This is a genomic window from Blautia sp. AF26-2 (assembly GCF_003460955.1).
In the GTDB taxonomy this organism is placed as follows: domain Bacteria; phylum Bacillota; class Clostridia; order Lachnospirales; family Lachnospiraceae; genus Fusicatenibacter; species Fusicatenibacter saccharivorans.
Genome location: NZ_QTWD01000016.1, coordinates 1 through 57,444 on the forward strand (window position 1 = coordinate 1; position 57,444 = coordinate 57,444).

General features: G+C 43.0%; 56 protein-coding genes and 4 pseudogenes (1 of these 60 only partly in view). 37 read left to right on the top strand and 23 right to left on the bottom strand.

Going from position 1 to position 57,444, the window contains the following annotated elements; genetic code table 11:
• A partial coding sequence (locus tag DWY63_RS16460; RefSeq protein ID WP_199607241.1) for an AlbA family DNA-binding domain-containing protein occupies positions 1 to 623 on the bottom strand: 623 nt, incomplete at its 3' end.
• Positions 624 to 737: 114 nt separating this feature from the next.
• Here DWY63_RS16460 and DWY63_RS16465 point away from each other — a divergent pair.
• A complete protein-coding gene (locus tag DWY63_RS16465) occupies positions 738 to 2,150 on the top strand; it encodes a relaxase/mobilization nuclease domain-containing protein (protein ID WP_117802652.1) in 1,413 nt (470 codons plus the stop codon).
• Positions 2,151 to 2,472: 322 nt separating this feature from the next.
• Here the strand turns inward: DWY63_RS16465 and DWY63_RS16470 are convergent, their stop codons facing one another.
• From DWY63_RS16470 to DWY63_RS16480, 3 genes are all read right to left on the bottom strand, one after another.
• Positions 2,473 to 2,793, bottom strand: coding sequence for a hypothetical protein (locus DWY63_RS16470; protein ID WP_004613343.1), 321 nt, complete (start codon positions 2,791 to 2,793; stop codon positions 2,473 to 2,475).
• Between the two features lie 146 nt (positions 2,794 to 2,939).
• The gene (locus DWY63_RS16475) at positions 2,940 to 3,257 is read right to left on the bottom strand and encodes a hypothetical protein (protein WP_004613345.1); all 318 of its coding nucleotides are present in this window, start codon (positions 3,255 to 3,257) and stop codon (positions 2,940 to 2,942) included.
• The gene (locus tag DWY63_RS16480; protein ID WP_004613346.1) at positions 3,254 to 3,478 is read right to left on the bottom strand and encodes a helix-turn-helix transcriptional regulator; all 225 of its coding nucleotides are present in this window, start codon (positions 3,476 to 3,478) and stop codon (positions 3,254 to 3,256) included. The genes DWY63_RS16475 and DWY63_RS16480 overlap by 4 nt, the downstream gene beginning before the upstream one ends.
• Positions 3,479 to 3,718: 240 nt before the next feature.
• Between DWY63_RS16480 and DWY63_RS16485 the strand changes: the two are divergent.
• Positions 3,719 to 3,955 (top strand): annotated as a pseudogene (locus DWY63_RS16485) (tyrosine-type recombinase/integrase); the annotation flags it as partial.
• A gap of 301 nt (positions 3,956 to 4,256) precedes the next feature.
• Here the strand turns inward: DWY63_RS16485 and DWY63_RS16490 are convergent.
• Complete coding sequence (locus tag DWY63_RS16490) at positions 4,257 to 4,775, bottom strand: nitroreductase family protein (protein ID WP_117802668.1); 519 nt, start codon at positions 4,773 to 4,775, stop codon at positions 4,257 to 4,259.
• Between the two features lie 150 nt (positions 4,776 to 4,925).
• Between DWY63_RS16490 and DWY63_RS16495 the strand changes: the two genes are divergently transcribed.
• Positions 4,926 to 5,279, top strand: coding sequence for a winged helix-turn-helix transcriptional regulator (locus DWY63_RS16495; RefSeq protein ID WP_004613349.1), 354 nt, complete (start codon positions 4,926 to 4,928; stop codon positions 5,277 to 5,279).
• 273 nt (positions 5,280 to 5,552) lie between these two features.
• Here DWY63_RS16495 and DWY63_RS16505 read toward each other — a convergent pair whose 3' ends face one another.
• Positions 5,553 to 5,909 carry a helix-turn-helix domain-containing protein gene (locus tag DWY63_RS16505; RefSeq protein ID WP_002570974.1) on the bottom strand — a complete coding sequence of 119 codons (357 nt, stop codon included), beginning with the start codon at positions 5,907 to 5,909 and terminating at the stop codon, positions 5,553 to 5,555.
• A gap of 259 nt (positions 5,910 to 6,168) precedes the next feature.
• Here DWY63_RS16505 and DWY63_RS16510 point away from each other — a divergent pair, with 259 nt between their 5' ends.
• Positions 6,169 to 7,023, top strand: a complete 855-nt coding sequence (locus tag DWY63_RS16510; protein ID WP_117802653.1) for a GNAT family N-acetyltransferase — start codon at positions 6,169 to 6,171, stop codon at positions 7,021 to 7,023.
• On the top strand, positions 7,016 to 8,227 hold the full coding sequence (locus tag DWY63_RS16515; RefSeq protein ID WP_117639753.1) for an MFS transporter: 1,212 nt from the start codon (positions 7,016 to 7,018) through the stop codon (positions 8,225 to 8,227). The genes DWY63_RS16510 and DWY63_RS16515 overlap by 8 nt, the downstream gene beginning before the upstream one ends.
• 221 nt (positions 8,228 to 8,448) lie before the next feature.
• On the opposite strand, the gene DWY63_RS16520 is transcribed toward DWY63_RS16515, so the two are convergent.
• Complete coding sequence (locus tag DWY63_RS16520) at positions 8,449 to 8,643, bottom strand: hypothetical protein (protein ID WP_117639754.1); 195 nt, start codon at positions 8,641 to 8,643, stop codon at positions 8,449 to 8,451.
• Positions 8,644 to 8,679: 36 nt separating this feature from the next.
• On the opposite strand from DWY63_RS16520, the gene DWY63_RS16525 reads away from it, so the two are divergent.
• The 5 genes and pseudogenes from DWY63_RS16525 (at position 8,680) to DWY63_RS16560 (ending at position 12,873) form a co-directional block, all read left to right on the top strand.
• Positions 8,680 to 9,093 carry a sigma-70 family RNA polymerase sigma factor gene (locus tag DWY63_RS16525; RefSeq protein WP_117802654.1) on the top strand — a complete coding sequence of 138 codons (414 nt, stop codon included), beginning with the start codon at positions 8,680 to 8,682 and terminating at the stop codon, positions 9,091 to 9,093.
• 830 nt (positions 9,094 to 9,923) lie between these two features.
• On the top strand, positions 9,924 to 11,453 hold the full coding sequence (locus tag DWY63_RS16535) for an ABC-F family ATP-binding cassette domain-containing protein (RefSeq protein WP_005342725.1): 1,530 nt from the start codon (positions 9,924 to 9,926) through the stop codon (positions 11,451 to 11,453).
• Between the two features lie 19 nt (positions 11,454 to 11,472).
• Positions 11,473 to 11,766: pseudogene (locus DWY63_RS16540) on the top strand (YjdF family protein); the annotation flags it as partial.
• 1 nt (position 11,767) lies between these two features.
• Positions 11,768 to 11,953, top strand: a complete 186-nt coding sequence (locus tag DWY63_RS16545; protein WP_117510411.1) for a cysteine-rich KTR domain-containing protein — start codon at positions 11,768 to 11,770, stop codon at positions 11,951 to 11,953.
• A gap of 506 nt (positions 11,954 to 12,459) precedes the next feature.
• The gene (locus DWY63_RS16560; protein ID WP_006775169.1) at positions 12,460 to 12,873 is read left to right on the top strand and encodes a sigma factor-like helix-turn-helix DNA-binding protein; all 414 of its coding nucleotides are present in this window, start codon (positions 12,460 to 12,462) and stop codon (positions 12,871 to 12,873) included.
• 182 nt (positions 12,874 to 13,055) lie between these two features.
• Here the strand turns inward: DWY63_RS16560 and DWY63_RS16565 are convergent, their stop codons facing one another.
• Both DWY63_RS16565 and DWY63_RS16570 read right to left on the bottom strand, forming a co-directional pair.
• A complete protein-coding gene (locus DWY63_RS16565) occupies positions 13,056 to 14,444 on the bottom strand; it encodes a HAMP domain-containing sensor histidine kinase (protein ID WP_006775168.1) in 1,389 nt (462 codons plus the stop codon).
• Between the two features lie 4 nt (positions 14,445 to 14,448).
• Positions 14,449 to 15,150, bottom strand: a complete 702-nt coding sequence (locus DWY63_RS16570; protein WP_006775167.1) for a response regulator transcription factor — start codon at positions 15,148 to 15,150, stop codon at positions 14,449 to 14,451.
• A gap of 156 nt (positions 15,151 to 15,306) precedes the next feature.
• On the opposite strand from DWY63_RS16570, the gene DWY63_RS16575 reads away from it, so the two are divergent.
• Genes DWY63_RS16575 through DWY63_RS16600 form a run of 6 tightly spaced genes read left to right on the top strand, consistent with a single transcriptional unit; the run spans position 15,307 to position 18,737 of the window.
• Positions 15,307 to 16,071, top strand: coding sequence for an ABC transporter ATP-binding protein (locus tag DWY63_RS16575; RefSeq protein ID WP_006775166.1), 765 nt, complete (start codon positions 15,307 to 15,309; stop codon positions 16,069 to 16,071).
• Positions 16,068 to 16,793: an ABC transporter permease gene (locus DWY63_RS16580; protein WP_006775165.1), complete on the top strand. Its 726-nt coding sequence runs from the start codon at positions 16,068 to 16,070 to the stop codon at positions 16,791 to 16,793. The genes DWY63_RS16575 and DWY63_RS16580 overlap by 4 nt, the downstream gene beginning before the upstream one ends.
• A 15-nt stretch (positions 16,794 to 16,808) precedes the next feature.
• Positions 16,809 to 17,573: an ABC transporter permease gene (locus DWY63_RS16585; protein ID WP_039892263.1), complete on the top strand. Its 765-nt coding sequence runs from the start codon at positions 16,809 to 16,811 to the stop codon at positions 17,571 to 17,573.
• 4 nt (positions 17,574 to 17,577) lie between these two features.
• Positions 17,578 to 17,871: a hypothetical protein gene (locus DWY63_RS16590; RefSeq protein ID WP_117639756.1), complete on the top strand. Its 294-nt coding sequence runs from the start codon at positions 17,578 to 17,580 to the stop codon at positions 17,869 to 17,871.
• Between the two features lie 13 nt (positions 17,872 to 17,884).
• The gene (locus DWY63_RS16595) at positions 17,885 to 18,376 is read left to right on the top strand and encodes a hypothetical protein (protein ID WP_006775162.1); all 492 of its coding nucleotides are present in this window, start codon (positions 17,885 to 17,887) and stop codon (positions 18,374 to 18,376) included.
• A 13-nt stretch (positions 18,377 to 18,389) separates the two neighbouring features.
• Positions 18,390 to 18,737, top strand: a complete 348-nt coding sequence (locus tag DWY63_RS16600) for a response regulator (RefSeq protein WP_117639758.1) — start codon at positions 18,390 to 18,392, stop codon at positions 18,735 to 18,737.
• Positions 18,738 to 18,952: 215 nt separating this feature from the next.
• On the opposite strand, the gene DWY63_RS16605 is transcribed toward DWY63_RS16600, so the two are convergent.
• The gene (locus DWY63_RS16605; protein WP_117639760.1) at positions 18,953 to 19,147 is read right to left on the bottom strand and encodes a hypothetical protein; all 195 of its coding nucleotides are present in this window, start codon (positions 19,145 to 19,147) and stop codon (positions 18,953 to 18,955) included.
• Between the two features lie 36 nt (positions 19,148 to 19,183).
• On the opposite strand from DWY63_RS16605, the gene DWY63_RS16610 reads away from it, so the two are divergent.
• The gene (locus DWY63_RS16610) at positions 19,184 to 19,597 is read left to right on the top strand and encodes an RNA polymerase sigma factor (protein WP_117639762.1); all 414 of its coding nucleotides are present in this window, start codon (positions 19,184 to 19,186) and stop codon (positions 19,595 to 19,597) included.
• Positions 19,598 to 19,820: 223 nt separating this feature from the next.
• Here the strand turns inward: DWY63_RS16610 and DWY63_RS16615 are convergent, their stop codons facing one another.
• Together DWY63_RS16615 and DWY63_RS16620 are read right to left on the bottom strand one after the other, a co-directional pair.
• Entirely contained in the window at positions 19,821 to 21,119 is a 1,299-nt protein-coding gene (locus DWY63_RS16615) for a sensor histidine kinase (RefSeq protein ID WP_024739062.1), read from the bottom strand.
• Complete coding sequence (locus DWY63_RS16620) at positions 21,112 to 21,801, bottom strand: response regulator transcription factor (RefSeq protein WP_008982471.1); 690 nt, start codon at positions 21,799 to 21,801, stop codon at positions 21,112 to 21,114. Before DWY63_RS16620 ends, DWY63_RS16615 begins: the two co-directional genes overlap by 8 nt.
• Positions 21,802 to 21,965: 164 nt before the next feature.
• Here DWY63_RS16620 and DWY63_RS16625 point away from each other — a divergent pair, with 164 nt between their 5' ends.
• The 4 genes from DWY63_RS16625 to DWY63_RS16640 are packed head-to-tail and all read left to right on the top strand — an operon-like array spanning position 21,966 to position 25,843.
• Positions 21,966 to 22,481: a hypothetical protein gene (locus DWY63_RS16625; RefSeq protein WP_117639764.1), complete on the top strand. Its 516-nt coding sequence runs from the start codon at positions 21,966 to 21,968 to the stop codon at positions 22,479 to 22,481.
• Positions 22,482 to 22,495: 14 nt separating this feature from the next.
• On the top strand, positions 22,496 to 23,716 hold the full coding sequence (locus DWY63_RS16630; protein ID WP_117802657.1) for an ABC transporter permease: 1,221 nt from the start codon (positions 22,496 to 22,498) through the stop codon (positions 23,714 to 23,716).
• Between the two features lie 4 nt (positions 23,717 to 23,720).
• Positions 23,721 to 25,166, top strand: coding sequence for an ABC transporter permease (locus DWY63_RS16635; RefSeq protein WP_024739059.1), 1,446 nt, complete (start codon positions 23,721 to 23,723; stop codon positions 25,164 to 25,166).
• Between the two features lie 11 nt (positions 25,167 to 25,177).
• Positions 25,178 to 25,843: an ABC transporter ATP-binding protein gene (locus DWY63_RS16640; protein ID WP_024739058.1), complete on the top strand. Its 666-nt coding sequence runs from the start codon at positions 25,178 to 25,180 to the stop codon at positions 25,841 to 25,843.
• 287 nt (positions 25,844 to 26,130) lie between these two features.
• Here the strand turns inward: DWY63_RS16640 and DWY63_RS16645 are convergent, their stop codons facing one another.
• From DWY63_RS16645 to DWY63_RS16695, 10 genes and pseudogenes are all read right to left on the bottom strand, one after another.
• Entirely contained in the window at positions 26,131 to 26,604 is a 474-nt protein-coding gene (locus tag DWY63_RS16645; protein ID WP_117639765.1) for a GNAT family N-acetyltransferase, read from the bottom strand.
• Between the two features lie 30 nt (positions 26,605 to 26,634).
• Entirely contained in the window at positions 26,635 to 27,180 is a 546-nt protein-coding gene (locus DWY63_RS16650; protein ID WP_015540992.1) for a hypothetical protein, read from the bottom strand.
• 69 nt (positions 27,181 to 27,249) lie between these two features.
• A complete protein-coding gene (locus DWY63_RS16655; protein WP_117802658.1) occupies positions 27,250 to 28,455 on the bottom strand; it encodes a hypothetical protein in 1,206 nt (401 codons plus the stop codon).
• A 40-nt stretch (positions 28,456 to 28,495) separates the two neighbouring features.
• Positions 28,496 to 29,083 carry a hypothetical protein gene (locus DWY63_RS16660; protein WP_002592083.1) on the bottom strand — a complete coding sequence of 196 codons (588 nt, stop codon included), beginning with the start codon at positions 29,081 to 29,083 and terminating at the stop codon, positions 28,496 to 28,498.
• A gap of 30 nt (positions 29,084 to 29,113) precedes the next feature.
• Complete coding sequence (locus DWY63_RS16665; protein ID WP_117639769.1) at positions 29,114 to 29,572, bottom strand: hypothetical protein; 459 nt, start codon at positions 29,570 to 29,572, stop codon at positions 29,114 to 29,116.
• An 80-nt stretch (positions 29,573 to 29,652) separates the two neighbouring features.
• A complete protein-coding gene (locus tag DWY63_RS16670; protein ID WP_004613374.1) occupies positions 29,653 to 30,765 on the bottom strand; it encodes a hypothetical protein in 1,113 nt (370 codons plus the stop codon).
• A gap of 74 nt (positions 30,766 to 30,839) precedes the next feature.
• Positions 30,840 to 31,427 carry a hypothetical protein gene (locus DWY63_RS16675; protein WP_004613375.1) on the bottom strand — a complete coding sequence of 196 codons (588 nt, stop codon included), beginning with the start codon at positions 31,425 to 31,427 and terminating at the stop codon, positions 30,840 to 30,842.
• Positions 31,424 to 32,260 (bottom strand): ribonuclease III, encoded by an 837-nt coding sequence (locus tag DWY63_RS16680; protein WP_243000688.1) that lies wholly within the window; start codon positions 32,258 to 32,260, stop codon positions 31,424 to 31,426. Before DWY63_RS16680 ends, DWY63_RS16675 begins: the two co-directional genes overlap by 4 nt.
• 593 nt (positions 32,261 to 32,853) lie before the next feature.
• Positions 32,854 to 33,030 carry a helix-turn-helix domain-containing protein gene (locus tag DWY63_RS16690; RefSeq protein ID WP_015540997.1) on the bottom strand — a complete coding sequence of 59 codons (177 nt, stop codon included), beginning with the start codon at positions 33,028 to 33,030 and terminating at the stop codon, positions 32,854 to 32,856.
• A gap of 218 nt (positions 33,031 to 33,248) precedes the next feature.
• A pseudogene (locus DWY63_RS16695) lies at positions 33,249 to 33,605 on the bottom strand (helix-turn-helix domain-containing protein); the annotation flags it as partial.
• A gap of 669 nt (positions 33,606 to 34,274) precedes the next feature.
• On the opposite strand from DWY63_RS16695, the gene DWY63_RS16705 reads away from it, so the two are divergent.
• From DWY63_RS16705 to rhaD, 8 genes and pseudogenes are all read left to right on the top strand, one after another.
• Positions 34,275 to 34,727: a sigma factor-like helix-turn-helix DNA-binding protein gene (locus tag DWY63_RS16705; RefSeq protein WP_055214139.1), complete on the top strand. Its 453-nt coding sequence runs from the start codon at positions 34,275 to 34,277 to the stop codon at positions 34,725 to 34,727.
• Positions 34,699 to 34,950, top strand: a complete 252-nt coding sequence (locus tag DWY63_RS16710; RefSeq protein ID WP_004613390.1) for a helix-turn-helix domain-containing protein — start codon at positions 34,699 to 34,701, stop codon at positions 34,948 to 34,950. The genes DWY63_RS16705 and DWY63_RS16710 overlap by 29 nt, the downstream gene beginning before the upstream one ends.
• Before the next feature lie 383 nt (positions 34,951 to 35,333).
• The gene (locus DWY63_RS18565; protein ID WP_004613393.1) at positions 35,334 to 35,483 is read left to right on the top strand and encodes an SHOCT domain-containing protein; all 150 of its coding nucleotides are present in this window, start codon (positions 35,334 to 35,336) and stop codon (positions 35,481 to 35,483) included.
• A gap of 70 nt (positions 35,484 to 35,553) precedes the next feature.
• Positions 35,554 to 37,569 (top strand): recombinase family protein, encoded by a 2,016-nt coding sequence (locus DWY63_RS16720; RefSeq protein WP_243001910.1) that lies wholly within the window; start codon positions 35,554 to 35,556, stop codon positions 37,567 to 37,569.
• Between the two features lie 154 nt (positions 37,570 to 37,723).
• A complete protein-coding gene (locus tag DWY63_RS16725; RefSeq protein ID WP_055267517.1) occupies positions 37,724 to 38,017 on the top strand; it encodes a ParB N-terminal domain-containing protein in 294 nt (97 codons plus the stop codon).
• Positions 38,018 to 38,446: 429 nt separating this feature from the next.
• Positions 38,447 to 38,710, top strand: coding sequence for a hypothetical protein (locus DWY63_RS18570; protein WP_055267519.1), 264 nt, complete (start codon positions 38,447 to 38,449; stop codon positions 38,708 to 38,710).
• A 414-nt stretch (positions 38,711 to 39,124) separates the two neighbouring features.
• The gene (locus DWY63_RS16735; protein ID WP_118700810.1) at positions 39,125 to 39,361 is read left to right on the top strand and encodes a hypothetical protein; all 237 of its coding nucleotides are present in this window, start codon (positions 39,125 to 39,127) and stop codon (positions 39,359 to 39,361) included.
• A 90-nt stretch (positions 39,362 to 39,451) separates the two neighbouring features.
• Positions 39,452 to 39,994, top strand: a pseudogene (gene rhaD / locus DWY63_RS16740) (rhamnulose-1-phosphate aldolase); the annotation flags it as partial.
• A gap of 8 nt (positions 39,995 to 40,002) precedes the next feature.
• On the opposite strand, the gene DWY63_RS16745 reads toward rhaD, so the two are convergent.
• The gene (locus DWY63_RS16745; protein WP_158565064.1) at positions 40,003 to 41,040 is read right to left on the bottom strand and encodes an AraC family transcriptional regulator; all 1,038 of its coding nucleotides are present in this window, start codon (positions 41,038 to 41,040) and stop codon (positions 40,003 to 40,005) included.
• A gap of 214 nt (positions 41,041 to 41,254) precedes the next feature.
• On the opposite strand from DWY63_RS16745, the gene DWY63_RS16750 reads away from it, so the two are divergent.
• The 8 genes from DWY63_RS16750 to DWY63_RS16785 all read left to right on the top strand — a co-directional run.
• The gene (locus DWY63_RS16750; RefSeq protein WP_055267525.1) at positions 41,255 to 42,346 is read left to right on the top strand and encodes an alpha/beta hydrolase; all 1,092 of its coding nucleotides are present in this window, start codon (positions 41,255 to 41,257) and stop codon (positions 42,344 to 42,346) included.
• Between the two features lie 35 nt (positions 42,347 to 42,381).
• On the top strand, positions 42,382 to 44,634 hold the full coding sequence (locus tag DWY63_RS16755) for a glycoside hydrolase family 3 C-terminal domain-containing protein (protein WP_117802661.1): 2,253 nt from the start codon (positions 42,382 to 42,384) through the stop codon (positions 44,632 to 44,634).
• 62 nt (positions 44,635 to 44,696) lie between these two features.
• Positions 44,697 to 47,492, top strand: a complete 2,796-nt coding sequence (locus DWY63_RS16760; RefSeq protein WP_117802662.1) for an alpha-L-rhamnosidase — start codon at positions 44,697 to 44,699, stop codon at positions 47,490 to 47,492.
• A gap of 14 nt (positions 47,493 to 47,506) precedes the next feature.
• A complete protein-coding gene (locus DWY63_RS16765) occupies positions 47,507 to 50,137 on the top strand; it encodes a family 78 glycoside hydrolase catalytic domain (protein WP_117802663.1) in 2,631 nt (876 codons plus the stop codon).
• Positions 50,138 to 50,242: 105 nt separating this feature from the next.
• Positions 50,243 to 51,055: an SGNH/GDSL hydrolase family protein gene (locus tag DWY63_RS16770; RefSeq protein ID WP_227093632.1), complete on the top strand. Its 813-nt coding sequence runs from the start codon at positions 50,243 to 50,245 to the stop codon at positions 51,053 to 51,055.
• 103 nt (positions 51,056 to 51,158) lie between these two features.
• Positions 51,159 to 52,535, top strand: coding sequence for an MFS transporter (locus DWY63_RS16775; RefSeq protein WP_117509310.1), 1,377 nt, complete (start codon positions 51,159 to 51,161; stop codon positions 52,533 to 52,535).
• Positions 52,536 to 52,558: 23 nt separating this feature from the next.
• Positions 52,559 to 54,814: a beta-glucosidase gene (locus DWY63_RS16780; protein WP_117509309.1), complete on the top strand. Its 2,256-nt coding sequence runs from the start codon at positions 52,559 to 52,561 to the stop codon at positions 54,812 to 54,814.
• A 213-nt stretch (positions 54,815 to 55,027) separates the two neighbouring features.
• A protein-coding gene (locus DWY63_RS16785; protein WP_055267552.1) for an alpha-L-rhamnosidase crosses the window boundary here: on the top strand, positions 55,028 to 57,444 show its 5' portion. 394 nt of this gene lie beyond the right edge of the window; 2,417 of the gene's 2,811 nt are visible here — the first part of the coding sequence; it begins with the start codon at positions 55,028 to 55,030; its stop codon lies off the right edge, out of view.

Consider the following 57,444-nt stretch of genomic DNA (forward strand, 5'->3'; position numbering starts at 1 on the left):
GTACAGAACATACGGGAGTTATAAACCGTGTGCTGATCGGTCATGAGTTTTCCGGCATTGGTCAGGAGTCCATTTTTATCAGTCAAACCAAAGGAAACATAATCGGATGGCTCAAAGCGGAGACCGGTCCGTTCCAGATAGGTTGCTTCCAGAAGTGTAAAGCTGTAATCCTTTTTTACCGCGTCTGTTGTTAGGGTATCAAAGGACTGATTGGTTCCCTTTAAGATCAATTCATTTACAATGTAATCCGGGGCAATTACGCTTTCATTTCCAACACGGATATATGCTTCCATCACTCCGTCTGCCTTGTAATAATATGGGGTGCTGCGGCCGGGAGAAACCTCCAGAGCTAATAGATTTTTACCATCTTCCTGTAATGGTTTTAAGATAAACTGAGGTAATGGTGTGATTCGTTCTTTGATTAAGCGGCTGATTGCCTCAGCATCCTTTTGAACATCGGACAAGCCAATAGGTTTCCGGTCATCAGAGATTCCGAAAAACAGAGTTCCGCCGATTCCATTAGAAAAGGAACTGACACTTTTTAACCAGCTTTTGGGTTTTTTTATTTCAAGTGCAACTTTGAAATCACATTCGGTTGCTTCAGCAATTAGCTGTTCTATCATAAAATCCCTCCTTTGAGGTATTGGTAGTTTCTTTATATTATACCCATAAGGAGAGTTTATTTCAACGATAGGCACAAAGAGTTCAGAGAAAATATTTTGAGAGGAGGGCTTTTTATGGCAACTACAAGAATCATGCCGCTTCATGTCGGCAAAGGCCGCACAGAGAGTCGGGCGATCAGTGACATCATCGACTATGTGGCCAATCCAAAGAAAACAGATAACGGCAGGCTCATTACCGGCTATGCGTGTGACAGCCAGACTGCGGATGCGGAGTTCCTTCTGGCAAAGCGGCAGTACATTACCGCTACCGGACGAGTGCGTGGTACAGATGATGTGATTGCCTATCATGTGCGCCAGTCCTTCCGCCCCGGTGAGATTACCCCGGAAGAAGCAAACCGGCTGGGCGTAGGATTTGCAAAGCGTTTTACTAAAGGCAATCATGCCTTTGTAGTCTGCACTCACATAGACAAGTCGCACATTCATAATCACATTATCTGGTCATCGGTCAGCTTAGAATATGACCGGAAATTCCGAAACTTTTGGGGCAGCACCAAGGCGATTCGTCGGCTAAGTGACACCATCTGCATTGAGAATGGACTGTCCATTGTAGAGAATCCGAACCCTCATGGAAAGAGCTATAACAAATGGCTGGGCGATCAGGCAAAGCCCTCTCACCGAGAGCTGCTTCGTGTGACGATTGACAACGCATTATCACAAAGCCCTGCTAATTTTGAGGAACTGCTGAAGCTGCTGAAAGAGTCCGGCTGTGAAGTATCAAAGCGCGGAAAATCGTATCGTCTGAAGCTCCCCGGTTGGGAAAAAGCCGCCCGTATGGACAGCCTGGGCGAAGGATATGGATTAGATGATTTGCAGGCGGTTCTCTCCGGGAAGAAAGCACATACCCCACGAAAGAAAGTGGTCGCACAGGCAGGGCCGCCGAAGGTCAATCTGCTGGTTGACATTCAGGCAAAATTGCAGGCAGGAAAAGGTGCTGGCTATGCTCGTTGGGCCAAGGTTTTTAATCTGAAACAAATGGCACAGACCATGAATTACTTGTCAGAGCATAACCTGCTGGAGTATGCGATTTTAGAAGAAAAGGCTGCGGCTGCCACGGCACATCACAATGAGCTTTCGGCGCAGATCAAGGTGGCTGAAAAGCGCATGGCAGAGATTGCTGTTCTGCGTACTCACATCGTAAATTATGCCAAGACCCGTGAGGTCTATGTGGCATACCGCAAGGCGGGCTACTCTAAGAAATTCCGGGAGGAACATGAGGAAGAAATTCTGCTCCACCAGGCTGCTAAGAATGCCTTTGATGAGATGGGCGTCAAGAAGCTGCCCAAGGTCAAAGAGTTGCAGACAGAGTACGCGAAATTGCTGGAAGAAAAGAAAAAGACTTATGCCGAGTACCGGCGTTCCCGTGAGGAAATGCGGGAGCTTTTGACGGCAAAGGCCAATGTAGATCGAGTGCTGAAAATGGAGGTAGAACAGGGTGTTGAAAAAGATCAATCAATTATAATGGGTTAGTTTTTAATAATTCCTTTATCATCAAAGCATTAAACTGTATTCTAACGATATGCTCGAAAGAAGGTGTGTTCATAGTCTCCCCCTTTCCGCATATGCTGAAATATATAAACGGAAATACCGTCTATACCTTTGGAAAATACGAAAAGAAGGTCAAGAAAAAAGTCCGCACAAAATAATTTGTTTGTACGAACTTTTAATATTGTAAATATTTAGTTGTTGATAAAATATTGTTAGGTTTTTGTTGCTCGTATGGAATTATGTTTAAGACTTTCCATAGTACAAGCCCTCCTCACAGCACTTTCTCGTATTACACCTTTTCTATTTATTTTAAGAGCAATTGAATAATAGTTACGAATGCCCAAACAAAAAATAGAACACCGTCCAACTTAGCAACCAAATTCAAGACTTTATTTTCTATTTTTTCTACTCCGCATATAGCATTAAAATTTATCAGAGAAAATGCTAAAATCAATAAAGAGTAGTTTGATAAATTGTTACTATCCCCATTATAAAGGGCAAAAGCATATCCAGCCCAAAGAGGAAGTAAAGCAACTAAAGTAAAGCCTTTTAAAAACTTCATGTCTTTTCTTTCACTTGAAAAATAATTTCCTTTTAAATTTTCTGTTAAATGTTTGTCTGCCATAATAGCAACTCCTTTCAAGATTGTTGGAAGTTATCTCCCTCTTTTATTATAATTTTTTTCAATCTAATTGTAAAGTATTTCTTACTATTTGTATTAAAAAATCGTGCCTGTTTTTTTACAAGGAAAACAAGCACGAAAAATATCCATCATTCAATCTTCTTATATATCAAGATTGCAACAACTTGTATCGTTAATACAATATTATATATCCATTGTACACCGTTAGCCATACTATAAAAATCCATAGGTGTTCGCATAGAAAGTTTCGCAAAAACATTGACAAGGATAATAAATACAATCGTAGAGATAATACTTGCTTTGCCGATAATTGCCCGTCCTCTTTCATCTCGTGATGTTTTCAAAAAGAATAGTACAATTACAGCAATAGTAATAGGAACGCAGTAATATGTTCCTATTATAAGTATTGTTTTATTATTGATAATCGACTCAAACAATTCTATCATTTTTGTGCCTCCTCAAAGTCAAATAAATCTTCAATCGCTACATCAAATACTTTCGCAATGCTATATGCCAACAACATGGACGGATTATATCGGTTTCTTTCAAGCTGTATAATTGTTTGCCGAGATACTCCAACAAGGTCAGCGAGTTCCTGTTGGCTCATTCGTTTTGTAGCTCTATAAATATGTATCTTGCTGTCAAAAGAATACTTTTGCTTTGCCATTTAGCCACCGCCTTATTTTAAATTCATCTTATTATAACATATTCCTTACTTTTTGTGCGGAATTATTGTGATACCAGTGTTGGTATTATCTGATTTGCCACAAAGCAGATTGTATCCCTTTCTTCCTCTTGATTACCCACCACTGAAAAGAAAAAGCCCTGTCAAGAGCTTTGCCACCATTGGTGGTGCTTTGCACTCTTTACTGGGCTTTTTGTTTGCTGTATCTTTCATACAAGAGGTGCCTTATTTGTCCGTATGGTAAAGAAATACAACAAGCACCACAAGGACAATCCCTTGCCACATATCACACCGCATACGCTGCGCCATACGTTCTGCACAAGGCTGGCAAGCAAGAACATGAACCCAAAAGATTTACAGTATATCATGGGGCATTCAAACATCAGTATCACAATGAACTGGTACGCTCATGCGTCCATAGATACCGCAAAATCAGAGGTTCAGCGTCTAATCGCATAGAAGTATTTACCACGATTTTAACCACGATTGACAGGAAAAATATAAGAAGATAGACCTAGATATGTGAGGTTTACCACAAAAGCAAAATGCCCGTAGAGCCTATAAAATAAGGCTTTGCGGACATTTAAGAAGATAGTCAAAAAGACATATATATTATTAAAAAATATGGAAAAGGAAAAGTAAATTCTTATTGTTCAGTATTAAGAAAAGACGGGCGTGACGGTTATGGTTGCATAGCCGTTGCGTCCGTTTTTTTCGAGTAATGTAATATGTTTTTTGTTAACGCTCTTGAGAATGCTTCTTATAGTCTCTCAAAAGAAACCAATTCATCGAGAGAAATCCTCAGTTGCTCATGTCTTTCAGTACTTACTGCCTTTTCAGTGGAATATCCGATTACTAAAATGTTGATCGGCTCTAAATTATCGGGCAAATCAAATTCTTTTCGGATAATATCAGGATTAAAGTAGCACACCCATACTGTGCCAAGCCCCAGCTCTGTTGCTTCCAGCATCATGTGGTCTGTCAAAATGGACGCATCAATATCCCCAGTTTGTTTTTTATCAAATGGACGAACCCATGCCTTGTTATGGTCTGCACATACAATAATGGCAAGAGGCGCATTATAAATATTTGCCCCTTTACTAATTTTTTCTAACCCTTCTTTACTTTCTACTGTGATTAAATGCACCGGCTGTAAATTTGCTGCTGTGGGTGCAACATGGGCAGCTTGTAAAATTTTATCAAGTTTTTCTTTTTCCACTTTTTTGTCGCTATAACTGCGTACAGAACACCGTTTTTTTGCAATCTCAATGAAATTCATCATAGTCAACCCTTTCTTTGTGCTGTATAATTTAATGGATGATTCAATCGTCATACTAATTTTAACATGGTGCAAAAGAATAACAAGATTGCACTTTTAAGGTAGATACTTCCCTCAAAGAAAGTACCTCAAAAGGAGTGGATTTATAAAATGAATTATCAAAAACATCAATTTAGCTGTCCGGTGGAAGCTACTCTTTTTTTAATTGGAGGAAAATATAAACCTCTAATTCTTTGGCATTTGATAGAAAAACCTCTACACTATATGGAATTACAACGCTTGATTCCAAAAGCAACTCCTAAAATGCTTTCACAACAACTTCGTGATTTAGAAGAATGTGGCATGATTCATAGAGAAGTTATTCCAGAAAAACCGCCGAAAACGCTTTATTCGCTTACTGCTTTCGGAAAGAGTATCATTCCCGTATTAGATTCTATGTGTAATTGGGGAACAAGTTTTCTTGAAGGATTAGATATTACGCCCTGCTGTAACTCAAAAGACTAAAACATAACGGGTTGTTTTGAGTGTATAACACAAAGTTCAAAATAATTGATCAGTATTTAGATCAAAAGTGTTCGCAGAACGCGCAGCCACAGAATGAAATTCTGTGTTCAAAGGGGCTTGGGGGCGCTGCCCTCAACAAGCAAGCGGAGAGGAAAATCACGGATGGATTTTCCTCTCTGCGGGTCGGTGTGTATTAACACCGGCATTGCTTGCCCCTTTCTTTGCAGAAATGAAAGGAGCCAGTGAGGAAACAGTCAAATTTCACTCACCGGCTCAATTCGTTTCAAATTTCTCGGATAATTCTGTTAGTTCTTTCGCAGTCTCCTGTGTATGGTGCAAGAGGGTTTCACGCATTTCTGACGGACAGCTACAATAAAGCATCTTCATCTGATTGGCTCCCTCATCTTCTGGAGAAACATTTGGATTGATCAGAGTGTCCAGAGAGAGCGGAAGCACTTTTGCCAATGCCTTCAAAATCAAATAGGACGGATTTATTTGTCCCTTTTCAATGCTGGCAATCTGCTTGACAGATACATGGCTCAGATCCGCAAGCTCCTGTTGCGTCAGGTCTTTTTTCTTTCGGGCTTCCCGCATTTTTTGCCCCAAAGCGGTCAAATCATCAATCGGCATAATCACTCACCTCAAATATATTCTATCGTGCCGATTTGCACAAAGGAATAACCTTATTATGCCGGTCGATAGGAATGATTATACTGATTTTTGGTAGAACGAGAACCAAAGACTATTTTTAATATTTGTTTTTCAAGTATAATTACAGTATAATAAATGACCCATCTGAATTTAGAGAGGATTTTCAAAATTCGCAATAATTATTAAAACAATCTTTTTTGATTTTGTTATTATGCTTGATGGAAAGGAGGGAACATAAATGGGCAATCAATCAGTTATCAGCATAGAGGCAGTCATTGACTATATCGAAAGTCATCTTGACGGAAAGCTGGAATTAGAAACGGTTGCGGAGGCTGTTCACTATTCAAAATATCACTTACACCGACTATTTACCGAAACCGTAGGAATGACGATTCATGATTATGTGCAACGCCGCCAGCTTACAGAGGCGGCAAAGCTTCTGGTCTTTTCGGATAAACCTATTATAGAAATTGCTTTTATCTGCGGATACGAGAGCCAGCAATCGTTTTCATTAGCTTTTAAGGCCATGTATAAATCGCCACCTGCGGAGTATCGTGAAGAACGGAGCTTTTATCCTTTGCAGTTGCGGTTCATTTTACATCGAAGAACGACGGCTATGGAATTTACAATACAGGATATTCGGCTAGCAGAAAAGAAAGATATTGTCGATTGGATGAACTTAATGTGGCTTGTTATTGATGGGTATCCTGTAATGGATGAAGATGACTATTTAGCTAAACTGGAAGAAAGTATTGACGAAAAGCGTGCGCTTGTGCTAAGGGAGGGAGATATTCTCATTGGAGCGATGGCATTTACCTATTCTCCAGGCAGTATAGAATTTCTTGGCGTACATCCGCAATATCGAAATCGCGGACTTCAAAAGTTATTCTTGGATGCCTTATTGGAAACATATCTTCCAGGGCAGGAAATCAGCACAACAACCTTTCGAGAACAGGACAAGGCCGATACAGGGCATCGAGATATGCTATTGCAACTTGGTTTTGCCGAAAAAGAATTGCTGACAGAGTTTGGCTATCCCACGCAGCGCTTTGTGCTCCCTCCTAAAAAACAGGAGGATATACAACATGGATGACACGCAACGCACCGGCTGGCAGAAAAGAATACTCCTTTTCTTAACCAGTCAATGTATCACACTCTTTGGCTCTACGCTTGTTCAAATGGCGCTCGTTTGGTATGCAACCATGCAAACATCCAGCGGCGTGTGGGTGGCTGCATTTACAGTCTGTTCCTATCTGCCGCAATTTCTCATTTCATTTATAGGCGGCGTATGGGCAGACCGATACCACAGGAAAAAATTGATTATAGGCGCAGATCTGCTGATTGCATTGGTCACTTTCGTAATGGTATTGGCAATTCCGCATATTTCATCGGAGCCTGCTTTGCTCGGCGGTTTGCTTGTTATGTCGGTCATACGATCCTTGGGGGCAGGAATACAAACTCCAGCAGTCAATGCCGTTATCCCACAGCTTGTCCCGGAAGATCAGCTTATGCGGTACAACGGCATCAATGCAACAATGCAGTCTATTGTTAATTTTGCGGCTCCAGCGGCGGCAGGTGCAGTTTTTGCAATCAGCACATTGAGAATGACGCTTATGATAGACATTGTAACGGCGATCTTGGGAACGGGCCTATTGTCCTGCTTGGCGCTTCCGAAACAAAATACTTCCATTGAGAAGGCCAGCGTCTTTTCTGACATGAAAATTGGCGTCAAATACGCTTTTGCAGACAAACTAATTGGAAAGCTTTTAATCATCTACGGACTATTCACTTTCTTTTGTGTTCCAGCAGGCTATCTTGCAGGACTTCTTGTTCGGCGAGTATTCGGTGATACTTACTGGTATCTTACCGCAGTGGAAGTAGTAGGGTTCGCAGGTATGATGGCAGGCGGAGTTATTATGAGTACATGGGGAGGTTTTAAGCACCGAGGAAAAACTTTGTCAGTTGGACTTTTTGCGTTTGGCTCTTTTGCAATCGGAATGGGCTTTTCAAAGAATTTTATTTTTTACCTTGGCCTAATGGTATGTTATGGAGTCGCATTAACAATGGTGCAAACAGCAATTACCACTATGTTACAAGAAAAAACGGACACCTCTATGCAGGGGCGTGTATTTGGATTACTTGGCACGATGTATGCTGGCTTTTTACCGATTGGTATGGCTATGTTTGGCCCTTTGGCTGATATTCTTCCCTTGCAGTGGATTATGATTGGATCAGGTATAGCCCTTATTGTAATTGCAGGTATAGCTTATTATAGTCGGGAACTCAAAACAATCTAAAAGAAAAAAGTCGCCCAACGGGAATAAAAAAAACCGTTGTTTCGGCGGCTGGGTATTTATGCGCCAAAACAAAATACAGTGGCCTTACGGCGGTTTTGAAATAACATATTTCAGAGCCGCCGTTTCTTTTTCGACGATGCTCATGCGATCAGGAGGGCGGTATATAGGAGGATACCGCCATGCCAATTTTCGTCATTCATAGCACTCATGAGCTGCACCAATTAAAAAAAGTCTTGCTCCGCCTCCGGGGAGATATGACTACTTATCGGCATTATCATTCCTACTAAAGCAGAAGAATCATAGTCATTTTTGTTGCGCCAGTTTCCCATTGCGGGGAGCTGGCGCTTTTTATTGTCGATTTTTCGGGAAAGCTCCCGAAGTATGTCGTTGTCGATCCCCTCCTCCTTTCGATTCACTCGTCAATCGCCCGTGAATCGAAATGGAGGTACATAATGAAGAAAGTCAATCTTAAGGACTTATATCCCGATGTTTACAAAAACGATCACTTTGTAGAAGTAACCGAAGATGTGCTGGAGACGATCCGAGCTGCCGAGCGTGCAGAAGCTGCCTATGACCGGAGGATGTATCGCTATAAAGCGCATTACTCCTTGGACTGTGACAATGGCATTGAAAATGCGATTCTGACGAAGCCCCAGACACCGGAAATGCTTCTGGAGGAAAAGCAGCTGCGGGAGAAGCTTTATGCCGCAGTGATGGCTCTGCCGGAGAAGCAGGCCAAGCGGATCTATGCCCGATACTATCTGGGAATGACGGTAAATGAAATTGCCGAAGTAGAAGGTGTAGATCCACGCCGTATCCGTGACAGCATCCGGCGTGGTCTGAAGCAGCTGGCAAAGTATTTTTAGGGTAGAATAACAGAGGGCGCAAGGTCTCAAAGTGCTTCTGCATAAGACCTTGCGCCCTACCTATTGTAGTAGCCTTAGAGGTGTATTTTGTAAAGCTATCTTTGAGTGAAGAAAACATCGGTGTACAAGGGGTACAAACAAGATAAAATAGAAATGAGGGGCGATAGAGCAGAAATGTCAGATTTTCCACTCTATCTGAACACGGTCGCTGGTGGCCTTGATCGTAGAGATCAAACCATCGGCGGCTTTTCTTTTGTCGTCAAAATCTATGCTGTCCCAGTTGTCGAGATAATAGGATAACTTCTTTATCTGCTGGGGAGATATGATTTCAACGCTCAATTCAGCGATTGCCTTTGAAATGGTCTGGCGTCGGGTGTCCAGTTCTTCAATTTTTTTGTTAGCGTAGGCAATGTAATATGATTTGATATTACATGATATATTATTTCATAAGATTGACAAAGAAGAATGTTTGTGCTATTCTATATAAAAATATATCTCCAAAGGGGAGCAAGATATGAACTTTCATTTAACCGATCAGCGTAAAAAGAAAATCAACTCTGTACAATCCAAACCGATGAAACATTGTGCAGAGTATAGCGTATAAATGACGCATTTCGATTTCATCGGGAAGCCATAAAGGGGATTTTATACCCATTTTGAGAAAATGGCTTTCCATGCAGTTATAATGTGTACGAGGCTATGGACAATGTTTTGTCCATAGCCTTTTGTTTTTGGCGTTGCTATGCCAAAGGCAGAAGGCGGATACACTTGTGTATCTCTGCTTTCTGCCTTTTCTTTTTTCCAAATATATTAAGAAAGGTTTTTTTAAAATGAGCTTATTAGAAATTGAAGGACTAACACATTCTTTTGGTGAAAACCTGCTTTACAAAAATGCAGGCTTCACACTCAATAAAGGAGAACATATTGGCATTGTCGGGCAGAACGGAACCGGCAAAAGCACTTTAATCAAAATCTGTACAGAGCAGATCATACCAGACAGCGGGCGCATTGTCTGGCAACCGAATACTACGATTGGCTATTTAGACCAATATGCGGAAATCGACCATACCTTAACGATGAAAGAATTTCTCAAATCCGCTTTCACAAAGTTATTTGAAATGGAGGCACAGGCGTTGCAGCTCTATGAAAAAGCTGCTGACGGTGATATGAAAAGCCTTGAACTGGCCGCCCGTTATCAGGAACAGCTTGAAGCCCATGATTTTTATTCGATAGATACCGCTATTGATCGTGTCGCCAATGGGTTAGGACTTCTTGCGATTGGCCTTGACCGTCCGATTGCTGAAATGAGTGGCGGCCAGCGAGCAAAAGTGATTTTGGCAAAGCTACTGCTTGAAAAACCAGATGTATTGCTATTAGATGAGCCGACAAATTTTCTTGATAAAGATCATGTTGCATGGCTGGCGGAATACCTATCCTCTTTGGAAAATGCTTTTTTAGTTGTTTCCCATGATTTTGACTTTTTGGATAAAATCGCAAATCGTATCTGCGATATAGATAATGACACAATAACAAAGTATTATGGCACTTATTCTGAATTTCTGCGAAAAAAGACACTGTTGCGGGAAGATTACATTCGTCAATACTCAGCGCAACAAAAGGAGATCAAAAAAACAGAGGAGTTTATTAGGAAAAATATTGCTGGACGAAAAGCAAAAATGGCGAGAGGGCGACAAAAACAGCTTGATCGAATGGACAAAATGGAGGCTTTGGAACAGAAAGAGATTATTCCTCATTTTCATTTTCCTGTTTTACCGCTGACAAATACGGAGCATCTGCTGGTCAAACATCTGGCAGTTGGTTATCACTATCCAGTTCTATCAGATATTGATTTTAGCATAAAAGGCGGGCAAAAAGTTGTTATCACTGGCTTTAATGGAATTGGGAAATCTACTTTGCTCAAGACATTAATTGGACAAATCCCGTCCATGCAAGGTCATTTCAAATTTTCCGATCAAGTTACCCTTGGATATTTTGAGCAGGACTTAATATGGGACGAACCTGAACAGACACCAATTCAAATTGTTTCCAATGTCCATCCTGATATGGTCATAAAAGATGTTCGCAAACATTTAGCCCGGTGTGGAATTTCCAGTAAGCACGCAATGCAAGCGATTGGAACATTAAGTGGAGGTGAGCAGGCGAAAGTAAAAATGTGTTTGCTAACACTGATTCCCTGCAATTTTCTAATTATGGACGAACCCACAAATCATCTGGATGTTCAGGCAAAGGAAGCATTGAAATCAGCTCTTATGGATTTTGCGGGTACTGTATTGCTCGTATCACATGAAGAAGCATTTTATCGTGAGTGGGCACAGAGAGTTATTAGTGTCGAGAAATAGAAAATAGAATTAAGTATAGTATGAGGTCTATGATTTTCTGCTGAAGAATTGGCATAAATTGAAATTCAGTCCCCCGATCCAGATCGAAGTAGTCATAGAGCGAAAAATCAATCCCAAACGAATGCAGCGCGAAATTCAAAGTCAACTGCAAGATAAAGGCATTGGCACAAAGGCACAGCAGGCGTTGAAACTCCAGCATGAGCAATGTAAGCTGGAACGGAAAACCAAGAGCCGTGAGCAGAAAGAGGCTGAGAAAGACCGTCAGTTTGCCATACGGCAGGAAAAGAAGAAAGCCAAGCACAGAGGAAGATAACATGAAGATAGAATGGATTTTATGCCCCTTTTGCGGCAGCAAAACGCGATTGAAAATCCGCGATGATACAGTACTGGAAAACTTTCCGTTATATTGTCCTAAATGCAAACATGAAACCCTGATTACGGTAAGAAAACTAAATTTATCCATCGTTCAAGAGCCAGACGCACAGACGCAGAGCCGATAATACACAAGGTAAATTTACTTGTGGTTATCGGTCCTTTTTTATTTCAATATACGACGAGAGCCTGCCCCGCCCAATGGGGAAAGAAAAAAACCGTAGCTGGGCAGGTTGATTTTGTGCGCTTACTCTACTTACTTTGGCGGCGGTTTTGAGAAATCAGAGCCGCCGTTTCTTTGCGTTTACACAAACCTATAACGACTTGCAGGGACACGGTAGCCGATTGGAGGTTATTTTGCCGTGTCTCGTTTGCTTTTTCAAAGCTCACACGATCTACATCAGTAAAAAAAACATTGCTCCTCCTCCGGGCAAGGATAACATTGCATCGGCATTATCGTTCCGTGTAATTCAGTATAATAATGGCTGTTCTTGGCGCGCCAGTTTTCCCTCCCGGAAATCTGGCGTTTTTTGTTGCCATTTTTTCGGAGATGACCCGGTTTTTTGCCGGGGTCGGTCTCCGCCTCCATTCGATTCACTCGTCAATCGCCCGTGAATCGAAATGGAGGTACATAATGAAGAAAGTCAATCTTAGGGACCTATATCCCGATGTTTACAAAACTGATTACTTTGTAGAAGTAACCGAAGATGTGCTGGAGACGATCCGAGCTGCTGAGCGTGCAGAAGCTGCCTATGACCGGAGGATGTATCGCTATAAGGCGCATTACTCCCTGGACTGCGACAACGGCATTGAAAATGCGATCCTGATGAAGCCCCAGACACCGGAAATACTTCTGGAAGAAAAGCAGCTGCGGGAGCAGCTCTATGCGGCTGTGATGGCTCTGCCGGAGAAACAGGCCAAGCGGATCTATGCCCGGTATTACCTGGGTATGCGCGTGAGTGAGATCGCCGCAGCGGAGGGTGTAGACTCAAGCCGCGTCCGCGACAGTATTCGGCGCGGTCTGAAGCAACTGGCAAAGTATTTTTAGGATAGAATAAGCAAAGGGCGCGAGGTCTTAGTGCTTCTGGCACAGGACCTTGCGCCCCATCTATTGCAGTAGCTTTAGAGGAGTATTTCGCAGAGTTGTCTTTGGATGCAAAAGAAGCAGGAGACCTTTTTAGATTTCCGGCTTCTTTTGTGCTAGTGATAAATATCCAAAATGCTTTTGACTTAACTCAAGTGGGCTTTTGGGATTGTATCTATAGAGTCAAAAGTCAAGATGATTTTACATCCACAGTTAATCTTACTGTCAATGGTCATAGTCCCTTCATGTGCCGCTACAATTTGTCGAACCAAAACAAGCCCCAGCCCATGTCGAAGATCTAAGCGCTCATCTGTGCTTTCTAAATAATGAGGTTTTTCTTTTAGTTCTTGTAGTTTTTCTTCGGAGAGTCCTATACCATCGTCTTGCACAATAAGCTGAATGGCATTTTCCGTCCGTCTTAAAGATAACAGAATCCTACATCCCAGCGGATTGTGCTTCATACTATTTTGAACAAGATTATTCACGGCTCGTGAAATCAATCTGGCATCACATTCTAACATAGTGTTTTCAGCGTCAGTAGCAATTTCAATTCCAATATTATAGCTATCGGAAATTCCCATGTTCAATAGGTCTGCTACATAGGATCGCAGCAATTTGGATAAGCGAACCATCTCTTTGTGAAGTGGCTGCATTTCATATTCCAACTGTGAGACTAAATTCAAATCCTGCACCAGTTCTTTGATTTTTACGCTTTGCTTCCGTACTATTTCAGCCTGTTCTTGGATGGTCTTGCTGGCAGATTCATTTTCCGCAATGCGGCCCGCATACCCCATAATCATGGAGAGCGGTGTGCGGATGTCATGGGAAACACCGCTGATCCAGTTCGCCCGCGCCTCATTTTGTCTGTTTAAAATAGAAGAAGCCTTGTTCACGCTATTGGCAATTTCCGATAGTTCGCCGCTGATATGAAGTGAAACCGGCTTTCCGTCTGCTAAAGTTTCCACAGCAGACACAATCGGTTCGGTATTACGGATGATTTTGCGTTTGGAGAAATAATAGGCACAAAAGAGGCACAGTACATCCAATCCCAACATTCCAAGCACAAAGACGGGGAGCCGTCGAAGTGCTGAAATGGAATAGTAATTGCTGGTGAGTTTTGTATAGCTGTCTTTTGGATAACCCAATACCAACAGTCCATCATCGGTGTTCCAGACAAAAACCGGATAATCTTCAATATATCCTTTTGAAAACAATGCGACATCTTGAATAGTGTAACTTTCTGGCACTTCATCGGGCAAATCAACCGACCAATAACACTGTCCATCAGCGTTGAGATAAATTGCCCAAATATGATTCTGCCGGAGCTTTTGTACCGCATTGTCTAATAATCGCTCCGGTGTAGCGGCGGCAGCAGTCATTTCCAACATAGATTGCGGGGAAGAATTTCCATAATCCTCAGTCACAATCTTTTGAAAAGTTAGACTAAATACTACTGCGTTAAGAAACAGCAATATCAGGATAAAGGCAGCAAAAGACGCAAGATGTTTCGATATATAACTTGCAAATGATCTCATGGCATCACTTCCTTGATATCAGCTTATAGCCCAATCCTTTAATGGTTATCAGGGACACAGGTTTTGATGGATCGGTTTCAATCTTTTCCCGGACACGCCGGACATGAGCGTTTAGGCTGTTTTCATAGCCAAAAGGGTTATCACCCCATAATGCTTCACAAAGAGTATCTACGGTAACAATTTTTCCTGCATTGCGGGCAAGGGTTTCCAGCAAGGTGTGTTCTTTGGCAGTTAGGGAAATAACCTCACTACCCTTATGGACTTCGGCTCTACTGAAATCAATCGTACACCCATCTAAAACAAGCAGCGGAGAATCCTCTTTATAGGTTCGGCGCAGCACAGCATAGATACGCAGTAATAATTCCTGCGGCATAAAGGGCTTTGAAATGTAATCGTCTGCCCCAAGCCCCAAGCCCGATAGTTTGTCTGATGCTTCGTCTTTTGCTGTCAGAAAAATAATCGGTACACTGCTAAAAGTGCGGAGCTGCTGCATCAGAGAAAAGCCGTCCCCATCCGGCAACATGACATCCAAAACAATTAAATCGGGGGTTTCTTCTTTGGCGGTCAGAACAGCTTCCTTGACCGACATAGCGGTAAGGACAGTTTCAAATCCCGCATCTTTCAATATATCTGATACCATCTTCAATAACTCCTGCTCGTCATCTACCAACAAGAGCCTTTTACTATGCAAAAAGGAATTATCCATAGCATCCTCTCCAATCTGATTTCCTTTGTTTTTATTATATCATAAGCTGTCCATTTTGCAGCCTCGCTTCTTAAAAAGTAAGGTAAAAGTAAGGACAGGAGAATGTAGATGTCAGGTTGAAGTTGTATCATAAAAACATCGAAAGGAGATGTTTCTATGGACTATATCATTACAACGGAACAGTTGACAAAGAAGTACAAAAATTTCATCTCGGTCAACAATGTTTCGCTTCATATTCGCAAGGGCAGCATTTACGGTTTCCTCGGCCCCAACGGTGCGGGAAAATCCACGACTATGAAAATGCTGCTGGGCCTGACTGCACCGACAAAGGGCAGCTTTACCATTGACGGGAAGCAGTTTCTGGGTGATCGGATTGCCATTCTCAAAGAGATCGGCTCTTTCATTGAAGCTCCGTCTTTCTACGCAAACCTGACCGGGCGGGAAAATCTCGATATTATCCGCCGCATTTTGGGGTTGCCAAAAGCCGATGTGGAAGATGCTCTGGAGTTGGTGGGGCTGACCGAGTTTGGCGACCGGCTGGCAAAGAAGTATTCGCTGGGGATGAAGCAACGCTTGGGCCTTGCCGGGGCACTGTTAGGGCGTCCGCCGATTCTGATCCTGGATGAACCCACCAACGGCCTTGACCCGTCCGGCATCCACGAAATCCGCAATCTGGTAAAATCTTTGCCCAGCCTTTACGACTGCACGGTGCTGATCTCGTCCCATATGCTGTCTGAAATTGAATTGATTGCGGATGACATTGGAATTCTCAACCACGGGCGGTTGCTGTTTGAGGGTAGCATGAATGATCTTCGTCAATACGCCCTGCAATCTGGCTTCGCTGCGGACAATCTGGAAGATGTGTTCCTTTCTATGGTTGAGAAAGACAACATGGATAGAAAGCAGAGGGCAAAATTATGAAAACGCTGGCAATCGAACTTCGGAAAGAAAAGCGAACCGGCGTAATCCCCGTGTTGCTGGCTGTTGGCATCTTGGGAGCTGCCTACGCATTTGTCAATTTCATTGTGCGGAAGGACACGCTTTTGAATCTGCCGTTGGCTCCGATGGATGTCCTGCTGACCCAGCTTTACGGCATGATTATGGTGCTGAACCTGTTCGGCATCGTAGTTGCGGCCTGCATGATCTACAACATAGAGTTTAAGGGAAGCGCTGTCAAGAAGATGTATATGCTTCCCGTAAGCGTTCCCGCGATGTACCTGTGCAAATTCCTGATTCTGACGGTCATGTTTCTGGTTGCAATCATGCTGCAAAATTTGGCACTTGCACAGATTGGCATGACAGACTTACCGAACGGAGCATTTGAAATGGGTACGCTGGTGCGCTTTGCCGGATACTCTTTTATTACATCCATGCCGGTACTGTCGTTTATGCTGTTGATTTCTTCGCGTTTTGAAAATATGTGGGTGCCGCTTGGAATTGGTGTCGCTGGTTTTCTAAGTGGTATGGCTCTTGCAAATTCGGAGGTGGCACTTTTGCTGGTACATCCTTTTGTGATTATTTTGAAACCGGCGGTAGCTATGAGCGCCCAGCCAGATCTGATAGTTACCCTTGTTGCTTTGGCAGAAACACTGTTGTTCCTTGCCGTAGGCTTGTGGTTAGCGAAATACAGACGCTACGAGTAAGGAGGGATGATAGAAATGAATTTTTTGGATTTACTCAAAATCGAGTTTATGAAAGTAAGACGCTCCAAAATTATACCCTTGATTTTCATTGCACCTTTATTGGTAGTGATTTCCGGGGTTGCAAGTTTGAGCAACTATTTTACGCCGGAATACACTAATGCGTGGCCTGCCATGTTCATTCAAAGTGCGCTTGTCTACGCCTACTACCTGCTCCCATTCAGCATGATTGTAGTCTGCGTGATGATCGCAGGGAGAGAAACAGGAAATAACGGGATTCTGAAAATGTTGGCATTGCCGGTCAGCCGCTATACATTATCCATTGCAAAATTTTGTGTGCTTACCTTTTATCTATTCATGGAAATGGTGGTGTTTCTTGTTGTGTTCGTAATCGCTGGGGTGGTTGCAACACAGACAATGGGAATAACAGAAACCTTACCGATCCTGTATCTGTTGAAATGGTGCTTGGGATTGTTTCTGACAATGCTGCCATGTATTGCGGCTATGTGGGCAATCACCGTACTGTTTGAAAAGCCGCTTCTTTCCGTGGGATTGAATTTGTTATTTGTGATTCCCGGTGTATTGGTTGCGAATACGCCGCTGTGGATTGTTTACCCGTACTGTTACAGCGGTTATCTCGTATCCTGCTCGCTCCATGATTTTACAGCAGAAACTTCCGATGCCGCATTTTCGATGTTTCCATTCTTGCCGTGTGCGATTGTAGTGTTTGGTCTGTTTTTCGCGCTGGCTGTCACCCAATTTGGGAAAAAAGAAATGAGGTAAAACTATGGAAAAGAAAAAACTTCAATCAGTCAGTGTCGCTGCGCTCATTGTGAGCATATTGCCACTGGCTGCTCTTGCCCCGTCACTCCTGCACTTTTCGCTGTCGGCCGGAATCAGAACCGCTTGGGCCGGAGCCAATACCGTTTTTGTCCTGCTGGGTCTGACCCTTTCAGTGGTATGTGTGCGGAGCAAGGAAAGCCGTAGCATTATCAATATCGCATCCACAGCGATCAGCGTTTTTTGGGCACTGCTGATGGTGGGAATCATTGCACTTGCCTTGTTCCTTACTTTCGTTTAGTGAGGAAACGGCTATGCGTAAAATTGGAAAAATTATTGGGTGCTGCCTGATTGCAGTTTCTTTGCTGGCCTGTACTGCCTGCTCCGGCCTCGATAGGTTAGGTGAAAATCTCAAGGATGGAGCAGAGCAATTAAGCAACGATGTGGTGATCGGGAAAAGCAACGCTCTCATAACTCCTTATCAGTCCTTTGAAGGTAGCCGAACTTCGGATAATGATGTTTTTCGGGCCACCTATGACGCTTCTGTAACTGGATTTAACGGACAGGATATTTTAGTTGCAGACACCGACCTCAAGGAAAATGAGTGCCGTGAAATTGTGATCCGATACCAGCTTGATTCCCTTGACGGAAACTGTCAGCTCATTTACATTTCCCCGGACTTAGAGGAGCAAGTGCTTTCTGAATCTGCCAGCGGAAGTGTTGCCGTTCAGCTTCAAGCAGGAGCGAACTACATCGGAATTATCGGTACAGACTTTTCAGGCACAATCCAGATTACCGTGGAGTAAGCGGCAGAATGATATGAAACGAATATTGATAGTGGATGATAACACGGAATATCTGCAAATCCTGTCATCCGTGCTATCGGGTGAATTTGAAACGATTAAGGCTACGGGCGTTGAGGACGTATTGGATACACTTCAAACAATCACAGTAGATGCAATTTGCTCCGACTTCAATATGAAAGATGGCACGGGGTTGGATTTACTTGAAAAAATCCGTCAACAAGGTTTGAAAACACCCTTTCTGCTGATGTCTGGCGATAACAGCAGGGCATTAGAGCAAAAAGCCAAACTATACTATGGTGACTTCTGCTGCAAAACGGATTTTGATTTAGTCGAAAAAATAAAAGCCTTAGTCAACAACTAAATACAGATGCTATCTGCCGGACGACGGCAAAAGAAAAAAAGCCGTCGTACAGCAGATACATTTCCACGCGCCTATGTAGCGGCGGCTTTGAGAAAATCAGAGCCGCCGTTTCTTTTTGCTTTTCGGACCGATGCTTATGCAATCAGGAGGGCGGTATATGGGAGGATACCGCCATGTCAATTTTCGTTATTCATAGCACCCATGAGCTGCACCAATTAAAAAAAGCCTTGCCCCTCCTCCGGGGAGGTATGACTATCTATCGGCATTATCATTCCAACTAAAACAGAAGAATCATAGTCATTTTTGTTGCGCCAGTTTCCCATTGCAGGGAGCTGGCGCTTTTTATTATCGATTTTTCGGGAAAGCTCCCGAAGTATGTCGATGCCGATCTCCGCCTCCTTTCGGTTCACTCGTCAATCGCCCGTGAATCGAAATGGAGGTACATAATGAAGAAAGTCAATCTTAGGGACTTATATCCCGATGTTTACAAAAATGATCACTTTGTAGAAGTAACAGAAGATGTGCTGGAGACGATCCGAGCTGCCGAGCGTGCGGAGGCTGCTTATGACCGGAGGATGTATCGCTATAAGGCGCATTACTCCCTGGACTGCGACAATGGCATTGAAAATGCGATCCTGATGAAGCCCCAAACACCGGAACTACTTTTGGAGGAAAAGCAGCTGCGGGAGCAGCTCTATGCCGCTGTGATGGCTCTGCCGGAGAAGCAGGCCAAGCGGATCTACGCCCGGTATTACCTGGGTATGCGCGTGAGTGAGATAGCAGTAGCGGAGGGGGTAGACCCAAGCCGTGTCCGTGACAGCATCCGGCGCGGTCTGAAGCAGCTGGCAAAGTATTTTTAGGATAGAACTGCAACAGGGCGTAAGGTCTCACAGTGCTTCTGGCACAGGGCCTTGCGCCCTATCTATTGTAGTAGCTTTAGAGAAGTGTTTCACAGAGTTGTCTTTGGATGCAAAAAAGCAGGAGACCTTTTCAGATCTCCTGCCCCTTACTTTGAAGAATAAAGATACTTTCCTTTATGTTTGTTGAATGTATTAACATTATTTTCCGCACAGATCAAACACTTTATTTTATAGGTAGAGTCAAAAAGAATGTTGTCCCACCACCAGAAGTATCTGAAAATCCAATTTTTCCAGAGAGCATTTTTGCCAATTCTTTTGCGATACTAAGTCCCAACCCAAAATGAGCTTTATTCGTGCGAGATTTATCAGCACAGTAGAAACGATCAAAGATAAAAGGTTTATCTTTTTCAGCAATTCCACACCCATGATCTACAACCAGGAAAGTAAACTCTTTTGATGTTTGACTGGTTAGTATTTCAATATTGCTGTTTTCTTTGGAATAAGAGACTGCATTATCTAAAAATATACTTAATACTTGAAAAACGCGTTCTTGGTCTGTGTAGATTTGTGGGTAGCTTTCTACATCTAAATTCAAATCTAAGTGAATTGATTTTTTTCTGCATATCGGCTCATACGCTTCGTATAACATGATAAGCAGAGTGTCGATATTAACCTCCTGTGTATGAATGGTCCACTTATCTGCATCTGAAGATGCCAGAAGAAGCATATCTCGTACCAGTCGTGACATTCTGATACATTCTGCATCAATCACTTTTAGACTGTTTTGCGTCTGCGGTTCTTTTATTTCGCTATTCTGAATGCTTTCTATGTTTGCCATAATTACTGCAAGGGGTGATTTCAATTCGTGCGAAGCAGCCGCAATAAAGTCTTTATGACTTTGTAATACCTGTTCTGTTGGTTCAAATGCTCGATGCAATAAAAAACGGCTTGCTAAAAGAATCAATATAAAAGCCAAAAGCCAGATAGTTGCGTATGCTGGTAACTGTTGAAGCAGCAGAGAGCTTATGGAGGATGGTTCGTAAAACAAAACTAATGAATAGATATTTCCTGCTTTTGTGTGAATGTTGGACGGAATCACATAATAGCTATCGTGATCATTTCCAGTGATTTTTCCGTATCCTCCCTGTGCTGTGATTGAAGAAATAGTTGTTTGCTCTTCGGGATATTGTATTTCAATGCTTTTTTCTGCAATTCTTATTAGTGTATCCAGATCTGTGCGTGTGTCCGGTTTACTTTGAAACAGGATATGTCCCTCTTTGTCTTTCAAAATGCTGTAAACATTCATTTCTTGCTCGTAATTAGAAAGCAGCTCGTCCGGACTTTCTGGATCAGCTTCTAATTGATAAATAAGCAAGGAGGCCATTCGCTGAATATAAGCAATATCCGCAATCTGCTGATCCTGCCATGTAGTCCAAAAGAAAAAACAGAGGATGAGAGAGATAACAACCATAAAAATCATAATCAGAAAAATACGCAGATTGTTTTGTAAGCGCTTAAGCATGAGCAGACTCCAATCTATATCCCGAACCATAAATCGTTGTAATTGCACATTTGCTATGAAGCTCTCTTAATCGTTTTCTAAGGAATGAAATATAGTTATCTACATTCCCTGGCTCTATGTCGGCATTGCTGCCCCATACTTTTAAGACAAGCTGCTCCCTTGAAAATGATGTTTCTGGCTGTTTCATTAGCACACTTAAAAGCTCTGTTTCTTTGGCTGTCAATATAAGCTCCTGTCCGTTACAAGTGACTTTTCGATTTGGATAGTCAAAATGAAGATCTGCATAAGAAAGCATTCCCATTTCCTGAATTTGCTGTGGCCGCCGTGTCAAGGCTCGCACTCTTGCCATCAGTTCACGAATGTGAAAGGGCTTTATAAGATAATCGTCTGCCCCACTGTCCAGCCCGTCCACTCGGTCATCTAAAGCAGACATTCCCGTAATGATAATTACAGGAATTTGAATTTGTTTTCTGCGCATAGCTTTTATGATGGTCAGTCCATCAATGATAGGAAGCATACGATCTACGATGGCAAGATCATAGCCATAGTCAGTATTTAATGCATATATCATAGAACTTTCTCCATCATTGCAGCAGTCAACGGAATATCCTTCTTTTTTCAGTGCTTGTTGAATGGATTGGCACAAGTCAAGATCATCTTCCATGAGTAGTATTTTTATCATTCTTTGTTTTCCTTTTCCTTGAATATAGTTTTTGTGTTTAGTATAGCAGAGAAATCCTCTAAAAGTCCTCCAAAAATGAGGAAAAATCTTATTTCTTCTTAGAGGATTTTTAGAGTAATTCTGTTGTATGATAAATCCGCACAAACAGAAAGGAGATACATCAAATGAAAAAAATCAAATTAGTAGGTGTAACATTAGCATTGTTCTGCACGCTCTCAATGGCAGCTTGTGGCAGTACACAAACCGGGCAGGAAACCCAAAGTGAGTCACCTGCCTACAGTCAAGGCGAGATGCCAGGTGGAAATAAGGACGCAGATGCTGAAAAAGGAAAAGAAGAATTACCTGGAAATTTAGACGATATAGAGGCGGAAGCCATTTTGGGTGGAAGCGTAGCTGAATTTCAGGATGGAAGTTTTCAGGTTATTCCAATGGAAGTAGATTCCCAGACGACAAAGTTGGCAGCAAATGGCATGGAAAGTACTCTGGAGAGTACAACTGTTTCTTATGGAGAAGATTGTACTTTTCATATTGCAAACATTAACAGTGCTACTGGAGCTGTAGAATTTGAAGCAGCCACAGCTTCTGATGTGAAAAAATCTACATCCGTTTATATCTATGGAGAAACACAGGATGATGGAACCATCCATGCTACCAAAGTACTGCTTCCCCGATATAAGTAAGGGGGGATTAAAAGATGCCTTTTTATAAAAGGGGTTTTCTGTATCTGGCAAGGAAACGGGCAAAGTCGGTATTGTTGCTACTGATTTTTCTGTTTGTCAACAGCATGATTCTTAGTACCAACATGATTTTACACGCCACCGAAAGGACAGAAGCTGCCATGCAGGAAAAAGCGGGAGCAAAGGTGGTATGTGAAATTATGAACACGACTCATCCTATTACAGATACAGAAGCTGAAACGATTAAAAACTTGGAAGCTGTCACTTCAATCAATCGAATGGGGCAGCAAGCCGCATATTTAACAGATCTTGTACCAGTTAGTGCAAGTACTTCCACGGAGTCGAATAATCTGAAAGTCAATCTGTTATCTTTTGATGATATGGATAGAGACAGTCCTTTTGCAGATAAATCCTACCATTTAACGGACGGCGAATGGATTAAACCGGAAACACAAGGAAGCGCAGTAATCAATGCCCAATTTGCTCAGGCCAATGGTCTGAAAATTGGAGACACATTTTCTTTGGAAATAGAAAGCGGAAAAAAAGTTGCGGTTACAGTCATTGGGGAATACCTTACTGGGAACGAAAGCCAACAGGAAAAAACAACCGCTGCTGTCTACCGGATGGAAAATCAGATTTATATTGATAATACAACTTATGTGAACTTATTTGATAACTGTGGATTTTATAAAGTATTGGCTTATACTGGACAACCGAAACTTTTAGACACATTGGCAGGAAGCATACAGGAGATTTTACAGGAGAAAGCAGATATTACCACATCGGATGCGCTGTATCAGCAGATGAAAGCTCCTTTAACACAAATAGCAAGAGTTGTAGCACTGATGCGCCTACTGACCTTTTTTACCGGTACAATGATTGTGTCTTTACTGCTTTGTATGTGGATGCGAAGCAGACAAAAGGAAATGGCTGTGCTGATCAGTATGGGTGAACAGAAGCACATTATTCTTTTACAGGCTCTTTTGGAAGCAGCTATCGTATTTCTTATTGCTCTGGTTTTTGCTTGTGGATTTGGAACTCTGACAGCAAGTTGGTTACAGAACCTGTTGTTCTCCTCTGTGGAAACCGGCGCTTCTTTGGAAGTTTCTTTACAACTTACGGATGTAGCATTGTTATTAGGCATTGGCAGTGGAGTTGTGGTGATTGCTGTTTTACTGTCGCTGTTGCCTGTAATCCGTGCAAATCCAAAAGACATTTTATCACGAATGGAGGGATAATACGATGAATTTGTTTCAACGAGCAACCAGATCCTGTTTCAGAAAACCGGTCAAAAGTCTGTTGCTTTTACTTGTAGTCTGTATTATCAGTCTGCTTTTTCTTTCAGGAATGGCAAGCAGATCTGCAAACATCGCAACAAAAGACAGTACGCGTCAGGCAATCGGCGCAGGATTTCTTCTGGAATATAATCCGGAGAGTAGAAGTCAACGAGTAGATGAAGCCTGCCAAAAAATATCAGAACTCTATCCAGATGGACAAGGAAGCTATGGTGGGGTTCATCAAATAAAATATACAGCTATGGGAGCAGAAAACTGGGGAGTATTGACAGATAATTCTTTTGAATCATTGAAACAGGATGATATTGAAAAAATCGCAGGCGTAGAGGGAATTGCTGACTATAATATCACAACAGTTCCAACGGCAGTAAAGCATAAAAACTTTGAAAGAATTGAAGATGCCGATACAGATCAAACTAATGATTTTCAGGGGGTAACTTTAATTGGTAACCGAGACATGATGTTGGATGCCAATGTCCTTTCTGGTAATGTTTCCGTCACACAAGGCCGAATGACAACAAAAGATGATTTAAATGCCTGTGTTATTTCTGAAGAACTGGCAAACAGAAATCAGTTAAAAGTAGGAGATCATCTACAATTCCATTCAGTGAAAAATGAAGAGCCTGTGCAGGAAGCAACTATTGTTGGTATCTACCAGGTAAAGGAACGAATGAAACCTTATATGTCTGGGGATACATTCCGCTCTGAAAATGTTATCTTTACAGATCTACATTTCCCTGAAAAAGTGGAGCAGGATGACCCGTTGTATGAAAAGGCTTATTTTAAGGTTGGGAATGTTGATGATTATGATGCCGTAAAAGAAGCCATCAAGAAAACGAATATTAACTGGCAATGGTATGATTTGATTGATAACAATGGCAATCTTGATACAATGGCTGCAAATTTTAATGATTTGGAAAATATCAGCAATACATTGCTTCTGATAGTTACAGGAGCTAGTTTTGTTATCTTATTCCTGATTTTTATTTTTTGGATCAAGAACAGAACGAATGAGATTGGTATTCTGCTATCACTTGGAATTGCCAAGGGAAAGATATTCATGCAGATTTTAACAGAAGCGATTTTGATTGGTGTTTTGGCTCTTTCACTTTCCTTCTTGATCGCTCCGGCAGTTTCCGATGCAGCTGCTGATTATCTGGTAGGTCAGCAGGTAGAACAGGCCGAATTACAGGATGAAATGAATGCAGGAAAAGTATCTACCGATTATCGGCCGCCGGAACTTACTGTTATGAATGTGGAAACGGAAATCACGACCAATATGTTGCTCATAGATAGCCTCAGTGTAGGTCTATTGATTCTTTTCTCTACCTGCGCTGCCAGTGTTTTGATTTTCCGTAAAAAGCCAAAAGATATTTTAAGTGAAATGAGCTAGGAGGGATGGAAATGATTTTAGAAGCAAAAAATATCTTGTATTCCTATAAATCAAAACGCGATAAAAATGTTCTAAATAATGTGTCTGCAACTTTTGAAGAATCCACATTTTATGCGATTGTTGGTTCCAGTGGTTCAGGAAAAACCACATTTTTATCACTTTTAGCAGGATTGGACAATCCGGTATCAGGAAGTATTCTCTATAGCGGTGAGGACATCCGCAAAAAGGGTTTGAATTACCATCGTAGACACAATGTATCTCTGGTATTTCAGAATTACAATCTGATCGATTACCTTACCACAGAAGAAAATGTAAAACTGGGTGGAACAAAGAATGCTGAAGATTTATTACAGAAAGTAAGCATTCCCCGTGAGGATTGGAAGAGGAATGTATTACAGCTTTCCGGAGGACAGCAGCAGCGTGTAGCGATTGCCCGTGCCTTAGCAAGTGAAGCCAAGGTGCTTTTGGCGGATGAACCGACTGGCAATTTGGATGAAGATACGGCCAGAGAAATTATTGAACTGATAAAGAAAACTGCTCATGAGTTGGGAAAGTGTGTTATTGTAGTAACGCATAGCAAACAGCTTGCTGAAGAAGCAGATGTTGTGCTGGTAATAAACCAAGGTATTTTGCATGAACAGGAATGTCTGAAAGAAAACCTTTTGGAAAAGTTTTAATATTCCACCCAATAAATGTGATATTTGAGAAAAGGGATCGGAATGGAGGATGTATTATTAGAAGCTGGCAAAGTATTTTTAGGATAGAATAACAAAGGGCGCAAGGTCTCAAAGTGCTTCCGGCACAGAGCCTTGCGCCCCTTTCTATTGCACCATCTTTAGATAAGTATTTTACAGAGTTGGCTGTGGGTGCAAAAAAGCAGGAGACCTTTTCGGATCTCCTGCTTAGTAGAGCTGTGAATATTTAATTGTGGTTGGGTTGCCAGTTATGCAAACTGGAATTTCTGTTATAGATTTACAATCATAATAAATTCCTCGCTATTTTCATTAACAACAGTAAATCCCACTTTCTCGTACATCTTCACTGCATAATTACTTTTCTGAACAGATAAGGATATTTTTGAATATCCAGCTAATCTTTCCACTTGTAATAATTGTTTCAATAATGAAGTTCCAATGCCTAACCCTCTATATTGGGGGCAGACAGACATGGCAAGAGATGGAGTATCATTATCAATGTGTCCATAGTCATTCATAATTCTTACCCAAATAGCTCCTACTACATTTCCCTGAATCTCTGCAATTAAGGCTTTATCATGTTTTCGATTTCCAAACTCGACGATATATTCTTGTAATTCCGGACATTCTATTACTGATTTAGGTGGAGGTTCAATACCTTCCGGAATATAAATCGCTTCGTATAAAAAATCACTTAATAAACAGTATTCTTCGCTTCTCATTTCTCGTATTATATAGTCCATAAGTTTACTCCAAATTCTAATTTCTGGTTTTTACTCAACTTTAGTGTAGCTCTCCATACTAAAAGTTTCCAAATCAAACACTACCGCAACAACATTGTCCTCATTTTCTTCAATAAGCCATAAGCGAGTCCATAATGTTTGGTCATTCATATTGGTAGCAGTTTTATCCTCACCATCGGTAATGATTTTTTCGGGATCTAATTTTGTTACAAAAATGTTTTCGGGTTTAAGTCCTGACAGGCTGCTTTGAAGTTCGTCATCGGTTAGTCCTGCCATTTCCATTGCTTCAGCACCATTATAGTACTCAACATCTCCGTACCAGTAGTTATCGTTAATATCCTCGATGGATTTTAACCACATAAATTTATCTTCAACGAATTTATAACCAGCACCAGAGCCGGTATCTATTTCCCATGTTCCTTGCATCAGTGCATTATCATCGTTATTATCTTTGCTGTCAGTAGTACCGGTGCAAGCAGTAAGGCCAAATAGTGTAAAACAGATAATCAGAATAGCTGATGCAATTCTGAAAAAGCCATTTTTGCGGTATTTAATCATATTCATATCATAGTTCATAGGTAACCTCCAAGTTACATTCTATTTATCTTTGTAACCCGTTCTCCATTGAAAAATGAAGAAAATCTTTTATTCCCGTTCCCGTCTACTCCGCTTTTTCTTCCGGGGGTCTGGCGGAGGGGAGAAGGTCTGAATATAGTCCTGCCGGATCGCTGTCACATCCTGAGAAAGAAAAGCAGCGACACGCTCCTGTTCGGAAGTTTGATCTGGGAAAAAGGACGCAAATTTCTGGGCCAGCTGTTCTTCTTTTTCATCCAGTTTAAGTGTGCCTTCGTATCCAATCAATTCTTTCAGCACAGCAGTAAACTCCTTGTACCGGTCCCCTCGAATATCCAGATCGACTTTCGCTTTGGCCGTCATACCGTTAAGGTAAAGTACCTTCAAGAACGCATCGTTTCCTGACCGATTCATTGTGCCCCATAAAGCCAGCTTTTTTGAGAGCAGCTTCCCGCCAATCAGCATCCAGTTTTGGCTTCGGTAAATTTCCAGATACTTTTTCATGGCCTCATCTTCAAACTCTATTGGCTCAAAGTGTTCTCCATCCAACAGCTGCTCCAACTGTTTTTTGCTGAGAATCTGATTCAGTACCGGTATATTCCGGTAAGGCGCACATACATAGCGTCTCATTTTCTGAAACAGCGCCACAACCAGAACTGCTGTGCCAAGTAAAAACAGGAAAAGTTCTCCGTCCATTTCGATTTTCCCGGTTGCCGTTACCCAGATGCCACGCAAAACAAGCACGACACCAAAGCCCCACAACCCGAAAACCAGCAACTTTTTCAGTGGATGAAAATGAATCCACTCAATGATCCGCACTTGTTGCTTGCCGCTCATCGGTTCATTTCGTAAAAGTCGGCGGGCGATCCACTGATTCAACAGTTGTGGAGTCCATGCAACGCCAAATAGAAAAACTGCAATACCGGCATAAAGGGCAATCCCGATCCAACCAATATCCAGATAAGACTCCAAAAGCAGTAAAAGGATAATGGGCAGAATCATGGTGAGAAAAAGTGGTAAAAATGATTTTTTGCGTCCCTTCTGGAGATTTAGGTCATTGAAAGCAGAAGTAATGCACAGGGCAAAAATCATCACAGCCGATATTCCGCCGGACACCCAGTTTTTAAGGTCGCCAAAACGCATCACATGCTCGACTCTGTGCATATTCGGAAATTTCCCGGTAATACCTGCATAGAGGCAAAATCCCAAATAAGCCAAAGTCAAAAGTGCCCCTGCCAGCTTCAAAATTGTTTTTCCTGAAAGTTTTCGTTTCTCCATCTTCGTCGTTTTCCTATAAAATCACGGTTCCTGTGTCAATTTATCCTTCTGTATCCCAAACAAAGCTATCTACCATGTCCCTGGCGGCCTGTTCCGTGGTTTCTGATCCGCTGAAATTTGTAAGCTGGATCAGGCAGAACCCGTAATCCCTTACAATATAGTATTGCGTGGTGACAATATCGCCCTCGTCGATGGTAAAGATATAAAGCAGATCTCCCTGCTCGGTATAGGTTCCATCCCCGTTCAGTTGAGCTTCAATACCATCCAGCTGCATCAAAATCTGTTGGACGATCGCATCCCGGAACTGCTCATGCTCATCCAGACTATATTTGTTCTTTCCTACATGGATGGAGATGTTGTCCGGCTTTTCATCATTTTCGTGGCCTTCCTCTATATAGAAAATCTGCGAATCAGTAGAATGCTTCTCAGATTTCTCCCATCCCTCCGGGACGGTATAACTTCCGGGAATCGCATGATCTTCAGATGATATTTCGGTTTCGGAAGAAGAGGGTTTCTGCCGATCCGCCACAGATTCATCAGAGGGAGATTGTGGCGATGAAGCCCCATTTTTGCCGCATCCAGCAAGGAGCAACACCATAGTTAATAACACAATTAAGATTTTTTTCATACTCTGATTCCTCTCACTTTATAATACTGGTTATCCGAGTTTGGAAACAATCTGGCAGAACATCTCAACATTTTCTTTCTGCCCCTGAATATCAGAGCCAATCGCATTGTTCATCAAAGAAATTTTCATTTTTTCTTTTCCAAAATGCAGCATTACGACTTTTCTTCCGGGCAGCAGCCCACCCTTGACTTCTGCCTTTGTTATGCTGCTTAAGGGCAGAGAAAGCCGGTTTTCAATTTTTGAGACATTGACGGAATTTACAATGATCATATTCAGGTGTTTCTCGGTAACTCCCAGATAGCAGTAAGCATTGCTCAGTGCGCCTAATGCAGCGGCAGCACCCCCCGTCAGTGTAGAAAGTCCTCCAATCAGTGCATAGGTATCAGCTCCGGCCATGATGACCGCCCATAACTTGCACTGATAGGCTTCGTTTTCCTTCAAAATGGCTTCCAGCATTTCATTTTTATCTTTTTCATTCATTGTAAGCATAATTGTTCCTCCTAATTATTGTTTTAAGTTGAGAACGCCGGATGCAATCCTTTGATAGATGCACCCGGCGTTCAAAAGCATTAGTCTGCTTTCAAATTTTTGTCCAGGATCACCAGTTCGCCGTTGCGTTCAATGATACCAGGCTGAACCACGACGATTTTCAGACCTTCCTGCAATTCCAGATACTGTGAAGCATAACCCCAAACCTTGACCTGATCGCCTTCCTCAAGCTCAATGGCAGTGCTTACAGTACCATCTTCATTCAAAATCTGGTTAGCAATACAGTAGAGCTGGCCGGTTGTATCCTCTGCGATGTAGAGAGACACATCCGAAGCGAGCGGCGTTCCGGCAATAGATTTATATTCACCGACTTCTTCGCCCCAAATAGTACCTTCACTGTAAAATCCAACGACCATATTTTCTTCATATCCCTCGATGATCGCATTGAAATCCTGAGCATACGGCTCCATCTCGGCTTTTGTAGTATCCTTGTAAGCGGCAATCTTTTCATTAGATGCCTGTTCTTTTACCTCTTGCGGCTGATAATCCTTGTATTCAAAAACATTGTCCGAAGCAAGCGTGATTGCTGTGTAGTCATCATCCAGAATGACTTTATAAACAGCAATTTCATCATCATCAACAGTACGATTGATGTCGATATTTCCTGCGGAATTCAGTTTATATCCGTCTACACCTTCCAGCGCCTTTTGTAAAGCTGCGTTGGACATCGCACAGTTGATCCCATTGAGCGTTACAAAGAAATCAGGATTTGGTTGATCCTTATCGGCAGAGTATTCCAGTTCTACCACCGTTCCGCCCTCAGCAGGCTTGCATGGCTCTGTCCCGGCATTTACGATTGCAACATCTATTTCCTGATCGTCTTTGGAAAGTTCCCCATAAATACGCTCGCCGGGTTGCAGAGAAACCTCTGCTGCATCATATTCTTCCGTTTCCAAACTCCAGCCGGCTTGTATCAGCTGGGAAGTTTCCAAAGGAAGCGTATAGTAAGTACCATCCAGTACGAACTCAGGTGTCCCGTCATTTTTCAGCTGAGACAGAATGGCCTCATCCGTACAGCCTTTATCGCTGCCCGCAGCTGCCGGAGCTGATGTCTGAGGTTTTGAGCCGCATCCGGCCAGCATACTGCATACCAGCACACATCCTGTCAGTAAAGCAATCCATTGTTTTTTCATAAGCGTAAATCCTTTCTGCGATTCTATCAAATTTGTTTTATGTATGAACAACTCATATCCTATATAAAGGTCGATTATGCCCCTATCAGCGTCATGACCACATAGAGTACGATAAGCAGGAGCGCAAGACACATTGCACAGAAAACGGCAATCGTCGTTTTGACCCTGTGCCGCTCCTTTAATGTCAGAACCATCATTGCAAGTACATCAAAGGAAAAGAAGAACTGGCAGATTCCAGCTAAAACCGCCAACCATTTCGGATGTATGCCGTCTTTGCATGACTTTATCAGATAAGCGATAGCATAGGGAGCTGCCCCTAATAGAATCCCGTATCCCAAAATCAAAAAAACAATGGTTACCAGTCCGAACAACGCCATCAGCGGCAATGGGAAGAATGCCATCAGCGTTACATATACAGTGATGCTCCCTCCGATCAGGTAGAACGGGATTAGTCCATACTTGATAATCAAAGTGCAGTTCAGCAATGTTTTTCTCGACCACTTTCTTCCTACGGTCAGCACAACAATCAAATTGACGATCCCCATAATAAAGGGCAGAAGGATCGATACTATCTGCAATGTGATTGCATTGCCAAAATGAACTGCCAAAAGAAAGAATGTATAAGACACAATTACATAGAGTACTGGGAGGATATAAGTCATTTAGCAGCCTCCTTTCTGCGCCGGATCAACCAGAGAATCAGCCAGATCAAGCAGACTGGGAACGAGAACAAGCCCAAAATAAAAACTCCGGCTCCAAACGATCCAAGGATTGAGTCCCCGGTGGCGATATTGCTGATGATTCCGAACAGTGCCAGACCAACGCTGAAAGAGAGCCAGCAAAAGAAAGCATATTTACTCTCTTTGGCGCTTGCGGGTATTCTTGATTCTCCCTTTTTATTTCCAAGCTGGGTTTTTAGCTGTTCGCTTAGAAGTCGTTCCTGCTTCTCTAATTCAGTGTCTCCGATCGCCCTTGCGTAATCTTCACGAAGTAGGTGATACCCCAGTTTATCCTGCGTATTTTTTGCTCGATGCAAAAACTGCTCCAAAGTTTCTTCCGCTTCTGTCCAGCGCTGTTGTTCCAGCAGAGCGGAGAACCAGTTCGCTGTAATGATGTTTTTGGAATGCTTGCTGAGTGCCCAAGGACGCCAGCGATCCAATCCATGTTTCAAATTCTCAAGGTTGTGATCGCTTTGATATGCCACCACATAGGGGTTAAGTTTCTTTGCCAGCCAGTGTTCATATTTGCAATATGCGAAAAAGCATAGAGCCAGCAGCACAAGGAACACTACAACAGCAATCCACATAGTCTCGTAAGAAAAAAAGTGATCATAAATCAAGCACGCAGCTCCGGAGAGAGCCGCAATGCTGAAAATTGGCCATGGATTTCTCATAATAGCAATATCTCCAATCATCTGTTTGAATAAAGATTCCGATATGGTCAAATTGTCATATCTATATGCAAACATTATAGCATTTGCATCATCTTTCGTCATCATTTTTCTGCTGTACGGCTAGGAATTTAATTGTAAATAAATTATGAATAAATTTGGGTAAAACATTTTCGTTCTTTCTTAGATTGTACTACTAATCAGAGTGGAGATAAAACTGGATGAGTTCTTATTTTGCATCTTATAACAAAAATATTTTGATAAAATTTCGTTTGAAGCGCCTGTTTTTTGCTCTTTTTGTCAGAGTTAATAAGAAGGACAAGTTTTCCCCCTTCAACAGCACTTTGACAATTTCATAGACAGCATAACAGGTACATAACCCGTGTACGAGCGAGTGTGGAACGCCGCGAAGATGGAGCAGCCAGGGAGGTGATGAACAAAGCTGCTTCGGAGCGATCTACGATTTCACAAAGCGGATGGTGGCAAATCCGGCGCGAGGACTGCACGGGGGCTTAAAGATACTTCCTCACGGCCTCCTAAAGACTTGGGGGGAACCCTGCGGCGCACGAGTAAAACGACGCTGCGGAGTTATGACAACCGCGCCAGCGGAGACCTGCTATTATACCGGTCAATAGGCTTGATTATGCCGATTTTTGTAAGGGGTTGAAAGGGATGAAAAGTCAGCAGACTTTAATCAACTAGATTATCACAGGCAGGCTGGGAATCGTGCTGTCTTTTTCGATGTTGGCAAGATACCGCCATTCAATCCCAACCAATTCTGCCAATGTTTTTCGTGTCAGACGATTTGCCTCTCGTGCGGATTTGACATCTGCACCGAAGGTTTCAAAACCGGGACAATCTTCAACTTTCGCCATATAACATCACCCGGTTACATTGTATAATTCATACTTTGCCCGTGGAATGTTACTATATGCAGGTTAGTTGAAGTTTATAATTCATATATAAAAGACCAGCGCCACTCAAAGTTGCTGGTCTTTCCGAATAATGATTTATTGTTGATTCTTTTTTAATGAAGCAATCCATGCTTGGATTGCTTCCACCAGTACATACTGCTGACGCAAAACAGCCATACCTCTTGAACCTCCGTTTCTCTGGCTTTCTTGAGCCCTTCGGCTGTGGCCTCCATGACAACAAGCTCTTTCTCATTCATCGAGCTTAAAAGCACATCAATGTGCTTTCTGCAACTGTTCTCTCCACGCTGACCTTCTGTATAGAAAAACTGATCTACGGAAATGTCGAACAGAGTGACGAGTTTGAAAAACAGGTTGAAGCTGGGGTGCTGGCCTTTGTTCTCGATGTTCATAATGGTGCGGTCAGTCTTGCCGACCAGCTTCGCCACATAGGCTTGCGTCCAGCCCTTTTCCTCTCTGGCCTGTTTCAAAGCGAGCCCGAGCCCATGAAAGTCAAACCTTCTTTCATCTTGGTTCATTCTCATATCACCCTATATCATTGTACATTTCGGGTTGGATTATGAGAATGTAATATGATTGTTACTGTTCACACACCACTGTCCCGCGAGGTGTTTTGGCATGAATATGCCAAAATCCCGAGACATACAAGCCAAAATTCCATTGCCGCAGGCAATCTGGAATGAATTTTGGCTACGTTACTGTGAACGGAGTGAACAGTAGAGAGTATTAATCGAGAACTTGACAATACTGAAAAAGAACATTGTCAAAAGGTAACTATGAAAATTTTAATGGGAGTTATTGCATTTGCAATTTGTTGTACAGTTGGTTTAATACAGGATATGCTTTCTTTGATTTCATTGACTACCTTTATAATTTTAATTTCTCAGTATGTTGGTATTTTGAAATATAAAATTGAAAATAGTAAGAATAAGCGGCGATGATAAAATTATTATTTCCGCTTTTTTATTACATAGAAAGAAGGGAGAAGATTACTTTTTGAATATTAGATTATTTATATAAAAACGTCCAATGGATTTCAATCCGTAAGGACGTTTTTTATATATTACGAAAACTTTTTATAGAGTTTTTCTTTTAAACCCGAACAATGGGAAGTTCTCAATCGGGATAAGGGTGAAAGGGGAAAAGACCTTTGCTCATATCTTGTGGTCGGGAAGGAGGTGAACTCTATGGAGCAATCTTCTTCCTATGATGAGAAAACAGTCAGGCATCAATTTGATCGAAAATGTAAATTAGCATTGAAAGGTGAAGTGGTGGATTATGAAAGACATTTGGCATATCTTAGAAAACATGAAGTTCTGTTTTCAGAATTATCGGAACGGGAAATAGAGAATTTTTCTATAATCAATGAGTATGAATTGGAAAAAAGCTATTTTCGTGCAGGTGGTTATGATGTGGTGGTAAAAGATGCTCTTTTGGCAGAAGCATTGAAAGCACTGACGGAAAGAAAAAGGGATGTTATTCTTTTGTCGTATTTTATGGAAATGAATGATGCTGATATAGCAAGAAAATTGAATCTTGTCAGAAGTACGGTACATGAGCATCGGACACGATCACTTGAAATACTAAAGGCTATGCTGGAGGAAAATGTAAATGAAAACGGAAGAAAAAAGTGCAAGTAATAAAAAATTGATATCGCTTTGCGTGATTGAAAGAGCATTGGAAGGTGATATCCAGGCGATAAATAAAGTATTGAAACATTATGAGGGATACATTGCAAAATTATCAATTAGAAAAATGTATGACGAATATGGAAGTGTTCATTATTGTGTGGATGAAACGCTTCGCAGACGCTTGGAAACAAAACTGATAAAAACAATTCTGGGATTTAAAATGGTTCGCTAAATAATGTATAAGAGCATCCATTTCTGCTGATAAGAATATTTAGCGTTGCTTGTACCTTGAAAATTTCATATTTATCCTGCAGGACGAATGAAACAGAGGAGCTATACAGTAGATACGCCAGGACTGTCTGCATTATTGCTTTGCGACATTGTGACGCAAAGTGGAAATGGTATCAAAATGATATGGAAGTAAAGGCATGAGCGATAAATATTTGACTGTGATCAGAAAGTGGGATTTTTGTGGCGAAGATACTGTTTTTGATAATGATACTTCCGGGAAAGCTGCCCGGTCTGAAAAGATGGTGAAATACCAATGAGGCTGTTACCCGACAGTTACTGCAGGATTTTTGGATAAAAGTAGATGAGAAAGAGTAGAGAGGGAAAATGAATAGTGCAAAATTGTTGAGATACAGTATGCAGCTGTCAATGTTGAAACAATTACGCTCGTTAAAACTTATAAGTGAAGCAGAGTATCAGCTGGTAGAGAAAAAGTTAAAAAAAGATTATGGTGTTATTTCTAATATTACCGCTTGACTATTATAGTGTTGCGTTGTAAAATTATATCAACACTACGGTAGGAACACAAAAAGAAAGGAGCGGTCAAATGGAAGTTGAAATCATTAAGGCGAAGGGTGCTGGTGAGGATACTTCTACGGGAAGAAAGATTGATAGATTAAGAGTTGCCGCATATTGTCGTGTTAGTACTGATGATGAAGATCAGATTAAAAGTTATAATTCAATGGTCAGATATTACACAGATTTGATAAAGAGTAATAAGCAATGGGTTTTTGCAGGAGTTTTTGCTGATAAAGCAATTACAGGCACGAAAACAGATAAAAGAGAAGAATTCCAATTACTGATTCAGGAATGTCTTTCAGGCAATATTGATCTAGTGATTGCAAAAAGCATTCCTAGATTCGCACGAAATACATTAGATACATTAAAATATGTAAGAATGTTAAGAGAGAGGAATATAGCGGTATATTTTGAAGTCGAAAAAATTAATACGTTAAAAGATGGAGAATTTTTACTGACTATTTTAAGTTCTGTTGCACAGCAGGAAGTGGAAAATACATCTGCATATGTAAAAAAAGGTTTGAAAATGAAGATGAAACGTGGAGAACTTGTTGGTTTTCAGGGCTGCCTTGGATATGATTACGATGTAGTAACAAAGTCGCTGTCTATTAACGAAGAGGGTGCGGAAACGGTCAGATACATATTTGACAGATATGTTGCAGGTGCTGGAAGTACGATGATTGCAAGGGAACTGAATGAACAGGGGATTTCAACTATTAAAGGGAATCTGTGGACTTCTTCCAGTGTAATGGGAATTATTAATAATGAAAAATACAAAGGTGATATTTTATTAGGAAAAACCTTTACAGTAGATCCGATATCAAAAAGAAGACTGGAAAATCTTGGAGAAGAAGATCGGTTTTATATCAAAAATCATCATGAACCGATTATATCAGAAGAAAAATTTGCAAGAGCTCAGGAGATACGGGAACGCCGTAATGGAGGACGCAAAAAGGGAGTAGCACCTGGAAAACGAGAAAAATTCAGTAGACAATATGCTTTTAGTTGTATGCTTGAATGTGGATTTTGCGGTGCGAGCTTGTCAAGACGAAGATGGCATAGTAGTTCAAAGTATAAAAAAACTATTTGGCAGTGTGTCAAATCTACGAAACATGGAAAACGGTTTTGCCCGGATAGTAAAGGAATTCCAGAACAGGTTATTGAGGATGCTTTTATTGAATCCTATCGAATGCTATGTACAGATCATAAGGATGTACTAGAGGAATTTATTAAGAGAGTTGAAAAAACTTTATCTGAAGATTCAATAGAAGATAAAATTGAAAAACTCAATAAAAATGCTTATAACATCCAATATAAAAGAAAGAAATTATTGGAGAGTTATTTAGAGGGCGTTGTGGCTAAGGACATTTACGAAGAAACAGATATGGGATATGAAAAGAAATTATCTGAAGTAAATGCTCAGCTGGGTATGCTCGAACAACAATATGACAATGAAGGCAGCTTGCAAAGAAGGCTGGTAGATTTTAGAAAAGCATTGTCAAAAAACCAGATTTTAGAAGGATTTGACAGAGGAATATTTGAAAGTATCATCGAAAAAGTTATTGTCGGTGGTTACGATGAAAATGGAGAGAAAGATCCCTATAAAATCATTTTCATATATAAAACAGGATTCAAAAATGAAATTGGAAACGCAAAAGAACGATTTGGGAAGAAATCAAAAGCAGTAGAAAAAGCGAAAGAAATGTGTTCCCATATCGCAGACGAGGTAAAAGATGTGTGTTCCTATGTTAGTGACAATACATGTGGAGTGCGTGGTTGCACTACATCGGGTCGATATGTAAGAATCCTTGATTTGCGCGAAGGCAACGAGGAGAGTTCCGAAGAAATAACTGGCTGTAAAGCCAGTGTTTATGCGGAATTCGACGACTGCCCGCGAGTCGGGAAGTTTGTAAAACTTCTCGACTTCCGGCACTTTGAGCGACATATGATGTTCTCACAGAGTGATAGAAAAACCTACAAAAAAGCAATTTCAGACGGTGTGAATGTCTCAGTCGTATTGGATGTGGGGTGTGGAAACACATAAAAGTACAATTAATATTTTGAAGTTATTCAATAGAATACGAAGCGTGAAAGACCGTTCATTTTCAAGTAATTGGAGATGAGCGGTCTTTTTCTGTTTGCAGATAACATTGACGTAACTGAGTAGAAGTTATTCTACCGGAAGAACGGAGGTTGTAATGGAAGAGATAAAGAGTATCAGAATAAGCGAGTTAAAGGACTTTAAGAACCATCCTTTTCATGTGCAGCAGGACATAGAGCTGTGTGCCCTTATGAAAAGTATTGAAGATGAGGGTGTGATTGTACCTTTGCTTGTAAGACCGAATCCTGACGGAGAAGGTTATGAAGTGATTGCAGGACACAGACGAAAGGCAGATGCCGGCTGGGCTGGTCTTGCGGAGGTTCCGGCAGTTATAAGAGAATTGGATGATGATCAGGCGATAGTGGCGATGGTAGATTCTGTGCGCCCGTAAGGCGTTTGGGGTGGACACCCAAGCGACGTGGGTCATTATGATTTTGTTTTGAGAAAACAATAAGAAAAATTATCAAGTGTGAAGAACACAGTCTTATCGCCAACAACTAACCTTGAATGGAAACATAAAGGGGACAACAGCACGTTTGTAAAGGCACAAGTCAACAAAGCTTCCAAGTTGCGACTGAGTGTCGAGGTGAAAGGTACTATATGAGGATGAAAGCTAAACTGCTTGAAGGAAAGTCAGAGGCTAGAGCTAACCATCTCCGCACCGAAGGGAAGATGTTACGGTGATGTATTGGCAGATTAGTATTTTGCTGTCTGCAATCTGCGTGATAATCAATGCAAGCTAGCCATAGGTTCATTTGAGGATGCATCTGAAATCAAGGAAAAATTCAGAGTATTTCTCGAGGATACTCTGCATCTTGAGATGTCCGAAAAAAAGACCAAGATAACACATAGTCAAGATAAAGCAAGATTTCTTGGATATGATATCACCACCGCAAAGAACTCAGCGCTTATGCAATCATCAGGGCATACAGAAATGCCTATTCAGGCGGTTGGACAGGAACAACCTGTGCCTGACGATAAGGGTGCTTCTGGGAATATGGATTACACAGAGGAGGATGTGAAGAAGTATCAGATGGATCCTGATATCAATGAGTTGCTGGATTTCAGTTTTTGCGGGGAATGACAGCAGAAGGCTACAAAACATTTATAAATGGAAGTGTTATGGCATCATTTATGGAAGGAATTGTAGCCTCAATTTTAGAAGAAAAAAGTGGTGCCGGATACGGCACGAATTGTAGCCAATTAAATACAGTTATCAGCGTAATTGAAGCCATGTATCTTTGCGAAGGTATGTGGCTTTTTCCTTTTTGCGCTGAGGATAGATTTTTTAACCAGCCCTCGTGCATTTATGCGAGGGCTAAGCCTCGCAGAGCGAAATACACCCATCGCACAAAACTTCGTTTTGTACTCTGTGTATTTCGCCCTTGCAGGGGGCTATCACGCCGGATACGGCGGTGGGTTCGTAAACGGACACCTATATGTCCACTCACATTGGCATTAGAAGTGAAAGAAAGAGTTGCAGGAGCAGATTGCTGTATTGGATAGAAAAGCAGGGAGGATGAAATCAGAGCTTTCAAATGTGCTTCAGGATGCAGACTATGCAAATGCTTCGGAGTTTTATACCGAGCTATTCATGGTTCGTGAGGAGAGGCAAAGGTATGAAGAGGCTTGTAAGGAATGGCAGCAGAAGTGTGTTGAGGTGGAACTTGTAGCGGTGAAGGATAGTAAGTATTTTGGGGACGTAATTCCGATTAGCAGGAATAGAGGGCGATAAAGTAAGGCGATGCTATTAGTGAATCTGATAGCATCTGTGTAACTACATAGTGACAATTTTGCATCTTCGAAGTGGTAGTCTATGCAAAATATCATCGAATTGGATGAAAAAGGAGAGAATTACCGCATCCTTTGGGGTCTGGTAAACGGAGGCAGACCGACCAGTGAGCTGCCGAGTCACCTGATGAACCATGAAGTGAAAAAAGGCGTTACCAATGTTTATCATGCACATACCACGAATGTGATCGCACTGACATTTGTACTGCCGTTGGAGGATAAAGTATTTACTAGAGAACTCTGGGAGATGGCGACCGAGTGCCCGGTTGTATTTCCTTCCGGAATCGGTGTAGTAGGATGGATGGTGCCGGGCGGCCGTGAGATCGCAGTGGCGACAAGTGCCCTGATGAAAGAATATGATGTGGCAATCTGGGCGCATCACGGCATGTTCTGCTCAGGGGAAGACTTTGATCTTACATTCGGATTAATGCACACCGTAGAGAAATCCGCGGAAATCCTTGTAAAGATGCTGTCCATGAGACCGGATAAAAGACAGACAATCTCACCTCAGAATTTCAGAGATTTGGCGAAAGATTTTAAAGTAACTTTACCGGAAAAGTTTCTATATGGCAAATAATGTACATATCACATATTTGGCGTATCAGAAGCATGAAGCATGTTTCGATATTCCATAGGCGTACATCCGTATTTCTTGCGGAACAGCTGAAAGAAAAAGCTGGTATTCTGATATCCGACGGCAAGGCTGATATCATTTGTGGAAAGTGCGGTGCTCCTTAACAATTTTGCCGCCTGAGAGAGCCGGTGTGTCTGGACCAGCTCTTTGTAAGTGGTTCCGGTATGCTGGCGTATGTAGGCAGAGAGATAGTTTGGGTGCATATTAAAAAACTCAGCTGTAGAAGAAAGGGTACAGTCCGCAAAGTTTGTTTCGATATATCGGAGTATGGTATAAATCTGATCCACAGAGGCGTGATCTAGAACCATACCGTGCTGGAACAGATTGATCATCTCGCAGGTAATCAGCGTAAAAAGACTGTCTAAAAAAGGTCCGGATGTTACGGACGGAGAATAAAATTCACAGAGAAACTGGTTGGCAAGATCTGCCAGCCGGTTTTGTTTTTGTTCCGGGGAAAAGACAATATACATGCTTTCCTGCATCGTGGTGTTCAGAGCCTCAATGAAAAAGTGTGTAAGGTAATTATCCTGAGACAGGCGTTCAAAAAAAGTACCGTTCAGATATTCGCGCGTCAGCAGAAAATTGATGATAATATCATTTTCTGAACATCTTTTGACAGAATGAGGTGCATTCTGGCTGATCAGAACCATCTGCCCGGCTTTTAGCCTGAATGTAGTCTTATTTATCGTCATTGTGCAGGAACCAGAATAAATATAACTCAACTCCAGCCACTCATGGATATGCAGAGGTACGTTTTCAAAACGATCCTGTTTTACAACAGCGAAGTTGTAATAACTCGGAAGCACTTTCTTTGAAAGAAATAAAGAACGCAGATCTTCAAGGTTCGTATCAAAACGGTAACAGGGTGTATCAAACTTACCTCTGGCAACAGGAAATTGTGAATAATCTTTCTTTACACCATTCAGACGCTGGGTTTCTTCGGTAGTGTGCTGCTTCAGAAATTGATTCAATGCAGATAATGTCATCATATATAATCTCTCCTTTTCGAGATATGAATGAACTGTGATTATAGTCATCAGCAGTTTATTTAACCTGTCTAAAATATACCATATTGGGGGCAAAGGTGTACAGAGTAATCTCGGATATTTATTAAGTTTGGTCGGTAAATCACTTATGTTTCGTTGATGTAATTTTAGTCTGTATAAAGTAAGATGTCAGTAAGAAAAGGAGGCATAGGTTAGGATGAAGATATTTTTTGCAGTAGTGGTGATTGTTTTATTATTTGTAATCGGTGCGACATTATATGTCTATAAAAAAAGTGCCATGTTTTTGCCGGCACTTCTTGGCATCTGCGGATTTCCAAAAATAAAGGAAAGCAGCTATTACGATGAAAACGGACATTTCCGTCCGGGAACGGGGGAGGACAAAGTTGGATTTTTCATGCAGCATCCGGTATTCGGCGGTTTTAAACATATGTTTTTCAATGTGGAGGACAACGTGCTGAAAGCTATTGCGCCTGTAAAGTATAAGGATTTTTTAAAGGCGCCGGGCCGTGAGGAACAATTGGATGCAGCCTTGGAATCTTTCAATTATCTAACCGGACTTGTTGAGAAAGGTCAGGCAAGGCTGGTGTCGGATCTGTATCCTGCGGAAGCAGTGAAGGGTCATCCGTACAGGTCACATCTGACGGGAATGTTTTATCAGGGACAACAGGGAAAACCACTTGCCATTGTAGTTCCGGGAGGCGGATTTATCAGTAATGTAACTGATTGCGAGGGGTATCCTGTGGCGATGAAGCTGCATAAAATGGGATATTCTGTTTTCGTCGTAAGTTATCCGGTCGGCAGACAGCTGGGTGAGACAGAACAGGTAAAGCAGGGACAGGCTGCCGCGAGGGAACTGACACAAGTGATTCGATATCTGACGGAGCATCAAAAACAGTTTTCTGTAAACATGGATGATTATGCCATCTTTGGTTTTTCAGCAGGAGGACTTATGACCACGGCGTATTCATTTGCCAATTATGAGGACTGCTGCCACAAGAATCATCTGCCAAGACCGAAGGTGATCTTCCCTATGTATGGTCTGGACTGGAATATCAAAGCTTTGCAGGAGGACAAGGGACTGGCGGTATTTTCTATCGTAGGGCGGGATGATGAGTTCGGTTTTGCAAATGTGGAAGATAAACTGCCGGAATTAGAGAAGGTACTGGGCAAAGAAAATGTGTCGGTCAGAATCGTTGACGGACTGGGACATGGATTTGGAATAGGAAATGAAACAAAAGTGAAAAACTGGCTTCAGGAAGCAGTCATCTTCTGGGAAGCCCACAGATAGGAACAGATAAGAATTTATTTAAGGAGGATTTCATAATGAGCAGAAACCTGAAAGAATTGATCAGACAGATGACACTGGAGGAAAAAGCAGGACTATGTTCGGGAGCGGATTTCTGGAACACGATGGGAATCGAAAGGTTAGGGATTCCTTCCGTTATGATGACAGACGGCCCGCACGGCTTGCGCAAACAGGAAGGCGCGGCAGATCATCTCGGCCTGAATAAAAGTGTGAATGCAGTCTGCTTTCCGGCAGCCTGCGCCACGGCATCCAGCTTTGACGTGGAACTGATGGAATGTATGGGACAGATCCTTGGGGACGAGTGTCAGGCTGAGAACGTGGGCATGCTCCTCGGCCCTGCAGTTAATATCAAACGCAGTCCTCTCTGCGGAAGGAATTTTGAATATATGTCCGAAGATCCATATCTGACAGGAAAGATGGCGTCAGCATATATCCGGGGCGTACAGTCGAAAGGCATCGGAACCAGTATGAAACACTTCGCCGCGAATAATCAGGAAACAGACCGTATGCAGATATCGTCGGAAGTATCGGAACGGGCTTTCCGGGAAATTTATCTGCCGGCTTTTGAGGAGGCGGTGAAGAAAGCGCAGCCAAAGACTGTGATGTGCAGCTACAATAAGATCAACGGAGTATTTTCTTCAGAGAATAAGAAGCTTCTGACAGATATCCTGCGGGATGAGTGGGGATTTGAAGGATATGTGGTCAGTGACTGGGGAGCTGTAAATGACCGGGTGAAAGGACTGAAAGCCGGTCTTGACTTGGAGATGCCGGGATCAGGAGGATATAATACAAGAAAGATTATTCAGGCAGTGGAGAATGGAGAACTGGAGGAAGAAATTCTTGACAGAACGGTGGAACGCATACTGAAAGTAGTCTTCTCCTACACAGATAACAGGAAAGCGGAGACTGTATTTGACAGGGAAAAGGATCACAAAGCAGCGGCAGATATCGAAACAGAGTGCGCCGTACTTCTGGAAAACAGGGGAGTGCTGCCGCTGAAAAAAGAACAGAAAGTAGTCTATATCGGGGAATTTGCAAAGAAACCGCGATACCAGGGCGGGGGATCGAGTCACATCAATACGGACAGCGTAGTGTCGGCTCTGGAAACTGCGGTGAGAAAAGGCAGGGCAGTGGAGTACGTGAAAGGCTTCTCGTCAGAGCGTGACGAGATGACAGAAGAGGATCTGAAACAGGCGTGTGAAGCGGCAGCGGGCGCAGATGTAGTTGTAATCTTTGCCGGACTGCCGGACAGCTTTGAGTCGGAAGGATATGACAGAACATCCATGGAACTGCCAAAGTGTCAGAATCGCCTTATAGAGGCTGTGGCTGAGATACAGAAAAATGTGGTAGTGGTTCTTCATAACGGAAGTCCCGTAGAAACTCCATGGGCGGAGTCTGTAAATGCCATTCTGGAGATGTATCTGGGAGGAGAAGGCATTGGGGAGGCCAGCGACCGGCTGTTATTTGGGGAGGCAAATCCAGGAGGACGTCTGGCGGAGACGTTCCCATATCGTCTGGAAGACAACCCGAGTTACCTGAATTTCCCTGGAGACGGCAGGACTGTTCTCTATGGAGAAGATATCTTTGTCGGATACCGTTACTATGATGCGAAGAAAGTACCGGTGCGCTGGGCATTCGGCCATGGACTGTCATATACGGAATTCAGCTACAGCAATATGAAACTCTCTTCTGCGGAAATGAAAGATGGAGATATTCTGAAGGTGAGCATTGATGTGGAGAATACAGGGAAGAGGGCAGGAAGTGAAGTGGTTCAACTCTATGTCAGTGACAAGGACAGCACGGTGCCAAGAGCAGTGAAAGAACTAAAAGGGTTTGCGAAAGTATTTCTGAATCCGGGTGAGAAGAAGACGGTTACAATGGAACTTTGCGCGAGAGATTTTGCTTACTACGAGACAAAGATTCACGACTGGTACACTCCGTCAGGTACATATGAGATCCAGATCGGGCATGCCAGCGATGAGATCAGAGAGGCTGCAGAACTTACATTTACTACTGATGTGCTGCTGCCGTTCACTGTGGATATGACCACTACAATGGGGGAATTGATGAACCACCCGAAGACAGCAGGGAAAATGATGGAGTATCTTGAGGGGATATCACAGGGAGAAGAACCTAAGAAAGAAGATGGGGAGGTACAGCTTGTGACTCCGGAAATTATTGCGCAGATGCCGCTGAAATCATTTTTAAGCGTTATTCCGGGCGAAGCGATCGAGCAGATGATCGTGGAGTTAAATGCTCTGTGTCAGTAGTGGGAGGAACGGTTGGCTTATTATTGGATGAAAAAGTATCAGCATGAAAATGAGGAAGAATTATGGGCAAGATTTATGCGGCAAAAACAAATCATATCACAAACCCTTTAGGGTTTTATCTGAAACCGTTGGTATTTTCATGGAAAGTGAAAGGCGGCAGAGGACAGGAACAGAAACATGCAAGGATTGTGATCAGCAAGAACAAAACCTTTACAGATATCTGTCACGACACGGGGGAGGCAGAGCTGGACAGTCTCTCTGCAAGAGTGGAATTTGAACCGCAGCCGTATACAAGATATTACTGGAAAGTTATTGTGACAACAGATGCAGAGGAAGTGATCGAATCAGACACGCAGTTCTTTGAGACCGCCAAAATGGATGAACCGTGGACGGGCAGGTGGATTACCTGTGACAGCAGTCAGGAACGGCATCCGATTTTCTCAAAGAGGATTCGTCCGGCAAAAGAAGTGAAAAGCGCAAGACTGTACATTTGCGGCCTGGGATTGTATGAGGCATATTTTCTTGGGGAAAATAAAGAAAATCCTAAGAAAATCGGTGAAGAGTATCTGACTCCGTACTGCAATAATTATGACCGGTGGATCCAGTATCAGACGTATGACATCACAGAACAGGCAGAACGAGGAGGTGTGCTGTCTGTTCTTCTCGGAAACGGTTGGTATAAAGGCAGGTTCGGTTTCAATGATCCGGAGCGGGAAGCATATTACGGTGACGAGTGGAAGCTGATTGCGGAGATTCACATAGAGTACAAAGACGGAACGAAAGATGTGATCAGTTCTGATGAAACCTGGTCAGTTACAAGAAGCAATTTGTGGTTTTCCAATATCTATGACGGTGAGAGAAGAGATGATACGCTGCCGCCGGTAGAGGAGTCTCCTGCGCGGATCGCAAAGGTTCCGAAAGGCCGGCTTATGGAACGGTTATCTCTTCCAGTTAAGGTACAGGAGGAGATGAAGCCGGCAGAGCTGATCCATACTCCTGCCGGAGAAGAGGTATTTGATCTGGGGCAGGAGATCACGGGGATCTTCCGGCTGCGGGTGCATGAGCCGGCGGGGACAACTATCAGGATTCAGACGGGCGAGGTGCTTCAGGACGGATGTTTCTACAACGAGAATTTAAGAACTGCACTTTCGGAGTACATTTATGTTTCTGATGGTACAGAAAAGGTGATTACGCCTCATTTTACATACTATGGTTATCGATATGTGAAAGTGACCGGGGTTAGGGACCTTTCGTGTGAGGATTTTACGGCGCTTGTTCTTTACAGTGATTATGAGAGCATCGGGGCAATCGAGACAGGGAATGATCTTGTGAACAAATTAATCTCCAATATCGAATGGGGAATGAAAGGGAACTTTCTGGATGTGCCTACAGACTGTCCCCAAAGAGATGAGAGGATGGGCTGGACAGGAGATACACAGGTATTTTCCGCGACTGCAAGCTATCTGGCTGATACCTATGCGTTTTACCGAAAATATTTATACGACCTGTATCAGGAACAGCTTCTGGCGGGCGGAATGGTTCCGGAGATTGTCCCCACATTCGGACCGACAAAATGTTCCTGCGCATGGGGAGACGCCGCATGTATCATCCCCTGGAACGTATATTTGTTCAGCGGGGACAAAACAATACTCGAAAACCAAATTGAGAGCATGAAAGCGTGGGTCGATTATATCCGGAGAATTGATGGAGACTATCATGGATGGAGACAGGTTTTCCATTATGGTGACTGGCTTGCTCTTGACCGTACAGGTGCCGCTGCGAACAGCGTGTATGGAGCGACTGATGAAGCATACATTGCAGACATCTACTACGCGGCAAGTGCACAGATTGTTGCAAAAGCAGCAGAGGTGCTTGGACTGGAAGAAACGAGACAGGAGTATCAGAAAATCGCAGACCGTCAGTGGCAGGTCGTGAAAGAAGAATATTTTACTGCTACAGGCAGATGTGCGGTGAAGACGCAGACAGGGCTTATTCTTGCACTGAAATATCATCTGTCTGAAAATGAAGAACTGACAAAGCAGATGCTGCAAAAGCTTCTCAGGGATAATAAAAATAAATTAAATACCGGGTTTGTAGGAACCCCGCTTCTGTGCAATGTCCTGACTGATCATGGAATGACAGACGCGGCATACCGGCTGCTTCTGAATAAGGAATACCCGGGCTGGCTCCATGAAGTGAAGCTGGGAGCAACAACGGTGTGGGAGCGTTGGAATTCACTGGATGAGAGCGGACATGTCTCCAGCACGGGGATGAACAGTCTAAATCATTATTCTTACGGCGCTGTATTGGAGTGGATCTTCCGTCATGCGGCCGGGATTGATGTGACGGAACAGAACCCGGGAGGCAGGGTGATGCGGATCAGCCCGAAAGTGAATAATGGACTGAAATATGTAAAAGCTGTTTATGATTCGGCAAGCGGATGCTATCAGTGCGGCTGGGAGATATCAGAGGATAATAAAATCACGGTCACTGTTACGGTTCCGTTCGGCGGAAGTGCAGAAGTGGTTCTTCCATATGCGTCGGAATCTGTATATGAAGATAAAGAAAATCCATTATTTGAAGAGGTGGAAAATGGAATCTGCCGTGTGAGAGCCGGAGAATATGAAGTCGCTTATGAGGCGTCACAGCCTTTAAAGAAGAAATACAGCATAGACTCGACAATGGAAGAACTGCTGAACCATCCGGATATCCGCGCGTTTCTTTCTCAAATGATGGAAGTGGATATGATCCCCGATATTGCATATGGGCTTTCGCTTAGAGATGTCGCGAAAACATTCGCAGGAGAGATAAAAAAAGATGAGGCGCAGATGCTGGATGCGGCACTGGCAAAATTCTAATCAGGAGGGTTGCTATGGAGCTTATAAGGCTTAAAGTAAACAGTCAATATAGACCATGCGTGGACGAAGCACCTTATTTTTCATGGGTAATCACTAGTGATGAAAAGAATGTGATGCAGACATCCTATCATATCACAGTGAAAAATATGGACGAAGTAATGTGGGATTCTGGAATGGTAGAAAGTGATAAAAGTATTTTTGTGGAGTACTCCGGGAAACCATTACAAAGTCTCAGTGACTACAACTGGACAGTGGAAGTGACAGTTAATAACGGAGAAAAGGCGGCGGCATCCTCATCCTTTGAGACAGGATTTATGAAGAAAGAATGGACGGCCGAGTGGGTGAAATCTCCGTTTCCTATGAAAAAGGTAAAACCCGGAACCGGCGGGCAGAACCCGGCAGAATATTTTCGCAAAGAATTTGATGCACGAGACGGCATAAAACGAGCGCGCGTTTATGCCACCTGTCACGGAGCATATCAGCTCAGCATGAACGGAATGCGTCCGGATGACAGAGAGTTTGCGCCGGAATTTACCGTCTATTCTAAATATCTGTGCTACCAGACTTATGATGTGACCCCGTTTTTGAGAGAGGGAGGAAATGTCATAGGAATGCTGGTGGGGGACGGCTGGTATGACAGCGCGAACTTTAAACCGAGAAGCAGGAAGTTTAAAGCCGAACATTCTGTGTTATTTCAGATAAAGATTGATTATGAAGACGGAACGAGTGAAATGGTGCTGTCAGATGATACGGTGAAAGTTTCAGAAAGTCCGATTCGTTCATCAGATCTGTTTGCAGGTGAACTCTATGACGCACGGATGGAACAGGAAAACTGGAACTGCTGCGGATTCGATGACAGCAGCTGGAAAACCGGTATTCCATGCGGAAAAATTTACGTGAACCTGGTGGCTCAGTACGGGGAACCGGTGCGCCCGGTAAAAGAAGTGCCGGCAGTAGGAATGACAGTTAGCCCGAAAGGCGAGACGATCATTGACTTTGGACAGAACTTGGCAGGTGTTCTGCGGGTAAAAAGCAAACTGCCGGCCGGAACAAAAATGGTATTAGATCATTTTGAAACTCTTGATCAATATGGAAACTATTTCAACAATATTTTCATGTCAGAGAAAACAGGGCACAAGCAAAGTGATATTTATATCTCAAACGGGAAATTCACAGAATACATACCGCATTTTACATATCATGGATTCCGCTATGTGAGAGTGACATGCGATCAGCCGGTGAGCCCGGAGGATTTCACAGCGATTGTCCTGTCTTCTGACAATGAGGATCTGGGAACTTTTGAGACATCCAACGAAGATATAAACCGGCTTTACGAAAATACAAGATGGTCTCAGCGGTCGAATCTGTTCTCAATCCCCACGGACTGTCCGCAGAGAGAAAAAGGCGGATGGACCGGAGATATCCAGATTTATGCAAGAACAGCCATGCTCAACGAAAATGTAACCCCGTTTCTGACAAGATGGCTGCGCAATATGACCTGCAGTCAGCAGAAAAACGGGGCAATCCCTAATGTGATCCCCCTTACCGGAATCTATGAATTACTGGAGAAACTGAATCGGATCGTATACCGCAATTTTGAACCGGTGGGAGAAGCGGGATGGGGAGATGCCGCCTGTATCGTACCGTGGAGCATGTATCAACTTACAGGAAATATAAGGATACTGAGAGAACAGTATGACACAATGAAAAAGTGGTGCGACTATATCATCAACACCGCAAAGAAGCGTAGAGGCAAGATGAAACATCCAAAAGAAATTGACCAGTATCTGTGGAATACAGGACATCAGTACGGGGAGTGGCTCATACCGAGCCAGACAGTAGACGGAGCAGACCAAAGCGCTGCAAAACCTGTCAATACTTCTGCATACTGCGCGCCAATCTTTGGATGGAATTCCTGCCGGATCATGGCAGATACAGCAGCGCTCCTCGGGCATACATCAGACGAATTATACTATGATGACATTGCGTCTAGAATGAAATCTGCCATTCAAAAAGGACTGATCGATGATGACGGGAAGATGCCTCTTGATTTTATGGGCAGTTATGTGCTGGCAATCGCATTTGATCTTGCTCCTGAAAGGAAGAAAGAAAGTATCGCCGGACATTTGATCCGCAAGATAGAAGAAAACGGGGATTGTCTGGATACAGGGTTCCTGACGACGCCGTATCTGCTGGATGCGCTCTGTAAGATCGGCAGGATGGACAAGGCATATAAAGTCCTGCTCCAGACAAAGTGCCCGTCATGGCTTTATGAGGTGAATCAGGGAGCGACAACAATCTGGGAAAATTATATTTCTTACAAGGAGGACGGGTCTCCGGTTATGACAAGCCTGAACCACTATGCCTTTGGATGCGTGGACGACTGGATGTTCCGGAAGATAAGCGGCATTGATATGGCTGCTCCCGGATTTAAGGAGATTGTAATCGCACCGGAGCCGGACAATGCGTTTACCAGTGTAAAACGTACTTATATAAGTGAGTACGGGGAAATCGCAGTCAGGTGGAGTATGGACGAAGGGAAATTTAAGCTGAAAGTAAAAATCCCCTGCAACACGACTGCCGTTGTAAAGATGCCGGATGGCAGATTATACAAGGTAGGAAGCGGAATGTATCAGTTTGAATAAAGAATCAAAGAAAACAAAATGACAGTATTTGCGAGAACTGACCGGTAAATACAGACGGTTAGTTCTCTTAATATGAAAGTTGAAAATAATAAGGAGTTAGGGATTATGAAAAAGAAAATATTGAAGATTATCTTAAGTATCGTTTTAATTCTGATTCTGGCTGTGGGAATCGGCCTGACATATTTAGTAGGAGCAGCAGGCGGTGGAGGACCGTTTGATTTTGTCTGGAAGAACAAACTGAAAAAAATGCCGGGAAACGCAGAAAAATACAGTCTGGAAAATATAGAACCGTTAGAAAACAGCCCTCTTGAAGGGAAGCGTATCTGCTACCTTGGATCATCTGTAACCTTAGGTCTGTACTCAATGGATGTTTCTTTCGCAGATTATATCTCTTACAGAAATGGCTGTGAGTATGTAAAAGAAGCTGTAAGCGGTACTACTTTAGTGGATAACGGAAAGACGTCTTATATCCAAAGGATGAAAAATAATATCGGTACAGATGAGAAATTCGATGCATTTGTCTGTCAGCTTTCCACGAATGACGCGTCGAAGGAAATGCCGATGGGAGAAATCAGCAGTTCAGAAAATCTGGAGGATTTTGATACACAGACGATAACAGGAGCAATGGAATATATCATTGTATATGCAAAGCAGACATGGAATTGTCCCGTGATCTTTTATACCGGAACAAAATATGACAGTAAACAGTATCAGCAGATGGTAGATGTATTGTTTGAGCTTCAGGATAAATATGGAATAGGCGTGATCGACCTTTGGAATGACGAGGAGATGAATGACGTTTCTGAAAAAGAATATGAAGTTTATATGGCAGATCCGGTTCATCCGACGCAGGCAGGATATCTGGAATGGTGGACGCCTAAGATGGAAGAATACTTATATCAGTTTTTAGAAAGATGATTATTATATTAAGTTTCGTCGGTAAACTGCTTATATATCGTTGGTGATTTGCCCTTTGGAATTATTTATAATTGAATCAAACAATGAAAGGACGGATAACGAAATGGAAAATTCAGTTACAAAAAGAGAAAAAATCAGTTATGGTTTGTATTTTATGGGACAGAATGTATTCTATGGACTGGTAGGATATATGACTACATATTTTACAGATATCGGCATAACGGCAGCATTGGTTGCGATCGTGGCGCTTATCACGAAAGTGTGGGATGCCATCAACGATCCGATCTTCGGTATGATCATGGATAAGGTGAATTTTAAGAAAGGGAAATTCCTGCCGTGGCTTCGAATATCTGTCATAGCGATTCCGGTGGCAACTATTCTTCTTTTTATAATACCTACCGGGATTTCCATGACGGCTAAAATCATATGGGCAACACTTGCTTATATGTTATGGGATACAGCCTATACCCTTTGCGATGTACCGATTTTTGGTATTGTTACCACGATGACAATAGACCAGAAGGAACGTGTTTCACTAAACAGCATAGGAAGATTGTTTGCTATTTTTGCAGGTATTGTTACAGGAATTGCCCTGCCGTTGGTACGGCAGCGGTTAGGCGGCTGGTCAACAACAGTAATTGTGTTATCTCTTTTGTCATGTGTTATGATGATTCCGATTTGTCTGTTCGCAAGGGAGAGAGTAATTGAAAAAGAAAGAGTCCAGAATGACGGGGCAGAAGAAAGTTATACATTGCGAGATATGGTAGAATGTCTGCGGAAGAACAAATATTTATTGCTTTTCTTTGCGGCTCCGCTCATCAGCAGCCTGCTTAATGTTGGTGCAAATTGGGGCTTATACGTTGCCCGGTACTGCCTTGGCGGTGAAGAAGCTGCCTCATATGTTTCGATGGCGGTAATTATTCCGACCTTAATCGGTGCGGTTATGGCAGTAGAATTATGCAAAAAATATGATAAATTTAAAGTCTTCTATATTTCATATATTTTCGCGTTACTTCTGGGAATTGTAAGATTCATAGCCGGGTATGAGAATATGATGGTGTATGTGATTTTAAATGCCTTAGGAGGAATTCCGCTGGGAATAGCAGTTATACTGCAGTATCAGTTTACGCCGGACTGCTACGAGTATGGACAGTACAAGACAGGATTAAAAATGCGTGGTGTAACGTTTGCGGCGCAGACATTTTTTACAAAATTAAGTGGAGCGATCGCAACAGCAGTCAGTGTGTTTGCGTTAACTATAATCGGCTTCCGAGAGGGAGAAGGCGTTGTTCAGGCGGCAGGATTTGCCGATAAATTATGGACATTCAGCTGTCTTGGCAGCATTATCGGGGGTATTTGCACTCTGCTTATACTTCGTCTTTACAAGCTTAATGACCATGATGTCCAGCTGATGGCAAAATGCAATAATGGTGAGATCAGCCGTGAAGAAGCAGAGGCACAGATGATCAATCAGTATTAAGAAAAGAAAGGAGGACTTTTGCGATGGACAGAATAAAGGAACTGATTTCAAAAATGACGCTGGAAGAGAAGGCAAGTCTCTGCTCGGGCGCTGATAACTGGCATACGAAAGAAATCAAACGACTGAACATTCCGTCAGTTATGATGGTGGACGGCCCTCACGGACTGAGAAAGCAGGAAGGGGAAACGGATCATCTGGGATTGAATGAAAGTGTGAAGGCCGTTTGTTTCCCGGCAGCCTGTGCAACAGCCTCCAGCTTTGATGTTGACCTGATGGAACGGATGGGAGAGACGCTGGGAGCGGAGTGTCAGGCCGAGAATGTAAGCATACTGCTTGGCCCGGCGGTGAATATTAAAAGGAGCCCGTTATGTGGGCGGAACTTTGAGTATCTGTCGGAGGATCCATATCTGGCAGGTAGGATGGCATCGGCATATATCCGCGGAGTACAGAGTCAGGGCGTGGGGACAAGCATTAAGCACTTCGCACTGAATAACCAGGAAACACTCCGTATGACGATATCTTCCGAAGTGTCAGAACGTGCGCTCAGGGAAATCTACCTGCCTGCGTTTGAGGAAGCGGTGAAAGAATCAGCTCCAAGAACCGTCATGTGTAGCTACAACAAAATAAATGGAGAATATGCTTCGGAAAACAGATATCTTCTGACAGATATCCTGAGAAAAGAATGGGGATACAAAGGCTGCGTCGTCAGTGACTGGGGCGCTGTAAATAACCGTGTGAAAGGACTGCAGGCCGGACTGGATCTGGAGATGCCTTATTCCGGAGGATACAATGACAGACAGATTGTGAAAGCAGTACAGGAGGGAAGACTGGACGAAGCTGTGCTGGATGAAGCGGTGGAGCGGGTATTGAATGTTGTGTTTGCCGGTGAAGAGCAGCATCGTCCGGAAGATATATCTGATAAGGAAACAGATCATAAAAAAGCAGCTGATATTGAGACGGAATGTGCGGTCCTGCTGGAAAATAACGGTATACTTCCGCTGAATACAGACAGAAAGGTTGCCTATATAGGGGAATTTGCCGAAAAGCCGCGGTATCAGGGCGGCGGCTCCAGCCATATCAATCCGTTCAGGGTTGTTTCGGCATTGGATGCTGCCGGAGAAAAAGGGCGTAGCGTGACTTATGCAAAAGGATTTTCTAACGAAAATGACTCGATGACGGAACAAGAGCTGGAAAAAGCGCTTCGGACTGCTGCAGAAGCAGACGTCGCGGTAATCTTTGCCGGGCTGCCTGAGATATTTGAGTCGGAAGGGTATGACAGAACATCCATGAAGCTGCCAAAATGCCAGGACCGGCTGATCGAAGAAGTGTTGAAAGTACAGCCTAATGTTGTAGTGGTACTCCACAATGGAAGTCCGGTAGAACTGCCATGGGCAGACCGGGTAAGCGCGATCCTTGAAATGTATCTAGGAGGTCAGGGCGTTGGCGAAGCCTGCGACCGGCTGTTATTCGGGGAAGCAAATCCGTCCGGCAGGCTGGCAGAGACATTCCCGTACCGGCTGGAAGATAATCCGAGCTTCCTTCATTTTCCGGGAAATGGAAAGCGGGTGTTATATGGCGAGGATATCTTTGTCGGATACCGTTATTATGATACAAAGAAGGTTCCGGTGCGGTATGCATTCGGACATGGGCTGTCTTACACGGAATTTACTTATGGGGACCTGACTTTGTCATCGGCTCAAATGACGGATGAGGATATACTGACAGTCTCTCTCAAGGTGAAAAATTCAGGAAAGACAGAAGGAAAAGAAGTCGTACAGTTGTACGTGGCTGACCTGTGCGGCATATCGGAGAGACCGGTCAAGGAATTGAAAGGATTTGCCAAAGTTCATCTCCTGCCGGGAGAGGAGAAAACGGTGTCGATGGAAATTTCGGCGAGGAATCTATCCTATTATGAAGAACGTCTTGGGGACTGGTATGCGCCATCCGGAACATATCGGATCCTGATCGGCCATGCTTCTGATGACATCCGCTTACATGCTGATGTTGTGTTTGAAATAAAGAAAAAATTGCCCCTTCGCGTAGATTTCACAACAACGTTCGGAGAATTATTGGATCATACGAAAACCGCTCCCGTTATTACGGAACTGCTGGCGCCTTTGGCAGCAGCGGCCGCATCAGCAGAAGGGATGAGTGACGAATACAAGAAGCTGGGAGAGCAAGTTATCCGGGAAATGCCGCTGAAATCTCTGCTGGGGCAGATGCCGGGAGAGCAGGTGGAACAGCTGATCGGGCAGCTGAATTGTTTACTTGCACAATAGGATAATTGAGGATGAGGTAGCGGTAAATGGTATTCGTAATATGGCAGAAGAGATTGTGTTGAAAGAATTGATTTACAGGTAAACAAAGAGCTGAAATCTTAAGCTTGGTAGGTAAAATGATGAAATTCCGTAAATGATTTTATGAGGCAAATCCATTATACTCGAATTACAGTGTACACAATGAAAAAAGGAAGGAGCTTAGAAAACGGCAATATGAATCAGATTTACGCAGCAAAAACAAATCATATCACGAATCCGGTGGGATTTTTACTGAATCCGGTGGTTTTTTCGTGGAAGGTCAGAGAATGCAGGGGAAAGAACCAGAGATGTGCCAGAATCCTTGTGGCAAAGGATGAAACCTTCGCGGATGTTCTTTGGGACACCGGGGAGGCAAAGCTCGACAGTCTGGCTGTAAAAGCGGAGATGAATCTGGAGCCTTGTACCAGATATTACTGGAAGGTAATCGTTACTACGGACGCAGACGAAGTGCTGGAGTCCGACGTACAGTTCTTTGAGACGGCAAAGAGGGACGAGCCGTGGGTGGGAAAATGGATTACCTGCGACAGCAGGATGGAACGCCATCCCATTTTCTCAAAGCGAATCATTCCCCGTGGAAAGGTAAAAAAAGCCCGTCTCTATCTCTGCGGACTGGGGCTTTATGAGGCATATTTTACGGATGGAGAGAAAACCGAAACAGATATTTTAAAATCCGCGAAAATTGGGGAAGAATATCTGACCCCGTACTGCAATAACTACAATCAGTGGTTACAGTATCAGACGTATGATGTGACCGCGCAGATGCAGCGCGAAGGTGTGTTGTCCGTTCTTTTGGGGAATGGGTGGTACAAAGGGAGGTTCGGGCTCAATCAGACAGAACAGAAAGGATTTTACGGCGACGAGTGGAAACTGCTGGTAGAGGTGCATCTGGAATATGAGGATGGCACACAAGAGATAATCGGCACGGATGACACATGGGAAGTGACAAGGAGCAATCTGTTTTTTTCCAATATATATGACGGGGAGAAACGGGATGATACCTTGGAACCTGTCGAACCTGTCAGCGCGCAGCTTGCGGAGGCGCCGCAGGGGCGACTGACGGAGCGGCTGTCCCTTCCGGTGACTGTGCATGAACAGTTTACACCGAAGGAACTGATTCACACCCCGAAGGATGAATGGGTGTTTGACTTAGGGCAGGAGATTACCGGGATTTTCAAACTTCATGTCCATGAGCCGAAAGGAAAAGAAATCAGAATCCAGACAGGCGAAATCCTGCAGGACGGATGTTTTTATAACGAAAACTTAAGAACCGCTTTGTCGGAATATGTGTATATCTCTGACGGGGAAGAAAAAGACATTGTTCCGCATTTTACATTTTACGGATACCGGTATGTAAAAATCAGCGGGGTAACCAATGTCTCCTGTGAAGATTTTACGGGAATGGCACTCTACAGTGATTACGAAGGTACCGGTAGTATACAGACAGGAAATGAACTGGTAAATCAGTTGATTTCCAATGTGGAATGGGGCATGAAGGATAATTTCTTAGATGTGCCGACAGACTGTCCGCAGAGAGATGAGCGCATGGGATGGACAGGCGACACACAGGTGTTTTCGGGTACGGCATGTTATCTGGCGGATACCTATGCATTTTACAGAAAATATCTGTACGATTTGTATAAGGAACAGCTGATTGCCGGAGGGATGGTTCCGGAGGTGGTGCCGACCTTCGGTCCGTCGAAATGTTCCTGTGCATGGGGCGATGCGGCCTGTATCGTTCCGTGGAATGTCTATCTGTTCAGCGGGGATGCTGCCATATTGGAACAGCAGTTTGACAGTATGAAGGCTTGGGTGGACTATATCCGTAAGGTGGACGGAGAGCACCACGGATGGAGACATTCCTTCCATTACGGAGACTGGCTGGCGCTTGACCGGGTGGGAGCCGCGGCGGGAAATGTATACGGAGCGACCGATGAAGGCTATATTGCGGATATTTATTATGCGGCAAGCGCGGAGCTTACAGCGAAGGCAGCGGCGGTTCTCGGGCGAAAGGAAGAGGAAAAACAATATCGGGAAATCGCCGAAAAACAATGGCGTGTGGTAAAAGAAGAATATTTTACCCCGACCGGAAGATGCGCGGAAAAGACACAGACGGGTCTTCTGCTGGCTCTGAAATATCATTTGTCAGAGGACGAAGAGCTGACCAGAGAGATGTTAAAGAAACTTTTCCGCGAGAGCAGAAACAAATTGAATACCGGATTTGTGGGAACCTCTCTTTTGTGCAATGTGTTGACCGATAACGGAATGACGGATACCGCCTACCGCCTGCTTTTGAACGAGGAGTATCCGGGGTGGCTGCACGAAGTGAAACTGGGAGCCACCACAGTCTGGGAACGATGGAATTCACTGGATGAAGACGGTAAGATATCCAGTACCGGAATGAACAGTCTCAACCATTATTCTTACGGGGCGATTCTGGAATGGATGTTCCGCCATGTGGGAGGAATCCATCTTTTGGAAGAATCTCCGGGAGGAAGAAGGATTGCAATTTGTCCGAATGTCCATTATGATTTGAGAAGGGCAGAGGCAGTGTATGATTCGGCCGTCGGACAGTATGCATGCAGCTGGGAAAT

Bases quoted from the DNA above. Each gene is read 5' to 3' on its own strand.
- DWY63_RS16595 (WP_006775162.1), top strand. From the start codon at position 17,885: ATGCGTAAAATTGGAAAAATTATTGGGTGCTGCCTGATTGCAGTTTCT.
- DWY63_RS16470 (WP_004613343.1), bottom strand. From the start codon at position 2,793: ATGGCAGACAAACATTTAACAGAAAATTTAAAAGGAAATTATTTTTCA.
- DWY63_RS16490 (WP_117802668.1), bottom strand. From the start codon at position 4,775: ATGAATTTCATTGAGATTGCAAAAAAACGGTGTTCTGTACGCAGTTAT.
- DWY63_RS16645 (WP_117639765.1), bottom strand. From the start codon at position 26,604: ATGGACTATATAATACGAGAAATGAGAAGCGAAGAATACTGTTTATTA.
- DWY63_RS16760 (WP_117802662.1), top strand. From the start codon at position 44,697: ATGGGCAAGATTTATGCGGCAAAAACAAATCATATCACAAACCCTTTA.
- DWY63_RS16635 (WP_024739059.1), top strand. From the start codon at position 23,721: ATGAATTTGTTTCAACGAGCAACCAGATCCTGTTTCAGAAAACCGGTC.
- DWY63_RS16615 (WP_024739062.1), bottom strand. From the start codon at position 21,119: ATGCTTAAGCGCTTACAAAACAATCTGCGTATTTTTCTGATTATGATT.
- DWY63_RS16720 (WP_243001910.1), top strand. From the start codon at position 35,554: ATGGAAGTTGAAATCATTAAGGCGAAGGGTGCTGGTGAGGATACTTCT.
- DWY63_RS16535 (WP_005342725.1), top strand. From the start codon at position 9,924: ATGAGCTTATTAGAAATTGAAGGACTAACACATTCTTTTGGTGAAAAC.
- DWY63_RS16680 (WP_243000688.1), bottom strand. From the start codon at position 32,260: ATGACGAAAGATGATGCAAATGCTATAATGTTTGCATATAGATATGAC.
- DWY63_RS16640 (WP_024739058.1), top strand. From the start codon at position 25,178: ATGATTTTAGAAGCAAAAAATATCTTGTATTCCTATAAATCAAAACGC.
- DWY63_RS16745 (WP_158565064.1), bottom strand. From the start codon at position 41,040: ATGATGACATTATCTGCATTGAATCAATTTCTGAAGCAGCACACTACC.
- DWY63_RS16655 (WP_117802658.1), bottom strand. From the start codon at position 28,455: ATGGAGAAACGAAAACTTTCAGGAAAAACAATTTTGAAGCTGGCAGGG.
- DWY63_RS16495 (WP_004613349.1), top strand. From the start codon at position 4,926: ATGAATTATCAAAAACATCAATTTAGCTGTCCGGTGGAAGCTACTCTT.
- DWY63_RS16725 (WP_055267517.1), top strand. From the start codon at position 37,724: ATGGAAGAGATAAAGAGTATCAGAATAAGCGAGTTAAAGGACTTTAAG.
- DWY63_RS16575 (WP_006775166.1), top strand. From the start codon at position 15,307: ATGGACTATATCATTACAACGGAACAGTTGACAAAGAAGTACAAAAAT.
- DWY63_RS16515 (WP_117639753.1), top strand. From the start codon at position 7,016: ATGGATGACACGCAACGCACCGGCTGGCAGAAAAGAATACTCCTTTTC.
- DWY63_RS16585 (WP_039892263.1), top strand. From the start codon at position 16,809: ATGAATTTTTTGGATTTACTCAAAATCGAGTTTATGAAAGTAAGACGC.
- DWY63_RS16510 (WP_117802653.1), top strand. From the start codon at position 6,169: ATGGGCAATCAATCAGTTATCAGCATAGAGGCAGTCATTGACTATATC.
- DWY63_RS16660 (WP_002592083.1), bottom strand. From the start codon at position 29,083: ATGAAAAAAATCTTAATTGTGTTATTAACTATGGTGTTGCTCCTTGCT.
- DWY63_RS16620 (WP_008982471.1), bottom strand. From the start codon at position 21,801: ATGATAAAAATACTACTCATGGAAGATGATCTTGACTTGTGCCAATCC.
- DWY63_RS16475 (WP_004613345.1), bottom strand. From the start codon at position 3,257: ATGATAGAATTGTTTGAGTCGATTATCAATAATAAAACAATACTTATA.
- DWY63_RS16565 (WP_006775168.1), bottom strand. From the start codon at position 14,444: ATGAGATCATTTGCAAGTTATATATCGAAACATCTTGCGTCTTTTGCT.
- DWY63_RS16765 (WP_117802663.1), top strand. From the start codon at position 47,507: ATGGAGCTTATAAGGCTTAAAGTAAACAGTCAATATAGACCATGCGTG.
- DWY63_RS16465 (WP_117802652.1), top strand. From the start codon at position 738: ATGGCAACTACAAGAATCATGCCGCTTCATGTCGGCAAAGGCCGCACA.
- DWY63_RS16675 (WP_004613375.1), bottom strand. From the start codon at position 31,427: ATGACTTATATCCTCCCAGTACTCTATGTAATTGTGTCTTATACATTC.
- DWY63_RS16590 (WP_117639756.1), top strand. From the start codon at position 17,578: ATGGAAAAGAAAAAACTTCAATCAGTCAGTGTCGCTGCGCTCATTGTG.
- DWY63_RS16570 (WP_006775167.1), bottom strand. From the start codon at position 15,150: ATGGATAATTCCTTTTTGCATAGTAAAAGGCTCTTGTTGGTAGATGAC.
- DWY63_RS16560 (WP_006775169.1), top strand. From the start codon at position 12,460: ATGAAGAAAGTCAATCTTAGGGACCTATATCCCGATGTTTACAAAACT.
- DWY63_RS16690 (WP_015540997.1), bottom strand. From the start codon at position 33,030: ATGGCGAAAGTTGAAGATTGTCCCGGTTTTGAAACCTTCGGTGCAGAT.
- DWY63_RS16525 (WP_117802654.1), top strand. From the start codon at position 8,680: ATGAAGAAAGTCAATCTTAAGGACTTATATCCCGATGTTTACAAAAAC.
- DWY63_RS16545 (WP_117510411.1), top strand. From the start codon at position 11,768: ATGAAGATAGAATGGATTTTATGCCCCTTTTGCGGCAGCAAAACGCGA.
- DWY63_RS16770 (WP_227093632.1), top strand. From the start codon at position 50,243: ATGAAAAAGAAAATATTGAAGATTATCTTAAGTATCGTTTTAATTCTG.
- DWY63_RS16610 (WP_117639762.1), top strand. From the start codon at position 19,184: ATGAAGAAAGTCAATCTTAGGGACTTATATCCCGATGTTTACAAAAAT.
- DWY63_RS16580 (WP_006775165.1), top strand. From the start codon at position 16,068: ATGAAAACGCTGGCAATCGAACTTCGGAAAGAAAAGCGAACCGGCGTA.
- DWY63_RS16480 (WP_004613346.1), bottom strand. From the start codon at position 3,478: ATGGCAAAGCAAAAGTATTCTTTTGACAGCAAGATACATATTTATAGA.
- DWY63_RS18565 (WP_004613393.1), top strand. From the start codon at position 35,334: ATGAATAGTGCAAAATTGTTGAGATACAGTATGCAGCTGTCAATGTTG.
- DWY63_RS16705 (WP_055214139.1), top strand. From the start codon at position 34,275: ATGGAGCAATCTTCTTCCTATGATGAGAAAACAGTCAGGCATCAATTT.
- DWY63_RS16670 (WP_004613374.1), bottom strand. From the start codon at position 30,765: ATGAAAAAACAATGGATTGCTTTACTGACAGGATGTGTGCTGGTATGC.
- DWY63_RS16650 (WP_015540992.1), bottom strand. From the start codon at position 27,180: ATGAACTATGATATGAATATGATTAAATACCGCAAAAATGGCTTTTTC.
- DWY63_RS16600 (WP_117639758.1), top strand. From the start codon at position 18,390: ATGAAACGAATATTGATAGTGGATGATAACACGGAATATCTGCAAATC.
- DWY63_RS16630 (WP_117802657.1), top strand. From the start codon at position 22,496: ATGCCTTTTTATAAAAGGGGTTTTCTGTATCTGGCAAGGAAACGGGCA.
- DWY63_RS16625 (WP_117639764.1), top strand. From the start codon at position 21,966: ATGAAAAAAATCAAATTAGTAGGTGTAACATTAGCATTGTTCTGCACG.
- DWY63_RS16780 (WP_117509309.1), top strand. From the start codon at position 52,559: ATGGACAGAATAAAGGAACTGATTTCAAAAATGACGCTGGAAGAGAAG.
- DWY63_RS16505 (WP_002570974.1), bottom strand. From the start codon at position 5,909: ATGCCGATTGATGATTTGACCGCTTTGGGGCAAAAAATGCGGGAAGCC.
- DWY63_RS16710 (WP_004613390.1), top strand. From the start codon at position 34,699: ATGAAAACGGAAGAAAAAAGTGCAAGTAATAAAAAATTGATATCGCTT.
- DWY63_RS18570 (WP_055267519.1), top strand. From the start codon at position 38,447: ATGTCCGAAAAAAAGACCAAGATAACACATAGTCAAGATAAAGCAAGA.
- DWY63_RS16775 (WP_117509310.1), top strand. From the start codon at position 51,159: ATGGAAAATTCAGTTACAAAAAGAGAAAAAATCAGTTATGGTTTGTAT.
- DWY63_RS16665 (WP_117639769.1), bottom strand. From the start codon at position 29,572: ATGCTTACAATGAATGAAAAAGATAAAAATGAAATGCTGGAAGCCATT.
- DWY63_RS16755 (WP_117802661.1), top strand. From the start codon at position 42,382: ATGAGCAGAAACCTGAAAGAATTGATCAGACAGATGACACTGGAGGAA.
- DWY63_RS16750 (WP_055267525.1), top strand. From the start codon at position 41,255: ATGAAGATATTTTTTGCAGTAGTGGTGATTGTTTTATTATTTGTAATC.